The sequence below is a fragment of the Acidobacteriota bacterium genome, from assembly GCA_003225175.1.
Lineage (GTDB): Bacteria > Acidobacteriota > Terriglobia > Terriglobales > Acidobacteriaceae > Gp1-AA112.
Genome location: QIBA01000048.1, coordinates 1 through 57671 on the forward strand (window position 1 = coordinate 1; position 57671 = coordinate 57671).

52 protein-coding genes and 2 pseudogenes (1 of these 54 running past the window's edge) are annotated in these 57671 nt (G+C 55.6%); 25 read left to right on the forward strand and 29 right to left on the reverse strand.

Features of this window, described 5'->3' with window-relative positions:
- Positions 1-297: 297 nt before the first annotated feature.
- A complete protein-coding gene (locus DMG62_12840; GenBank protein ID PYY22491.1) occupies positions 298-3036 on the reverse strand; it encodes a phosphoenolpyruvate carboxylase in 2739 nt (912 codons plus the stop codon).
- A 330-nt stretch (positions 3037-3366) separates the two neighbouring features.
- On the opposite strand from DMG62_12840, the gene DMG62_12845 reads away from it, so the two are divergent.
- The 5 genes from DMG62_12845 to DMG62_12865 all read left to right on the forward strand — a co-directional run bounded on the left by DMG62_12845 (position 3367) and on the right by DMG62_12865 (position 8219).
- Positions 3367-3993 (forward strand): hypothetical protein, encoded by a 627-nt coding sequence (locus tag DMG62_12845; GenBank protein ID PYY22492.1) that lies wholly within the window; start codon positions 3367-3369, stop codon positions 3991-3993.
- A 2-nt stretch (positions 3994-3995) separates the two neighbouring features.
- Positions 3996-6173 (forward strand): xanthine dehydrogenase family protein molybdopterin-binding subunit, encoded by a 2178-nt coding sequence (locus DMG62_12850; GenBank protein PYY22493.1) that lies wholly within the window; start codon positions 3996-3998, stop codon positions 6171-6173.
- Complete coding sequence (locus DMG62_12855) at positions 6170-7165, forward strand: molybdopterin dehydrogenase (GenBank protein ID PYY22494.1); 996 nt, start codon at positions 6170-6172, stop codon at positions 7163-7165. Before DMG62_12850 ends, DMG62_12855 begins: the two co-directional genes overlap by 4 nt.
- On the forward strand, positions 7162-7395 hold the full coding sequence (locus DMG62_12860; protein PYY22495.1) for a hypothetical protein: 234 nt from the start codon (positions 7162-7164) through the stop codon (positions 7393-7395). Before DMG62_12855 ends, DMG62_12860 begins: the two co-directional genes overlap by 4 nt.
- 149 nt (positions 7396-7544) lie before the next feature.
- On the forward strand, positions 7545-8219 hold the full coding sequence (locus DMG62_12865) for a hypothetical protein (GenBank protein PYY22496.1): 675 nt from the start codon (positions 7545-7547) through the stop codon (positions 8217-8219).
- A gap of 92 nt (positions 8220-8311) precedes the next feature.
- Here the strand turns inward: DMG62_12865 and DMG62_12870 are convergent, their stop codons facing one another.
- The 7 genes and pseudogenes from DMG62_12870 to DMG62_12900 form a co-directional block, all read right to left on the reverse strand.
- Positions 8312-8464 (reverse strand): DUF3309 domain-containing protein, encoded by a 153-nt coding sequence (locus DMG62_12870; protein ID PYY22497.1) that lies wholly within the window; start codon positions 8462-8464, stop codon positions 8312-8314.
- A gap of 108 nt (positions 8465-8572) precedes the next feature.
- A pseudogene (locus DMG62_12875) lies at positions 8573-9047 on the reverse strand (GNAT family N-acetyltransferase).
- Between the two features lie 38 nt (positions 9048-9085).
- The gene (locus DMG62_12880) at positions 9086-9589 is read right to left on the reverse strand and encodes an NADH-quinone oxidoreductase subunit NuoI (GenBank protein PYY22498.1); all 504 of its coding nucleotides are present in this window, start codon (positions 9587-9589) and stop codon (positions 9086-9088) included.
- Between the two features lie 44 nt (positions 9590-9633).
- A complete protein-coding gene (locus tag DMG62_12885) occupies positions 9634-10011 on the reverse strand; it encodes a hypothetical protein (protein ID PYY22499.1) in 378 nt (125 codons plus the stop codon).
- A complete protein-coding gene (locus DMG62_12890; GenBank protein PYY22500.1) occupies positions 9921-11099 on the reverse strand; it encodes an acyl-CoA dehydrogenase in 1179 nt (392 codons plus the stop codon). Before DMG62_12890 ends, DMG62_12885 begins: the two co-directional genes overlap by 91 nt.
- 109 nt (positions 11100-11208) lie before the next feature.
- Positions 11209-12069 carry a hypothetical protein gene (locus DMG62_12895; GenBank protein ID PYY22501.1) on the reverse strand — a complete coding sequence of 287 codons (861 nt, stop codon included), beginning with the start codon at positions 12067-12069 and terminating at the stop codon, positions 11209-11211.
- A 246-nt stretch (positions 12070-12315) separates the two neighbouring features.
- On the reverse strand, positions 12316-12762 hold the full coding sequence (locus DMG62_12900; GenBank protein PYY22502.1) for an SET domain-containing protein-lysine N-methyltransferase: 447 nt from the start codon (positions 12760-12762) through the stop codon (positions 12316-12318).
- A 77-nt stretch (positions 12763-12839) separates the two neighbouring features.
- Between DMG62_12900 and DMG62_12905 the strand changes: the two genes are divergently transcribed.
- The 7 genes from DMG62_12905 (at position 12840) to DMG62_12935 (ending at position 18559) form a co-directional block, all read left to right on the forward strand.
- Positions 12840-13247, forward strand: coding sequence for a DUF3052 domain-containing protein (locus DMG62_12905; protein ID PYY22503.1), 408 nt, complete (start codon positions 12840-12842; stop codon positions 13245-13247).
- Positions 13248-13524: 277 nt separating this feature from the next.
- A complete protein-coding gene (gene msrA, locus DMG62_12910) occupies positions 13525-13995 on the forward strand; it encodes a peptide-methionine (S)-S-oxide reductase (GenBank protein PYY22504.1) in 471 nt (156 codons plus the stop codon).
- Between the two features lie 264 nt (positions 13996-14259).
- Positions 14260-14667, forward strand: coding sequence for a molybdenum-pterin-binding protein (locus DMG62_12915; GenBank protein ID PYY22505.1), 408 nt, complete (start codon positions 14260-14262; stop codon positions 14665-14667).
- Between the two features lie 150 nt (positions 14668-14817).
- A complete protein-coding gene (gene modA / locus DMG62_12920; GenBank protein PYY22506.1) occupies positions 14818-15603 on the forward strand; it encodes a molybdate ABC transporter substrate-binding protein in 786 nt (261 codons plus the stop codon).
- Positions 15600-16283, forward strand: coding sequence for a molybdate ABC transporter permease subunit (gene modB / locus DMG62_12925; protein ID PYY22507.1), 684 nt, complete (start codon positions 15600-15602; stop codon positions 16281-16283). The genes modA and modB overlap by 4 nt, the downstream gene beginning before the upstream one ends.
- Positions 16256-16969, forward strand: a complete 714-nt coding sequence (locus DMG62_12930) for a hypothetical protein (GenBank protein PYY22508.1) — start codon at positions 16256-16258, stop codon at positions 16967-16969. Before modB ends, DMG62_12930 begins: the two co-directional genes overlap by 28 nt.
- Positions 16970-17221: 252 nt before the next feature.
- Positions 17222-18559, forward strand: coding sequence for a hypothetical protein (locus tag DMG62_12935; protein ID PYY22509.1), 1338 nt, complete (start codon positions 17222-17224; stop codon positions 18557-18559).
- Positions 18560-18655: 96 nt separating this feature from the next.
- On the opposite strand, the gene DMG62_12940 is transcribed toward DMG62_12935, so the two are convergent.
- Both DMG62_12940 and DMG62_12945 read right to left on the reverse strand, forming a co-directional pair.
- Entirely contained in the window at positions 18656-19438 is a 783-nt protein-coding gene (locus tag DMG62_12940; protein PYY22510.1) for an ABC transporter permease, read from the reverse strand.
- Positions 19416-20093 carry a choline transporter gene (locus DMG62_12945; GenBank protein ID PYY22551.1) on the reverse strand — a complete coding sequence of 226 codons (678 nt, stop codon included), beginning with the start codon at positions 20091-20093 and terminating at the stop codon, positions 19416-19418. Before DMG62_12945 ends, DMG62_12940 begins: the two co-directional genes overlap by 23 nt.
- Positions 20094-20479: 386 nt before the next feature.
- Here DMG62_12945 and queC point away from each other — a divergent pair, with 386 nt between their 5' ends.
- On the forward strand, positions 20480-21160 hold the full coding sequence (gene queC / locus DMG62_12950) for a 7-cyano-7-deazaguanine synthase QueC (protein PYY22511.1): 681 nt from the start codon (positions 20480-20482) through the stop codon (positions 21158-21160).
- A gap of 280 nt (positions 21161-21440) precedes the next feature.
- Here queC and DMG62_12955 read toward each other — a convergent pair.
- The 3 genes and pseudogenes from DMG62_12955 to DMG62_12965 all read right to left on the reverse strand — a co-directional run bounded on the left by DMG62_12955 (position 21441) and on the right by DMG62_12965 (position 24852).
- A pseudogene (locus DMG62_12955) lies at positions 21441-22966 on the reverse strand (protease Do).
- A 57-nt stretch (positions 22967-23023) separates the two neighbouring features.
- A complete protein-coding gene (locus DMG62_12960; GenBank protein ID PYY22512.1) occupies positions 23024-24472 on the reverse strand; it encodes a hypothetical protein in 1449 nt (482 codons plus the stop codon).
- Entirely contained in the window at positions 24469-24852 is a 384-nt protein-coding gene (locus DMG62_12965) for a MarR family transcriptional regulator (protein ID PYY22513.1), read from the reverse strand. The genes DMG62_12960 and DMG62_12965 overlap by 4 nt, the downstream gene beginning before the upstream one ends.
- 396 nt (positions 24853-25248) lie before the next feature.
- Here DMG62_12965 and glmU point away from each other — a divergent pair, with 396 nt between their 5' ends.
- Entirely contained in the window at positions 25249-26646 is a 1398-nt protein-coding gene (glmU, locus tag DMG62_12970; GenBank protein ID PYY22514.1) for a UDP-N-acetylglucosamine diphosphorylase/glucosamine-1-phosphate N-acetyltransferase, read from the forward strand.
- Positions 26647-26680: 34 nt separating this feature from the next.
- Here the strand turns inward: glmU and DMG62_12975 are convergent, their stop codons facing one another.
- Positions 26681-27196 carry a hypothetical protein gene (locus DMG62_12975; protein ID PYY22515.1) on the reverse strand — a complete coding sequence of 172 codons (516 nt, stop codon included), beginning with the start codon at positions 27194-27196 and terminating at the stop codon, positions 26681-26683.
- Positions 27197-27744: 548 nt separating this feature from the next.
- Here DMG62_12975 and DMG62_12980 point away from each other — a divergent pair.
- The 3 genes from DMG62_12980 to DMG62_12990 all read left to right on the forward strand — a co-directional run bounded on the left by DMG62_12980 (position 27745) and on the right by DMG62_12990 (position 29782).
- Positions 27745-28851: a two-component system response regulator gene (locus tag DMG62_12980; protein PYY22516.1), complete on the forward strand. Its 1107-nt coding sequence runs from the start codon at positions 27745-27747 to the stop codon at positions 28849-28851.
- A 74-nt stretch (positions 28852-28925) separates the two neighbouring features.
- Positions 28926-29396, forward strand: a complete 471-nt coding sequence (locus tag DMG62_12985; GenBank protein PYY22517.1) for a transporter — start codon at positions 28926-28928, stop codon at positions 29394-29396.
- Positions 29393-29782 carry a hypothetical protein gene (locus tag DMG62_12990; protein PYY22518.1) on the forward strand — a complete coding sequence of 130 codons (390 nt, stop codon included), beginning with the start codon at positions 29393-29395 and terminating at the stop codon, positions 29780-29782. Before DMG62_12985 ends, DMG62_12990 begins: the two co-directional genes overlap by 4 nt.
- Positions 29783-29823: 41 nt before the next feature.
- Here the strand turns inward: DMG62_12990 and DMG62_12995 are convergent, their stop codons facing one another.
- From DMG62_12995 to DMG62_13020, 6 genes are all read right to left on the reverse strand, one after another.
- Positions 29824-31242 (reverse strand): carotene 7,8-desaturase, encoded by a 1419-nt coding sequence (locus tag DMG62_12995; protein ID PYY22519.1) that lies wholly within the window; start codon positions 31240-31242, stop codon positions 29824-29826.
- A gap of 167 nt (positions 31243-31409) precedes the next feature.
- On the reverse strand, positions 31410-32360 hold the full coding sequence (locus DMG62_13000; GenBank protein ID PYY22520.1) for a farnesyl-diphosphate farnesyltransferase: 951 nt from the start codon (positions 32358-32360) through the stop codon (positions 31410-31412).
- Complete coding sequence (gene hpnC / locus DMG62_13005) at positions 32357-33307, reverse strand: squalene synthase HpnC (protein ID PYY22521.1); 951 nt, start codon at positions 33305-33307, stop codon at positions 32357-32359. Before hpnC ends, DMG62_13000 begins: the two co-directional genes overlap by 4 nt.
- Before the next feature lie 6 nt (positions 33308-33313).
- Positions 33314-34354: an alcohol dehydrogenase gene (locus DMG62_13010; GenBank protein ID PYY22552.1), complete on the reverse strand. Its 1041-nt coding sequence runs from the start codon at positions 34352-34354 to the stop codon at positions 33314-33316.
- 43 nt (positions 34355-34397) lie between these two features.
- The gene (locus DMG62_13015; protein PYY22522.1) at positions 34398-35516 is read right to left on the reverse strand and encodes a Zn-dependent alcohol dehydrogenase; all 1119 of its coding nucleotides are present in this window, start codon (positions 35514-35516) and stop codon (positions 34398-34400) included.
- Positions 35517-35866: 350 nt separating this feature from the next.
- Positions 35867-36091, reverse strand: a complete 225-nt coding sequence (locus DMG62_13020; GenBank protein PYY22523.1) for a hypothetical protein — start codon at positions 36089-36091, stop codon at positions 35867-35869.
- On the opposite strand from DMG62_13020, the gene DMG62_13025 reads away from it, so the two are divergent.
- Positions 36090-36314, forward strand: a complete 225-nt coding sequence (locus DMG62_13025; GenBank protein PYY22524.1) for a hypothetical protein — start codon at positions 36090-36092, stop codon at positions 36312-36314. The two genes, DMG62_13020 and DMG62_13025, sit on opposite strands and share 2 nt — an antisense overlap.
- A gap of 69 nt (positions 36315-36383) precedes the next feature.
- Here the strand turns inward: DMG62_13025 and DMG62_13030 are convergent, their stop codons facing one another.
- The 6 genes from DMG62_13030 to DMG62_13055 are packed head-to-tail and all read right to left on the reverse strand — an operon-like array spanning position 36384 to position 43424.
- Positions 36384-37241 (reverse strand): hypothetical protein, encoded by an 858-nt coding sequence (locus DMG62_13030; protein ID PYY22525.1) that lies wholly within the window; start codon positions 37239-37241, stop codon positions 36384-36386.
- Positions 37238-38281: an ABC transporter ATP-binding protein gene (locus DMG62_13035; GenBank protein PYY22526.1), complete on the reverse strand. Its 1044-nt coding sequence runs from the start codon at positions 38279-38281 to the stop codon at positions 37238-37240. The genes DMG62_13030 and DMG62_13035 overlap by 4 nt, the downstream gene beginning before the upstream one ends.
- Complete coding sequence (locus DMG62_13040) at positions 38278-39168, reverse strand: hypothetical protein (GenBank protein ID PYY22527.1); 891 nt, start codon at positions 39166-39168, stop codon at positions 38278-38280. Before DMG62_13040 ends, DMG62_13035 begins: the two co-directional genes overlap by 4 nt.
- Positions 39155-40093 (reverse strand): ABC transporter ATP-binding protein, encoded by a 939-nt coding sequence (locus DMG62_13045; protein PYY22528.1) that lies wholly within the window; start codon positions 40091-40093, stop codon positions 39155-39157. Before DMG62_13045 ends, DMG62_13040 begins: the two co-directional genes overlap by 14 nt.
- Before the next feature lie 8 nt (positions 40094-40101).
- Positions 40102-42741: a hypothetical protein gene (locus tag DMG62_13050; protein ID PYY22529.1), complete on the reverse strand. Its 2640-nt coding sequence runs from the start codon at positions 42739-42741 to the stop codon at positions 40102-40104.
- Positions 42738-43424, reverse strand: coding sequence for a hypothetical protein (locus tag DMG62_13055; protein ID PYY22530.1), 687 nt, complete (start codon positions 43422-43424; stop codon positions 42738-42740). The genes DMG62_13050 and DMG62_13055 overlap by 4 nt, the downstream gene beginning before the upstream one ends.
- Positions 43425-43607: 183 nt before the next feature.
- Here DMG62_13055 and DMG62_13060 point away from each other — a divergent pair, with 183 nt between their 5' ends.
- From DMG62_13060 to DMG62_13085, 6 genes are all read left to right on the forward strand, one after another.
- Positions 43608-46133, forward strand: coding sequence for a hypothetical protein (locus DMG62_13060; protein ID PYY22531.1), 2526 nt, complete (start codon positions 43608-43610; stop codon positions 46131-46133).
- Positions 46134-46304: 171 nt separating this feature from the next.
- On the forward strand, positions 46305-46604 hold the full coding sequence (locus DMG62_13065; GenBank protein PYY22532.1) for a hypothetical protein: 300 nt from the start codon (positions 46305-46307) through the stop codon (positions 46602-46604).
- A 33-nt stretch (positions 46605-46637) separates the two neighbouring features.
- Positions 46638-48023, forward strand: coding sequence for a hypothetical protein (locus tag DMG62_13070; GenBank protein PYY22533.1), 1386 nt, complete (start codon positions 46638-46640; stop codon positions 48021-48023).
- Positions 48024-48045: 22 nt separating this feature from the next.
- Positions 48046-48966, forward strand: coding sequence for a zinc ABC transporter substrate-binding protein (locus DMG62_13075; protein ID PYY22534.1), 921 nt, complete (start codon positions 48046-48048; stop codon positions 48964-48966).
- 5 nt (positions 48967-48971) lie between these two features.
- A complete protein-coding gene (locus tag DMG62_13080; protein ID PYY22535.1) occupies positions 48972-49844 on the forward strand; it encodes a metal ABC transporter permease in 873 nt (290 codons plus the stop codon).
- Between the two features lie 118 nt (positions 49845-49962).
- A complete protein-coding gene (locus DMG62_13085) occupies positions 49963-50736 on the forward strand; it encodes a hypothetical protein (protein PYY22536.1) in 774 nt (257 codons plus the stop codon).
- 72 nt (positions 50737-50808) lie between these two features.
- Here DMG62_13085 and DMG62_13090 read toward each other — a convergent pair whose 3' ends face one another.
- Entirely contained in the window at positions 50809-51345 is a 537-nt protein-coding gene (locus tag DMG62_13090) for a transcriptional regulator (protein PYY22553.1), read from the reverse strand.
- 180 nt (positions 51346-51525) lie between these two features.
- Here DMG62_13090 and DMG62_13095 point away from each other — a divergent pair, with 180 nt between their 5' ends.
- Complete coding sequence (locus DMG62_13095; GenBank protein PYY22537.1) at positions 51526-52146, forward strand: HAD family hydrolase; 621 nt, start codon at positions 51526-51528, stop codon at positions 52144-52146.
- Between the two features lie 14 nt (positions 52147-52160).
- Here DMG62_13095 and DMG62_13100 read toward each other — a convergent pair whose 3' ends face one another.
- Both DMG62_13100 and DMG62_13105 read right to left on the reverse strand, forming a co-directional pair.
- Positions 52161-55277, reverse strand: a complete 3117-nt coding sequence (locus tag DMG62_13100; protein ID PYY22538.1) for a multidrug transporter subunit MdtC — start codon at positions 55275-55277, stop codon at positions 52161-52163.
- Between the two features lie 170 nt (positions 55278-55447).
- Positions 55448-57671: the 3' portion of an acriflavine resistance protein B gene (locus tag DMG62_13105; GenBank protein ID PYY22539.1), read on the reverse strand. It continues 1046 nt past the right edge of the window; the window shows 2224 of its 3270 coding nt (coding positions 1047-3270); its start codon lies off the right edge, out of view — the gene reads right to left on this strand; the stop codon is at positions 55448-55450.

Here is a 57671-nt window from a genome sequence, read left to right on the forward strand (position 1 = left end):
CTCCTACGTGGATCATTCCGTGCCTCCTTCAGGGTTCTGTGCTTCGAGCACGAATGTACCCTCTGGGAGGCACGCCTGCTTTCATCACATCTGAGCCCTCTTCGTGCGAAGGATCTCCCGCGATATTTCAGACTTGATTGCTGTGTCTCGGCTCTTCGGTCCAGATTCTCGTAGAAAGCCGTGACAGGGCGATTTAGTCCGACGAATCGCGGGAGATCCTTCGCCCACAAGAGGGGCTCAGGATGACAGGGCCTTATGTGGCTTTGATAACACGCAATTCCAATCCGAGCCACTTTCTCACCCCGTATTCCTCAAACCCGCGGCGATGCCATTGATCGTGGCTCCCAGCACGTAATCCAGATCCTCACTCTTCTCTTCGGCCCGCTTACGGCGCAACAGCTCGGCCTGAAGGATGCTCATAGGATCGACATACGGATTTCTCAACCGAATCGAGCGCGCCAAAATCTGGTTGTTCTGGAGCAAACAAGGTTGGTCCGTGATCTGGAGCAGCAGCTTCTTTGTGCGCAAGAACTCCGATTCCAAAATGTTGAAGACTCGAGCACGCAACTCTTCATCGCTAACCAGTGTGGAATACAGCCGTGCGATATTGAAGTCGGCCTTGGCGAGTCCCATTTCGGAATTTTCGAGCAGGTCGCTGAATAGCGGGAACTCTTTGTACATCCGTCGCAGCGTGTTCGCTCCATCCGGGTTGGCCAGGAATTGCTCCAGGGCATGCCCAACGCCGAACCATGCAGGCAGCAGGCATCGGCTCTGCATCCAGCCGAAGACCCACGGAATCGCGCGCAGATCTTCGAGGCTGCGCGTTTGTTTGCGTTTGGCAGGACGCGATCCGATCTTCACGTTCTGCAGCTCGCCGATGGGCGTGGACTGCTCGAAATACACCATCACGTCCGGATTTTCAGCTATGTTCCGGCGATAGAATTCGAAAGCTGTGCGCGAAAGCTCCTCCATGGCCGCTTCCCACTGCGCGTCGTCTCCCACTTTGGGACCATTAGGACGAACAAGAGCTTCGAGTGAAGCCGCAACCATTAACTCGAGAGAGCGCTCAGCTAAAATCGGTTCCGCATACTTCCAGTTGAGCACTTCGCCCTGTTCCGTAATCTTGAAATGCCCGCTAAACGCTCCCACAGGCTGCGCCACCACCGCGCGATGTGTGGGACCTCCGCCGCGCCCGACCGTTCCGCCGCGCCCATGAAAGATAGTCAGATGAACATTGCACTCGCGTGCCACGCGATGCAGTTCCCGATGCGCTTTATAGATTTCCCACAGGCTGGTGAGCATGCCTCCGTCTTTGTTGCTGTCGGAGTAGCCCAGCATCACTTCCTGTCTTCGCTGCCATGAATCGAGCAGCCGAGCGTAAGCAGGCGAACTCCACAATTCACGACAAATCGCGGGGCATGCGCGAAGATCCTGAATAGACTCAAATAGCGGAACGGGCATCAATCCCGGATCGTCGCCCTTGCCTTCCACTTGAACTCCCGAGATCGACGCCAGCCGAACCACATTAAAGACATCCTGGGCCGAGGTCGCGCCACTGATGACATAACTGCGAACTGCTTCGGGAGGATATCGACGCTTCAGCTCTCCCGTGGCTCGGGCTGTGTCGAGGACAAGCCGCATATTCTCCGAGGTGGATGTTAAGTCGTGGCCGGGCCGCGCAGTCAGAGTCTCGATAGCTTCAGAATGGAACTTGGCGTGTTGGCGAATGTCGAGCGTGTGCAGGTGAAAGCCAAAGGTCTCGACAATGATTAGCAGTGGATCAATGAGCTCCTCAGCGATACGCCCACCCCAGTTTTCGGCGAGACTCTCGCGCACCAATTGCAGATCCGCGATAAACTCGGCGGGTTTCGCATATGCGCCGTCAGCATCGGCGCTTTTGACCGCCCGCGCCAGGCGCTCTTGTACATAGAGTAAGAAATGGCGATAGGCCTCGGTCTCCGAATATGTAAGAGCCCGCGCATGCACGTCGGAAAAACGCGTGGCGTAGTGCTTCAGTGCGTCTCCCAATTCGGTGGAAATTTTGCTGATGCTTGTGGCCGAGCTCAGGAGCACAAGAAGACCGCGAATCATTTGTCCATAGTTATGAAAAATCAATTCGCGCGCTAATTGCAGCGCCTGCTCCGTGCTGGCGACGGTAACGAAGGGATTCCCATCGCGATCGCCGCCGATCCAGGAACCGAAGGCAATCATACGTGGCAGATCGGAAATTCCGATATCGGACTGGAACTCTGCGTTCAGTGCCCGGGCAATGTTTTCGTAGACTTCCGGTACACTGCGGATCAGGCTGGCACGGTAATAGTCCAGTCCCATTTTGATCTCATCACGCACAGTCGGCGTGCGACGGCGAACCTCGTCGCTCTGCCAAAGCGCGGTGATCTCGGCCGCGATTTCTTCAGCTACCTTCTCAGCTGTTTCATCGGTGAGCGGCGCGTTATCGAGACTCTCGAGCAGTCTTGATAATCGCTCGCGCTTCATCAGCACCGTCCGCCTCGCGATCTCGGTCGGATGTGCCGTGAAGACCGGGATCGCGTAGACGCAGCGCATTGCCTTGATCACTTCCTCAAGACTGATTCCTGCAGCTTTGAAGCGGCGGAAACTCCCCGCGATCGTGCCTGCCTGCGGCTCGCTGTGATTCACTTGTGCTGCTCGCCGGCGGCGTTTGCGGTGGTTGGTCTCCGCCAGGTTGACTAGCTCGAAATAGATGGCGAACGCCCGCACCACCAGGAAGGCATGGCGCAAGTCCATCGTGCGCAGCGATGGGTCTTCCGCAATCTTTCCCTGCTCGCGCTGCTGAATGCTGAGATTCCGCAGTCGCTCAACTGAGTCGAAGACCTCCAGCCCAGCCTGCTCCTTGATCACCTCACCCAGGATCCGCCCGAGATTGCGCACGTCCCGGCGCAATGGAGCCTCTTTGAGCTCGGGATCGGAGGCGATCAGTTCGCGCAGATGCTGCTGCTGGTCCCGTACATGCCATAGTGGTTCTAGTGGACCTATCGCCTTGGACGCTCGCGGCATTGTTCAAAAGCTACCAGACGCGGAGTAATTCCACCTACGCAGCCGAAGATTGGTCGTATTCGGCGCGAGCAGCGGTCCACGGGCCGCTGTCGGAAAGTTCCGCCTTTATTGTGTTACGACGGGTGCCCTGCGCTCCGTTTTTAAGAGGAGGCATTTTGGTTTATCGATTTTGAAGATCTACACAGCGTCGCTCGACGCAGGCGCAAAGGATGGGGGGGGACCCTAAGCGTCTTCAGACCAATTTGTTCAGTAAAACGCATTCTGCAAAGAAACGGCCGTTGCGCTACCATTTCCGGTTACTTCTGAAGCACTCACAAAGGAGACCATAGGATGAGTGATCAGGAATCCCCCAAGGACTCAGGAATTTCTCGGCGTAAGTTCCTGAAAATCTCCGCGATAACTACGTCTGCCCCGCTCGTTCTTGGCCCTACCGTTCTGGAAGTCGAAGGACAGGAAGTTCACGTCTTCGGTCCCGGTAAGGTTCCAGTTGCTCTCAACGTGAATGGCAAGCGCCTCGGCGCGAACCTTGAGCCTCGCGTGACTCTGCTCGACGCCCTCCGCGAAAAATTCGAGGTCACAGGACCAAAGCGAGTTTGTGACCGCGCAGCCTGCGGAGCTTGCACCGTTCTGCTGGATAACAAGGCCGTGTATTCCTGCTCGGTCTTGGCCATTGAGGCACAGGGTAAGCAGATCCTGACGACCGATGGCTTGGCTCCTCAGGGACAGCTGCATCCTGCTTCTGCCGCGTTCGTCGACAATGACGCGCAGCAGTGCGGCTTCTGCACGCCTGGATTCGTGATGGCCACTAAGGCCTTTGTCGATAAGCATCCGAATGCGACGCCTGAAGAGATAGCCCGGGGTCTAGGTGGCAACTTCTGCCGCTGCGGAACTTACGCGGGCATTAAAGGCGCTGTGGCCCAGCTCTCCGGACCCCAGCCACAGAAAGGCGGAGCATAGTCATGGCAGAGAACACTTATCAGTGGCCCGATGCGAGCAAGCGCAAGCTGATCGGCAAGCGCATCAACCGCGTCGATGGGCCTGCGAAGGCTTCAGGACGCGCCAAGTACACCTATGACATTGTTCGTCCCAACATGCTGTACGGCGATAGCGTCAAGTGCCCATACGCTCACGCGCGCGTAAAAAGCATCGACAGCTCGGCCGCCGAGAAGATGCCCGGCGTAAAGGCCGTCCACATCATTCATGGCCCAAACGACGGAGCCAAGGGCGAAGTCTTCTGGGCTGGGACAGATATTGTCGCTGTAGCTGCGGTTGACGAGCCGACAGCGGGTGATGCCGTGCGCGCGATCAAAGTCGAGTACGAGCAGCTTCCTCACTTCGTTCTGAACGATAAAGAGCCGAACCTCTCCGAGGCTCAGAAAGGCGAACTTTACAAAGTCGCTCAGAAGGAGACCGTAGGAGACCCCGTTTCGGCATTTCAGCAGTCTGAAGTCACGCACGAGGGCTACTATGGCTCACCTGTGATCACTCACTGCTGCCTGGAAACCCACGGTAGCATCGCAGAGTGGACCGATCCGGATCATCTCTTCCTCCACATTTCCACGCAAAACGTTCCTGGAATTGGCGAACAGGTGGCTAAAGCCATCGACATGCCTGCGGCAAACGTTCACGTGCATCAGGACCATGTGGGTGGTGGATTCGGCAGCAAGCTTGGCCTCGATCCGTGGGGCATTGCCGCAGCGCAGCTCTCGAAAAAGGCAGGCGGTGTTCCGGTAAAGATGATGCTCAACCGAGCAACCGAACTGGAGACTGCGGGTTGCCGCCCATCGGCTTACGCTCGCGTGAAGGTGGGCGCGAAAAAAGACGGAACGCTCCTCGCATGGGAGTCTTACGCGTGGGGATCAGGCGGGCCCACCGCGCCCGGATCACTTGCCATTCCGTATATCTGGAAGATACCGAATCAGCAGAAACAGTACGTTGGCGTGGTAAACCATATCGGACCGTCGCGCGCTTGGCGTGCTCCAAACCATCCGCAGATGTGCGTACTCACCATGTGCGCGCTCGATGATCTTGCCGCGAAGTTAGGAATGGACGCCTTCGACTTGGTGAAGAAGAACATCGACCTGCTGGACCCGCGTTCGAAAATCTATTCTGAAGAGCTCGATGTGGCCAACGACCTCATGCAGTGGAAGTCGCTGTGGCATCCTCGCGGGGATAAGACCGATGGCCCAGTAAAACGCGGCCTTGGGCTCGCACTGCACACCTGGGGCGGACGCGGACATACCAGCAACTGCGATCTTTCAATCCATCCCGATGGATCAGTCGAAATCAAAATGGGAACACAGGATATCGGCACCGGAACCAGAACTTCAATACTGACGGTTGCCGCCGATACCCTCGGCATCCCTATGGAGGCAATCAGTCTTCAGATCGGCGACAACCAATATCCGCCCGACAGCGCCTCCGGCGGCAGCAGCACCATTGGCGGAGTCAGTTCGGCCACGTTCCGCGCTGCTACGGACGCAAAGAGGCAACTCCTTGCGAAAGTTGCTGCCACTCTGAATGCGCAGCCGAATGAGTTAGAGATCGTTGAGAGCCGGGTGCGCGTTGCCAGTGATCCAAACCGCGGCCTTGGCTGGAAGGAAGCCTGTTCCAGACTCGGGGCGCAGACGCTCACAGTACGCGGCACGAATCCGGGAGAAGGCGACCTGATCAACAGCGGAGTGGGGGGCGTGCAGATGGCCGACGTGTCGGTCGACATTGAAACCGGCATCGTGAAAATCAACAAGATGGTTGCCGTCCAGGACTGCGGTCTTGTGATCAGCCCCAAACAGGCCGAAAGCCAAGTTTTGGGCGCTATGATCATGGGCGTGAGTTACGCGCTGTACGAAGAGAAAGTGATGGATCAGACGACCGGACTGATGCTGAACAACAGTATGGATAATTATCGCCTCGCAGGAATCGGCGATGTTGGCGAACTGGTGGTACGCCTGATGACTGGTCCCGGTTACGACGAAAGGGGAGTGATCGGAATTGGCGAGCCACCGACGGTCTCGCCAGGTGCGGCGATCTCGAATGCCGTAGCCAATGCTATTGGCGTGCGAGTTCCCTACTTGCCGCTTACTCCGGAGCGCGTCCTGGCAGCGCTTGAGGGCCAGTCGGAAGGAGGCCGCGCATGAGAGCCTTCGAATACACCAGTCCCAAACAGAAACAGCAGGCCGTTGGTCTTCTCGGACAGCAATGGAACGATGCTGAGGTTCTTGCCGGCGGAAGCGATCTGCTTGCTTTGATGAAGGACGACATCGTCCATCCCAAGCGACTGGTGAACGTGAAGGATGTCCAGGAACTGCGGGGCCTCAGCTTCACTCCATCGCGAGGTTTGCGCATCGGTTCCCTCATGACATTGTTCGAAATCTCCGAGGACGCGCAAGTGAAAGAACATTACCCCATATTGGCGCAAGCTGCCGGAGATGCAGCCAGTCCGCAGATTCGCAATGTGGCCACCATCGGTGGAAACATGTGCCAGCGTCCACGATGCTGGTGGTTCCGAAATGGATTCGGACTGCTTGCGATGGGTCCGAATGGAAAGTCGCTCGTGGTTGCTGGCGACAATCGTCATCACGCGGTTCTTGGGAATGAGGGACCGGCTTACTTTGTGAGCCCGTCCAGCGTTGCTCCCGCATTAATCGCTTATAACGCACGCATTCGTCTCTTTGGCCCAAAGGGACCTCGCGAGATCCCTCTCGAGAAGTTCTTCGTCATCCCGAAGAGCGAAAATGAGCGCGAGCATGATCTACGGCCCAATGAAATCGTCACCGACTTGATCGTTCCCGCCCAGCCCTCCGGAGCGAAGGCCTCTCACTATGAAGTGCGGCAAAAGGCAGCTTTCGATTGGCCGTATGCCACTGCGTCAGTAGTGCTGGACATGAACGGCGGCACAGTTCGTTCCGCGCGCGTAGTCATGAGTCACGTTGCGCCCATTCCCTGGGTTTCGAATGAAGCCGCGCAGGCGGTTGCTGGAAAGACGATTTCGGAACAGACCGCAGACGCAGCGGGAGCTGCTGCCCTGGCGAATGCTAAAAGTTTGGGCCGAAATAAGCACAAGATCCAGCTGGCGCGAGTAGCCGTAAAACGAGCTCTGCTTCAGGCTGCCAAAGGAGGACAGGCATGATTGTCAATGATTTCGACCGCTTTAATACGAGCCATCCCGATCTCTGTCCGTCGCTGCGCTGGAAGCGTATCTATCTGAACGTGGAGCCCGATCCGACAGTGCCTCCGGCGAACGACGGCAACTACTGGTGTGTACACACGCAGACCTGCATTGGGCCCGACGGCCAAGTAGCTGAACCAGGCAATTGCCGTGCGCATCGTCCGTGTCACGGAACGGGCAAGTGCGGGTGATCTGGAGAAGGCGCATAAACACTGGACTTTTCGTCTCGCCAGAGAGACGATGAAAGAAGCGGTTTGCAGCGATTTTGCTGAGCGAAACAGCTGAGTGAAGCTAAATTCTTTTCCGTTCTGGAACATCGAAGTCATTGAGGGAGTGCGGTATGCGCAATGTTTGGAAAGGTCTACTAGTTACTCTGCTGAGTGGCGCAGTGGCCTTCGCGAGTCAAGGACAAAAGATTACCGGCGACTATCTCGAAAGTCGCAGCGCGGATGTCTATGTGGCGCAATGCTTCGCCAACGGTGAAGTGGGACTCGTCGGGGACCAGGCGCTGCTCGCGTGGCATGTCCGCAATGGAAGTTGGAACGGACAAAAGCTCGATGGGCTCACGGTAATTGCTGCTGTGAAGGCGAATGCAACGCTCGGCGATCCGTATGCTAATCCATATCCCGCCAAGTCGGTAATGCTGGTCGATGAGCAGGCAACGCCTGCCCAACGGAAAGCGTTGGTTTCATTTGCGCAGCATATGGGTGGAAAGCTCACCGACACCGTTCTTCGGGTGATTCCGACGACGATTGAGATGAACGTGCTGCCCGATCACGCGCATCACGGAGAAGCAACGCTGCGCGCAGGAACCTTTGCTGAAATCCAAACTCGTGCACTGAATGAAGGCGACCACACCTGCGGCGCTGAGACGACCTACTATCCGCCATTAACGAAACTTGAACACTCCATGGCGGCAGTAGCCATGACTGATGAATACCAAGGCCCAGGGTTAGGCGTAGATTGGGACCGTCATGGCAAGCGAAGCGCCTTCGTCGGCACCTTTGCTGAATAGTCCAGAACCTCAAAGCTGGGTAGGCGGACGCTATGTTGGATTTGATTCTTTAAGCTGAGACAATCAGCGCAAGGCGTTCTGATTCCTGCACTTTAAACGTAGTGGAGTAAGTACAGGATCAGAATGATTAGCAGAATCGTTCCGAGCGTGCCGCTTGGGTAGTAGCCCCATCCCCGGCTGTACGGGTAAACCGGAGCTGTTCCCAGAGCCAGCACCAGCAGAATTACGAGAAGAATCAGAATCATCTCCTGTGTCCTCACGAACTCTGATTCCGCTACCGGCCATTGGGGTTGGCGCGCACGCCATTCTTCGGCAGCGATTTCCCATACTTCTGTTGAAAGGCGCCCGCATACCTAATCGCGTTCTTCCACTGCCACAACGCGCATGCCTTCTTTTTCCCAGATCCGGCGCGACGCCGTATTCGCAACCGCTTTGGGAACTCGCAAGACTGGAAACTTCGGCGTACTGAACCAGTACTCGGTGACCACTTCGCAAGCTTCAGTCATTAGCCCTTGTCTTGCCAAGGCAGGCCCAGCCAGAAGCCACGGTTCGCGTCTTTGTTCTTCGTCAGGCCGATACTTCCGATCACCTCACTCGGAGCACTATTGAGCGTCAATATCCACTGCCAGGCATCTCCTCGCTCCATCGCAGGAATAGCGATGTTCGGTAGAACTGAAACGCGACGTCGGCTGGATAAGGCCATGGGACTTGAGCCGTCAGGTAACGGACTATCTCCCATTTTGGAAACAAGGCCTGCACCTGGTCAGCGTCGGCAAGCTCCAGAGGACGCAACGTGAGCCGCAGGGTTTGTAGCGTTGGGATAAGCACAAGCTGAGAATCGGTCACAGCAACAAAGGCGCGTGTCACTAATGAGCGGCTTCCAGCTCTGGCTCAGGTTTCACTGGGCGAAGCTTACCTCCAGGAATCGGGGCGAGAAGCTGTTCCTTGCGATAAACGAGATTCGTCGCGTTGAAAGTGGCTAACTCGAAACCGTGGCCATGGGTGATTGCGTCGGTAGGACAGGCTTCCACGCAATAGCCGCAGAAGATGCATCGGTTGTAATCGATGTTATAGACCGCAGCATAACGCTCGGCGCCGCTGATGCGGTTCTCAGCTGTATTCTCGGCGGCTTCGATATAGATGCAGTTCGAAGGACACGCAGCGGCGCAGAGGAAGCAGGCAACACATTTCTCCAGACCGTTCTCGTCACGCTGAAGCACATGCAGACCGCGGAAGCGTTCCTGAAATCTGGCGCCACGAAGCGGTCCCGCGCCGTCGGGATAGTTCTCGACAATCGTAGGCTGAAACATCTCCTTGAAGGTAATCGCCATCCCCTTGGCGATAGCTCCGATGTGCTTCACGATCGACATGTTTGGATTATACCCGTGGTTAGTTTTCGATCCGGAAGCGAGAGCTAGTCCGCTACTTTGTCCACGAACTGCAGGCCCAGGATGTTGCCTTCCAGACGACGCACAACAACATCCACTACATTCGTTTCTCGCGAACTTGACTCGACGATGCTGATCCGCATTCTGCGGCCCGGTTCGAGCGACTGCGCAAACGGAAGTGATGAGACTTCGATATTCATTCCATTGCCGCTGACTTGCGACAGCAGACCAAGTTCGCGCCCGGTGTCGTCGTAAACGCGCGCCTCTTCACCCACGAGCAGGCGCGGAAATCTGCGGCGATTGCTGCTTGATTTCACTTTGAGAGCACTAGCTTGGCAATCGTCTGGAGCTGCATATTCGACGTGCCCTCGTAGATTTTGCCAATCTTCGAGTCGCGAAAGTATTTCTCCACCGGATACTCTTTGACGAATCCGTTACCGCCGTAGATCTCGACCGCCAGCGAACTCACGCGTTCGGCGACCTGCGAAGTGAACAGCTTCGTCATCGCAGCTTCTTTCACGAAGTTCTGTCCAGCATCTTTCATGCGCGCTGCGTTATAAACCATCAATCTCGCGGCCTGAATGTCGGTCGCCATCTGCGCCAGTTGAAACTGAATTCCCTGGAAGTCCGAAATGGGCTTGCCGAATTGCTTTCGCTCCTGCGAGTACTTTGCGGCGGCTTCCCACGCTCCTTGGGCGAGTCCCAGCATCTGCGCGCCGATACCAATGCGCCCCTCGTTCAAGGTCCCGATCGCGATCTTGTAACCTTTACCAACTTCGCCGAGGACATTCCCTTTTGGAACGCGCAGGTCCTCCATAATCAGCTCGCAGGTGCTGGAGGCGCGAATGCCCAGCTTGTCCTCCTTCCTGCCGACGGAGAAACCTGGAAATTCTCTTTCTACAATGAACGCGGTGATTCCTCGATATCCCGCTGAAGGATCGAGATTCGCGAACAATACAAAGACGCCGGCTTCCTTGCCGTTCGTGATCCAAAGTTTGCGGCCGTTAATGACGTATTCGTTACCGCGCAACTCAGCACGCGTTTGCATCGCGAATGCATCCGAACCAGAACCAGCCTCGCTCAACGCGTACGCGCCAACAGTGTCAGCTGACATGCGCGGCAAATACCGGTGCTTCTGCTCCTCATTCCCCCAGCGCAACAGGGCGTTGTTCACCAACGTATTCTGCACATCCACGAGCACTCCCGCCGACGGATCAACGCGCGAGATCTCTTCGACCGCAACGATAGCTTCGAAAAAACCGCCTGCGCCGCCCCCATATTGCTCGGGAATTTCAATGCCCATCAGTCCAAGCTGGAAAAATTGCTCGATCAATCCGTGATCGAAAACCTGTTTCTCATCCATCTCGCGTACTAGCGGGCGCAGTTTCTCTTCGGCGAATTGGCGCACGTTGTCCCGAAACAGGACTTCATCCTCGGTAAAATTCGTGAGCGGCGCTGGTCGTGCGGCGGTTTCGATGAGTACTTGAGGCATCAGGATGACTCCAAAAGGCAGACAAAGAGGTGATTTTAACATTTCGGGAACCGCGCCGCGTCGGGCAGAGGGCCAGGGATAAACTCGCGATTCGCAAGTTTCCAGGAGGTTACTTTGCGTGCGGAACGAGGCCCGGCTTGCGCCACACGATGCGCAGCTTCTCGTTTTCGAGGATCTTCTGCATTTGTCCACGAGCGTAGTTGGACCACGCTCCGACAGGATCCATGCGCACATACGCACGCCAGTGCGCGAGCGCTTTGCGCGGCTTACGCAAACGCTCATATGCCAGCGCGAGATTGTAATGCGCATCGGCGTAGTTGGGAGCGATTGCAATGGCAGAACGATACGCTTCGACCGCCTCGGTCAGGCGTCCAGTCTCGTCAAGCACATTGCCCAGATCAAAGAAACCCAGCGCGTATCGCGCATCGATTTCCACTGCGCGGCGATAATGATTTTCGGCTTCGCGATAATTCTGCTGGTTGTAGTAGATGGTTCCCAAATTGATACAAGCAGCAGCATGCCGCGGATCGAGCTCGAGCACACGCTTGTAGGTAGCCAGCGCCTCCTGCTGCCGCGCCGGATTCTCCTCCAGCGCAACCGCAACCACAAACAACTCAGAGGCCGTTTTAGCCATTCGCGGTTGCGCAGTCCGCGCCTCCACGATCTTTGGCCGATCAAACGCGAGCAGGAACTGGCCGGCGAGTGGATCGAGTTCACGTCCCTCATGCCGAAACGTAAGCCGCGAGCCGCGTGAAAAAACTCCGGCTTCGAGCAAGGGATTTTGCATGCCCGAAACCTGCCGCTGCATAGCATCGAGCGAGGCACGAATCATTGCAGGCCTGACTTTCTTGGCTCGCAGTTCGCTTAGTTTCCTGATCTGGAGAAGATCGTAAAAGGAGTAACTTTCAGCAACAGCGATCAGTCCTGCGCGCTCCCATCCCGCCAACTGACGCGGGGTGATGCGCAGCATGCGGATTACTTCAGCTCGAAGATATCTTTCCACGGCTCCTGATTCGCCTCTTACCTGGCATGGTTGAGGTTCGTTTCACCTCAGGTTCGTAAGGCCATTCGCTTTCTTTTCACTCTGATTATGAGAAGGCAAAGAGTAAATATCAAGTGAAAAATCAGAGGGTTACCCGGAAAGTATGAGGAAAACCCGGTCACAATCTGCACCAGGGGAGAACGGCCCAATCGGAAATTTCAAACGAGTACCGGATCACTCCTTCGTCGCACGTTTGACTCGCTTCTGCCGCCGGATATCTTCCGCTGAATACATGGTTCCACGGCAATTCTTAGAGCCGCAGAAGCAAGGAGCCGGATCATCTTCTGCTCCGTCGTAGAGCATGTAATCGTACGTGAGCTCTTCACCGGCTTCGATGTCGCGAATGGCGATGATCCAGACGTGCCCATCGATCTCCTCGGTCTCGCAGTTGGCATCGCAAGAATGATTGATGAACATCGCCGTGCCGTGTCCATCGATGATGCGCTTACCATCTCGCAATCCAAATAAGTACGTTGTCGAGCGTCCATCGTAGATTTCGTCGGCCTGCTCGGGCGAGATGAGTGGACCGGTGTACTCAACCACAAACGTTCCCTTGCGGATCTTCGTCGTCGTGTAGCAGCCTGCAGCGTGAATGTCGGAGGAGCGAATGATGAGTCCCATGCACAGCCTGCTTGCGCAATTGCGCTCGAATCGGCAGTATATCCAACGCTGCGCCTATGGCAGTAAGAGGATGCAACATGAAGACCGCCGGTTACTCAGGCACTCCGCTATTCAAGAAGCTGGGCATTAAACCAGGACAGAAAGCGTGGTTTGCCGGAAATCCATCCGGCTACGAAGAAGAACTCCGGAACATCGGGGACTTTCATCGAGCGCCGAAGCTCAGCAAAGGACTGGACTTCCTGCACTTTTTCACGTCAAGCCGAAAAGCATTGGACACGGAACTGCCCAAGCTGCGCGCCGCAATGAATACCAACGGCATGCTCTGGATCTCCTGGCCCAAGAAAGCTGCCGGCGTTGCCACGGATTTGGATGAGAATATCGTTCGCGAGATGGGCCTCAAAGCCGGACTCGTGGATGTGAAGGTTTGCGCAGTAGACCAGACATGGTCAGGGCTGAAATTCGTGTTTCGGTTAAAGGACAGGTGAATCTAATCGATGTAGAGACGAGCGCCGAAGAGGGCACATGCGGTTTAGGGAGGGGCACCGGCTTTCGGTGCCGCCAGGATGCTCATTAAACAGTTCCGGCTTCAGCCGCCGCGGTACCCTGCGGACCTCAGTGGCTAAAACGCAATGCCAGTTCCTACTGCACGGCTGAAGCCGGTGCCCTCCCTAAAACTGCAGAATCGCCCGCTTCCGGCAATACTTCGGCTCGCCGTACTGTCGTTTCTGTTTGGACGACACTACAATCTCCTTAGGAGTCATCATGGAAACCGCAACCTTTGGCGCTGGATGCTTTTGGGGAGTTGAAGAAAGTTTCCGGCAAATTCCGGGCGTTATCGACACCGCCGTCGGCTATCTTGGTGGCGACATGCAGAACCCGACGTATCAGGACGTTTGCACCGATGAAACCGGCCACGCCGAAGTGGTTGAGGTGACATACGATCCGGCAAAGGTTAGCTATGACCAGCTGCTGAACACATTTTGGGAATCGCACGATCCCACAACCCTGAATCGTCAAGGGCCCGACATCGGCACGCAATACCGCTCAGCGATCTTCTTTCACTCGCCCGAACAAGAGCGCCTCGCCCGCGCCTCGAAAGAGAAGATGCAAGCCTCAGGTAGGTTCCGTCGCCAAATCGTGACGGAGATTACGCCCGCGTCCACGTTCTATCGCGCTGAGGAGTATCACCAGAAATATCTGGCAAAGCGGGGTTTGAGCCATTGCCACATTTAGATGCTGAGCTGCTAAGCAGCTGGCTTATGGAAGGGCGTCGGCTTTAGCCGCGCCGGACGAGGGATTAACCTTATTGCCGTTGTTAACTTTGCGACTGTGTATCAGAGAACTCAGGAAAAACTGGTTTGAAAAAAATAACACCGCGGCTAAAGTCGGAACATTAGGCCTGCGCACTTCAGCGGCATGGCCAAAACCAACGCCCTTCCTTAGGCTCTCTGGACTTGAGCTCAGCAGCTGACAAGCTCAGAGCTTAGCAGCTATCTCATGAAACTCTATACCCCGCGTGACGCCGCCCAAGTACTTGGCATCAGCTATCCTGCGATAAAACAGTGGATTTATCGAGGCAAGCTGAAGACAGTGCTCACTCCTGGCGGGCATCATCGCGTGCCCGAATCGGAACTGGACAAGTATCTTGCTTCGATTCGCAAGCACGGCGCAGTCCCCAAACGTCGCCAGACCTTTCGCAAAATCAGCGGCCGAAACCAGCTCATCGGAAGAATCATGGATCTCAAGATCGACGGACTTCTTGCTCAGGTGACGCTAGGCATCGGCGACCAGAAGATTACTTCCATCATCACTGCCGATGCTGCCCGGGAGATGCGCCTTGCCAAGGGCATGGTCGCCGTGGCATTGGTGAAATCGACCGAAGTAATGATTGTGCTGCCCGATTGAGTCCTCAGCTTCGTGTTAATCCGTATTGACTAGTTAAGTCAAATCGTATGCAATCGTGCATGCTGGATTCGGTGGATCCGGCCGCCTTCGGGCCAGGTTTTAAGCATTGGAGTAAAAAACCCGCGCGAAGGCTTCGGATCTACGTTCTGAATGGTGCGAGAGAGCCGGTTGACACTCCTTCTTACCGTCACATTAATCTTCGCTAGCGCATTGCCGATCTTTGCCCAGGAAGAACTGACAATCGCCGCCGCCGCCGATCTACAGCCGGTCATGAAGGAGATCGCGAGCCGCTTCGAAACGAACACCGGCAGCAAGGTGAAGCTGGTCTTCGGGTCCTCTGGAAACTTCTTTGCTCAGCTTCAGAACGGTGCTCCTTTTGATGTTTTCTTTTCTGCAGACTTGGAATATCCAAAGAAGCTGGAGGCTCAGGGGCTAACCGAGCCGGGATCGTTGTACGAGTGCGCCATAGGAAAGATTGTGCTTTGGGTTCCGAGCAATTCGCCGATCGACGTCAGCAAAGGTCTCAGTGTTGTTGCTGATCCGCAGATTCGCCGGCTTGCAATTGCCAACCCCGCACATGCTCCCTACGGTCGTGCCGCCAAAACTGTGCTTGGCAAAGCTGAGCTGTGGCAAAGCGTTTCCTCCAAACTCGTGCTTGGGGAAAACATCTCGCAAACGGCGCAATTTGCCAATTCCGGAAACGCCGATGCCGCGATCCTCGCGCTCTCGCTCGTGCTGGCTCCGGCCATGAAAGGCAACGGCACATATTTCATGATTCCGCAGGAACTGTATCCGCCGCTTCGGCAGGCTGCGGTTGTCATGAAAGCATCTGCCCATAAGAAGTCGGCACTACGTTTTGTCGAGTTCCTCGAGAGCGCGGAAACGCAATCTCTCTTCGCTGAAAACGGATTCCAACGGCCGGAGAAGGCGCAATGAACTGGCCAGCCATTCTCCTGAGTTTCCGCCTTGCAGCGACTGTGTGTCTCGTGCTGCTGGTTATCGGCGCTCCTCTCGCATATTGGCTCGCACTCTCGCGAGGCCGCTGGAAGTTTCTGGTGGAAGCAGTGGTTGCACTGCCGCTGGTTCTGCCACCCACAGTGCTCGGCTATTACATGCTCGTAGCTCTTGGTCCAAGGAGTCCGCTTGGCCGGTTTGCCGAGTCCGTGCTCTCCACGCGGCTCACGTTTTCCTTTCCTGGATTGGTAATAGCATCAGTCCTTTACAGCCTGCCGTTTGCGGTTCAACCCATGGCAAATGCATTCGGCTCGGTGGATCCCAAGCTTCTCGACGCGGCAGCGGTGCTCGGCGCATCGCGGTGGCGCAGGTTCCAAACAATCACGTTGCCTCTGGCAAAAGCCGGGGTACTCACAGGAGCAGTACTGAGCTTCGCGCATACCATCGGCGAATTTGGGGTGGTGCTGATGGTCGGCGGCAACATTCCCGGTGTGACACAGACGATCTCGATTGCGATCTACGATGAAGTGCAGGCTCTGGACTACACAGTCGCCGCGCGAACGTCAGTGCTGCTGCTGATTTTCTCTTTCGTGACGCTCGCCCTCGTGTACGCTCTAAATCGACGAAGCTCACTCTGGTGGTCGAGCGCGCGCAACGCTTGAACGTACTTACAGCTGAAATCCGACTGCAAATCTCTTCATCCTTCCAACTCGATTGTGCCTTCGAGGTTCCCTCCGGTTTTACCGTGCTCTTCGGCCATTCGGGAGCAGGCAAGACATCAGTCCTGGATTGCATCGCCGGAATCAAGACGCCTGATTGCGGCAAAATCGCGATGAATAATCAAGTGCTGTTTGACTCAAAACAAGGCTTGAATCTTTGGCCTTCGCAGCGGCGACTCGCATATGTATTCCAAAGTCTTGCCTTGTTTCCACATCTCAGCGTTGCCGAAAATGTGTCCTATGGACTGCCCCACGAGCCGAGCAACACCGCGACTGAGCGCACCCGCAAGATGCTGGCGCAGTTTGGCATCGAAGGCTTGCAAGATCGCAAGCCGGGAGATCTGTCAGGAGGTGAGCGCCAGCGTGTCGCGCTGGCACGTTCGCTCGTCACAGAGCCACATGCACTTTTACTGGACGAACCACTGGCAGCGTTGGATCGGCCGACGCGAAAGAACATCGTCACCGATCTGCGCAATTGGAACACAGCCAGGACCGTCCCGGTCCTTTACGTGACGCATTCTGTTCGAGAAGCTCTCGCACTAGGCGAGCGAGTCCTCGTAATGGAAGGTGGACGAATCATCGCCAGCGGTCCACCTGCCGAATTGCTGAACCCCGAAGATTGGGACTGATGTAGTGGAACGGGCATCGCTTTAGCCGTGCCGTTAAGCAATTGATGCAAAGTTTGTAAGCTTCAGCCGCTGAAGTCGCGAGTTATTCGCTGGAAGGATTGCCTGCATCGCGTTAGCTTTCAGGTGAGCTCAGCGGCTAAAGCCAAAGATTCTGACTGCTTCCTTAACGGCACGGCTGAAGCCGGCTTCTTCGCTACAAGTATGAGTCATTCGGAATAGCACCGGCTGTTTACGTGTTGTCATCCAATTCATATGGAATCATTTCAACCTGACGTGCTCATCATCGGTGCTGGAGTCGCAGGCTTAGCCGCCGCGGGAAAGCTCTCCCAGGCTGGAGTTCGCGTCTTTGTTCTCGAAGCACGAGACCGCATTGGTGGGCGGGTTCTCACAATCCATCCGTCAGAATTCGAAACTGCGGTCGAGCTTGGAGCTGAGTTCGTGCACGGGCATCCCCCGGAGGTTTTCGACTTAATCAGCGGCGCCGACATTCGCGCGGTAAAAATCAAAGGACAACCCTTTTGCTCAAACGAGCATGGCATCGGCAAATGCGATTTCTGGGAACGCATCGAAAAAGTTCTCGACGCGATGAAGAAGCACGGATTGCCGCAGCAATCCTTCGAGGCTTTCGTAAAACAACTCCAAGACCCGGAGATCAGCGACGAAGACAAGCGAGCAGCCTGTATGTACGTTCGCGGATTTCACGCCGCGCATCCTGAGGAGATCAGTGTGCAATCGCTCATTGAAGGCATCGAGGCCGAAGAGAAGATCGATGGCGATAGCCAGTTCCGCCTGCCGCAAGGATATGGTCATCTCGTCGCTGCGCTTTCCCGAAACCTCCGCGGGAATGTCGCCAAACTTGAGCTGAGCACGGTTGTTACTCAAGTGAAGTGGAGACAGGGCTCCGTAGAAGTCGGCGCAATTCGCAACAGCAATTCTCGATTCACGATCTCAGCTCCTCGGCTTCTCTCGACTTTGCCTCTCGCCCTGGTCCAGAAACAGGGCGCCACGAACCGTGTGATCCGGTTCGATCCGCCTCTCGCAGAAAAGGCGAGATCTCTCTCAGCGCTCCGCGTGGGTGACGTGATCCGCGTGAGCATGACCTTTCGCAGACGTTTCTGGGCGGACATGAATGCGGAGGGACAGCCGCTTGCGAAGATGTCGTTTCTGTTTTCTAGAGATCCGGATTTTCCCACGTGGTGGGCTTTCGCACCTCTTGACGTGCCGCTGCTTACCGGATGGGCTCCAGCCGATGCAGCCGAGCGACTTTCGCTCTTAAGTGATGATCAGATTTGTGAGCGCGCGCTCAATTCGCTTGCGCGCGTCTTCCACATCCCAGTTGAGCGTTGTCACGAAGAGCTAACGCATACCTACACGCATAATTGGCAGAACGATCCGTATTCTCAAGGCGCATACAGCTATGTGGCACGGGGCGGCTGCGATATGCAGCGCGAGTTCGCTGCGCCCATTGCCAACACGCTGTTCTTCGCCGGCGAGGCCACAAATTTCGCCGGACATCACGGAACAGTTCACGGCGCAATCGCCAGCGGATACCGAGCGGCGAAGGAGATTCTGAGCTCGCCGGCATCCTAAAGATTTCGATATTCCAGAACTCTGTCATGTTAACCGGAAGAGTCCTCCCGCGGGTTTCCGGGCCGTCGAGCGCTGGTGTGCGCTCGATCGGCCCATTCACCGCGCTATCGCCAACTGCTGCGCAGGCGTGAAGATTCGGTGACGGATCAAGCCCGTGGAGATGAGCGACGTTAGTCCGGATGAAGCAAAGATCATGGCAATCACGACGAACTGATAAATCGCCGCATAGAGCGGCGAAGATCCCGTCAGCACCATGCCTGCCATGAGACCCGGAATCCAAACCAATCCCAGGGAGCGCAGGTTATTCAGCGCTGGAATCAGACTCGCAGAGAATGACTTCTCGACTGCCGGAGAAACGCTAACGTCGGGTGCAGCGCCCAGCGCCAGGGCTGATTCGATCTCGCCGACGTGTGACTCCACCTCAGCCCAAAATCGATCGAGCGCGAGAGCATTCGTGTTCATCGCATTGGCGATAATCATGCTGCCCACGGGAACGATGGATGTTATGGCCCCATCGATGACGCCAGCCCAGGTCATCACAGCGATCACCGAACCCGATCCGAGCAGGATGGACCAGAATGAAACTTGAAACGAACCAGGGATTTTCTTTGTCCTCCGCGCCGATGTAGCTCCAGCCGCGATCACCATCGCTGAGAGCATGAAGGCGCTCGTCCATTGCGGGCCTTTGAGCATCAAGACGAGCACAAACCCTACGGCAACAATCTGCGCCAATCCACGACCGAGCGCGATCAGGGTCTCCAATTCGACGTGAATACCGCGCTTGCGGGCTGCAAACCCAACGATCATGGCGAGCACTGCCGTTACTCCAGCTTGGGCAAATCCAAGCGCTACTTGATTAGGAAAGAGCTGTTTCAACATTCAGCACCTCGGATACAGGTCCGACTCGGACCAGCTTGCCGAACGCAAGTTGAGCAGCGCGCATGGCCAGCCGGCGCGCCTGGCGAAAGTCGTGCGTAACCATCACGCAGGTCACTCCCTGCGCCGAAATCCTGCGAATCACTGTTTCCACGTCAAGCTTGGCAGTTTCGTCGAGCGCCGATGTAGGCTCGTCCAGCAGGAGAACGGCAGGCTGATTCGCCAGAGCGCGAGCGAAGCACACGCGCTGGGCTTCGCCTCCGGAAAGATGCCTGACATCCTGGCCGGCATAGCCTATGAGTCCGACATCCCGCAGCAGCTGCTCGATCTCGTCATCGGTAGGAGTTCGTCCTTGCTGCTGCGGACCAAAGCCAAGATTCTCTGCAACTGTGCCAGGGAAGACGAAGGGTCGCTGCATGACCATGCCGACGCGACGTCGTAAATCTCGCGTGGAAATTTCGCGATAATCCTTGCCTTCGACGAGTACAGTGCCGCTTGTGGGTTCGTCCAGTCGATTGAGCAACCGCAGCAGCGATGACTTCCCTGCCCCGCTAGGCCCGACGATCGCTAGCAACTCGCCGGCGTTCACATCGAAGCTGACGTCGTTCACGATGATCTTGCTTCTTACAGCACGAGTCAGGTGCTGGGCTTGAAGCATGATGGGCACGAGGAAAAGGATACAGGCTGCAGCGTCATGAGGGTTCAGTCGTTGAGTTTCGTAAACTAGTTTTAGCAGGAAGGACTTCAGCTCGTTAAAGCGGCCCGTTATCTTTTTGGCACCGCCGCCCTCGGCTGTGGCTCCGCCCAAATTCAAACTCCGGCCATTTTCCGCCACCATTAGGGACACGAGTTTCTACTGCATTCCTTCTACATGGAAGGATGGATGATGGCGGCTTGAGGCTTCGCGGTGCATGCATGCTAGCTGCCTTGGCTTTGGGCAGAGCCACAGCCGAGGGCGGCTGTGCCACAAGAATTTTCAAAGGCTCTTAAGCTGCTACAAACTTCCGTAGGAAGCACGACAGAATCCAGATGGTGGAAATACAAATGAAACCCAAAGCAGTGGTCCTACTCAGCGGCGGCCTCGATTCAGCCACCGTGCTCGCGATCGCGCGTCGCGATGGCTTCGCACCGCACGCGCTCAGCTTCGATTACGGTCAGCGACATCGGGTCGAATTGCACGCAGCGAAGAAGCTGGCGGCGGTTTTTGGCGCTGAGCATTCCGTGATTTCCTTTGATCTGCGCCAATTTGGGGGCTCTGCACTTACCGGGGACATCGATGTGCCGAAGGATCGTCCCGAATCGCAAATATCGAATGCCATTCCCATCACGTACGTGCCCGCGCGCAACGCCATTTTTCTATCGTTCGCACTCGGATTAGCTGAGGTTATCGCATCCACTGACATATTCGTCGGGGTGAACGCGCGGGATTACAGCGGTTATCCCGACTGCCGTCCGGAGTTCATCGACGCCTTTCAAAGACTGGCGAACCTTGCAACTAAGGCAGGTGTCGAAGGTCATAGAGTCAGAATCCATGCGCCCTTAATTCAAATGTCGAAAGCGCAAATCATCGCGACAGGTTGCGAACTCGGCGTGGACTACTCACTCACTTCGAGCTGCTATGACCCTTCTCCAGAAGGACTCGCCTGCGGACGCTGTGACTCATGCCAGCTGCGGCATAAAGGATTTACCGAAGCGGGAATTCCCGATCCGACAAAGTACGGATAACTGCACTTGAACACGGAGTTCTGGATCCTTGTTCGAACCGCTGCTTTTCGGCGGTAAGGAATCCTGCGGACTGCGATAGGTCTGTTTCAGCTCTAGGAGCTGCCGAGGGTTGGAAGCACAACTTCTGGCGTGCTCAGAGCATTTTAGCATTTCATAGGGATTCCTGACCGCCCATGCCTCGGCGGTTCGGAATGATAATAAAAAGATCCTCCGTATCCTCAATGTTCAGTTTTGGGTTTATGCGAAGAAAGTGGTGCATATGATGCACCGCCTTCTCGAACTAGCCCTGATTCCCAGAGTGCATCACTCGGAAGGTGCTTCCGCCCTGGCTCCAGATCCGGACCAGAGCATCCTCTCCGTTGGGAATCTTCGACAGGGCTTCTTTCACATCTGCCGCAGATTGCGTCGGTTTGCGGTTTACCGACTGAATAACATCGCCCGCCGCCAGACCAGCATTGTCCGCAGGGCTGCCCGGTTGTACGCGGGCTACAACCGCGCCTTTAACGTCGTCAGGAGCTTGAAGTTGAGCACGAGTCTCAGAATTCAATTCGCTCAGGCGGATGCCCCAGCGAGCCTTGCCTTCGGGATTCGCGGCGCTCTCCTCGTCGCTGCCTCTGTTTTGCCGAGTTCTTCAACGGTAACCGGCAGAGTGAGCTCCTTGCCATCGCGCATCACCCGGAGTTCCACCTTTTCGCCAGGCTGCTTCTGCCCGATTTCCACCTGCAACTGGCCGGCATCGCTCACTTCGTATCCGTCGACTTTAGTGATCACGTCGCCAACTTTGAGTCCGGCTTTCGCTCCAGGCGAGTTCGGTTCCACTTGCGTTATAACAGCACCCGAAGCCTTCGACATCTGGAAGAACTTGGAGTTCTCTGGCGTGACGTCGGTGATACCAATCCCGATATAGGAATGACGAACTTTTCCATACCGGATGAGCTTGTCAACGATTGGCTTCACGATCTGCGTGGGGATGGCAAAGCCCATTCCCGAAAAGGCACCGGAAGGCGAGATAAGGAACGTGTTGATTCCCACTACCTCTCCGTGAGCATCGACCAGCGGACCGCCGGAATTCCCCTGGTTAATGGCCGCGTCGGTCTGAATGAACTGTCCAGGCTTATGCGGATCGCTCGAATCCGGATTAGGACGGTTCAATGCGCTCACGATGCCGCGAGTCACGCTGAAACGGAATCCCAAAGGATTGCCGAATGCCAGCACGGTTTGTCCAGGCTGCAGCTCGGTAGAGTCGCCGAATGGCACGCTTGGAAAATTGCTGCCATTGACTTTGATTACAGCCAAATCGGTGAGCGGATCTGCTCCGACGAGCTTGGCTTTTAGAATTCGCTTGTTGCTCATGGTGACGCGAATGTCCGTAGCCCCGTCGACAACGTGGTTGTTGGTCACGATGTATCCGTCAGGAGAGATGAAGACGCCACTTCCGAGTCCATGCACGATGCGGTTCTGAGGCTGCATCGGATGTCCGAAGAACTGCCCGAAGCCTTGCATGCCGTTGGGGAGTTCCGGCATTCCCTCAGCCGAGAGATCTACTTTCGTCTTTGACGTAACCGTGACATTCACGATCGCCGGAGTGACGCGGGCAGCCAAAGTCTCCATCGCCTTGTCGAGCGACAGCAACGCGCTGACGCTGTTGTCGTCCAGAGCCGCTGCGGCCGGCGCTGGAGTTCCGACTGCAGCTTGCGCCACGTCTGGCTTAAAGAATTCATGTGCTCCAAGAGACATGATCGTCGCCAAAGCAATCGCCGGCGCAACCATGCGTTTTGAGAGCGCTGTTTTCCATCTACTACTCATCTGCTTTTGTCTCCTTCGTAAAACTAATTAATTAGTTGATATGTTGAAAAAAAAGCCCTAAATCGACTTGGAGCCGTTTCCGTTTTGGGCTTGATTCAGTGTTTGCTGCACGGTTAAAACTTGCCACGACCTGACGCTTACGAAGCAATTCCCGTATTCATCGCAAATCACGGTCTGCATTACTAGCAGCAGAGTGGGCACTATCGCCGCTTGATTCGCAGTCATTTGTTCTTGGTTCCAGTTTGCACGTGCAAGCCTGAGCGATGGCTTTAGCTTCGCGTTCGTCTCAATATCATTCGTGAGCACACTTTTTGTTAGTGCTGAATTGATTAGCGCTGCATTTCTGGAACCTCTCGCACCTCGAGTTCGCAGCTCCGCTTTCCGGAGAGCCGGATGCAAAAGACCTTCCCCCATGCTGGTTTCAATTTGGGCCGACGTCGACACGATTGCAGCGATCGATTGTGCGACGTTGGCTACCGCAGGATGATTTTGTGCAATGGTCGCTGGAGCCGCATCGCTGAACACGACGATCGCAGGCATACGCGGCATTTCGATCAGAAAAGCCAGGGTCAATGTCGCAAAAGTCGCTAGGACTGGCTTGCATACTTGGGTTCCTGCCGGTCGGTTCTGATCGAGAATCCGTGTGAGACGCGCAGTAGTCTCGCGAATCCGGCTGACCGCCGCAACGGCAACCGCAAATGGGCGCCGTCCCACGCTTTTTTCCGCAACAGAGACCAGGCATTTGGCGTAGCCGCGAGCATCACAGGTTTTCGCAACGACCAGGTCATCACAGGCAGCCTCGCGTTCCAACGCAAGTCGCGAATCGATCCACCACACCGCAGGATGAAAGAAGAGCAGAGCCTGCAAGATTTTTTGTGCGAGATTGGTCCAATCGTCCCGGCGGCGAAGATGCCCGAGTTCGTGCAGCAGAATTGAGTTGAGTTCGTCGGCCGAAAGTTCTCTCATCGCCCACGAAGGAAGCAGGATCGCGGGTCGAAAGAAGCCGAGCGCTGTTGGTACTGACACGTCATCGGAAATGCAAAGCGCGACAGGCCGGTTCGCAGTCTCGGCGAGGTTCAAGTTCAATGTCGGATCCGACTTAAGCAGCGCACGAGCTGCTGATCCAGAAGCAACGCTCTCGGCCAGTTCTACGCTACGGCGACGGATTCTATGAACGCGCCACAGTCCTGCGGCGATCCTGATGAGTCCAATTCCAGCGCCGACCATCCAAAGACCAAAAAGGGCGAGAGCCCATCGGCTTGGAATAGCGATGCCTTCAGCCGACTGAACTCCCGTGACATGACCACTGACAAAGCAGGAGGCGATAGGGAGAAAGGCAACTGCCACGAGGGTTAGAAAGCAAACCGCAAATCTAGTGCTGGAAGTGCGGAAAGCTCGAATCACCACAGCAGTCAGCGCGGCCAGGAGGAGCCCTGCGGCTAGTCCTGATATCAGGCGTCCGCCGACGACTTGAGCAGCGGATTGAATTGCTGAAAGCACGCTCATTTGCGCTCGCTCGCCTCTAAGATTTGCCGCAGCTGCTTGATCTCCTCAGCGTTGAGTTCCTGCTCTTGCAGAAGATTCAAGAGAAGAGAGTGATGAGAATTACCGAAGAACCGGCTGACTAGATGTCGCACCTCCGACCTGCTCGCCTCGTCACGCGCGATTACTGGGCGATAAATGTGCGCACGACCATCCTTGGTGTGCTTCAAATAGCCCTTGTTTTCTAATATGCGGATCGTGGTGAGAACCGAGTTGTAAGCCAGGTCGTAGTCCGTGGCGAGCCAGTCGAGCACCTGCTGTACTGTGGCTGGCCCCTTACTCCAGAGCACGTTCATTAACCGCAGCTCCGCTTGTGTCAGGGTTTCGGACTGCTTGCGCGGCATCCTTCTCCTCTGCTTGATTAGACGACTAGGCAGAAAAAAAGTAACTAATTATTTAGTTGCTAATCTGGATGGCTTTTCCATGTGAGTGTCAGCGGACACTGGGCAGAGGAGTTGTGCGGCTGAGACTGCTCGAGATATTCCCTGTGCATGCCCGAAAAATGTTTTTCGAGGCCCCGAAGGGGGGTAACGTGCTTTGCTTACCGGTGCGTGCGAGCAAAATGCCCGACGATCACTGTTAACTCCCTGGCTATAAACAAGATTTACAGAATTCGACGACTTCGGTGCAATTTTCGAAAACGTCCCCTGCATTTTTCCGTGTTCTTGCTCTCTCTCACTTTCAGAGTCGGTAAGTGCCGCAATACTGAGCACGAACAGTAAACCTTGTACCATTGCTCCATGCCATCACAGGACTTTGCGATCGCGATTATGGCGGCGGGAAAAGGGACTCGTTTGAAATCAAAGCGTCCCAAAGTTTTGCACGAGGTTGGAGGCAAGCCACTGGTCGCGCATGTGATTCGCTCGGCAGCGGAGGTTGTGCCCCCGCCGAACATCTACGTAATCATTGGATACGAAGCGGAGAGCGTTCGTTCAGCGGTCGCCCACACGGGAGTGAATTTCGTGCTTCAAGCTGAGCAACGCGGCACAGGACACGCAATCCAGACAGCTCAGCGAGAGCTGGCTCGGCACGCACACTTCCTGGTGTTGTCAGGAGATGCGCCACTGATTCATCCGGAAACGATTCGGCGCATTCGTGATTTTCATATCGAAGAAGATGCGGCGATGACCATTCTTACCGCGGCGCCCGCGGATCCCACTGGTTATGGACGCGTGTTGCGCGAGGGCTCAACAAACCGGGTCGCGGCAATTGTGGAGCAGAAGTCCCTTCGGCCGGAACAGTCGAATATCGGGGAGATCAATTCGGGATTCTACGCATTCAGTTCTAAGCCGTTGTTCGCCCACATCCATCGCCTTCAGACGAACAATCCTCACGGCGAATACTACCTCACCGATATGGCCGCTCTTTTGGTAGCCGAGGGCCAGAAGGTCATGGCCATTCGCGCGCATGATCCGGATGAGGTTTTGGGCGGCAACACGATCGCAGAACTCGCGGGTCTCGACGCAAACATGCGCATGCGCAAGGCCCGTCAACTGATGAGCGAAGGCGTAACGATTTTCAAGCCTGAAACGTGCGTGATTGACGAAGAAGTACGCGTTGCTCCGGACGCTACGATCGAGCCTTTTGTACAGCTACGCTCCAATACCGTAGTCGGCGAGGGTAGCCGGATACGCTCGTATTCAGTGATCACGAATTCGCAGATTGGAAAGAATGTAAATGTGCTCCCGGGCTGCGTCTTCGACGACAGTTCAGTCGCTGATGGCGCAATCGTCGGTCCCTACTCCCGATTACGTCCGGGAAGCGAGATTGGTGAAGGTGCGCATGTGGGGAACTTCGTCGAGATGAAGAAGGTGCGCCTCGGCCGCGGCTCGAAAGCCAATCACCTCACCTACCTGGGAGATGCGGAAGTCGGCGCCGGCGTAAATGTTGGCGCGGGCACCATCATTTGCAATTACGATGGAGTAAGCAAGCACAAGACTGTCATCGAAGATGGAGTTTTTGTAGGCAGCGACTCTACTCTCGTCGCTCCGGTGAAGATCGGACATGGAGCATACATTGGCGCTGCGTCGTGCATCACCGCTGAAGTACCCGCAGACTCATTGGCTATCGCCCGCGGAACGCAGGTGGTGAAAGAAGGTTGGGCTAAGAGAAAGAGAGAAGAACGCCAAAAGAAGTGAATCCTGCCTATTCCCCTCCAACCTTATAGGGATATTAGTTTGCCAGAATTTCTCGCAGCTTCAGTCGAGCCTGGAACAACCCGGCTTTTGATTCGGTTTCCGTGATCCCAATGGTTCTCGCGATGCGTGCATGATCGTAGTTCTCGACGTCGTGCATGAGGAAGATGAGCCTCTCGGTGGATGGGAGTTGGACAACCGCATTCTCCAGATCAGCCCTTCTTGTATTTCGACGAACCTGGCTCACCTGCTCTGTCGGTTTGCATTGAATCGTAAGATTCCCAATAGGCGTGAGTTCACGCAGCTCAGTCACCAGCGCCCGGTCGATTGTTTCCGCTTCCGGCTTTGAGCTTGTCGCAAAAGCGCGGCAAAAAGTGCTAGTCATGACGTCTTCGGCAGTGAGCTCGTTTGCCGTCATGTAGAAGGCCAGTGAATACACGCGGTGACGATTGCCTTCGAAAACATCTTTATAACGATCTACAGAAGCCTGTTCGGCATGCTGAACGATGGGGAGAAAAGTCGCCAATTGGATTCCGTCCACCAGACTCGACATTCAGGGGTCCTTTTCTTGCGTTGCTCAGTCTTTCGAGTGGCGATTGCTGACGTTCTGCCATTACCGTTGCAGTTAGCTCTCCAATTCTTTGTAGCTGGACGGTGCTGGCCGGAGGCAGCTCAGGAATAACGGGAACACGCCCAAGCATCGGCCAAAATCCTGCCCAAACGAAGGATTTTCCGGCATTTCGAGGCCTCAGGTAATCGCGGGAGGAATCTATCGAACTCCGGAAGGAACTTATCTGGGAGTTTTCCACAGGAACTACAAAGCTCATAGTTGGTATCTGGATACCAATCTTTCCCAAAAAGCTTGCTTTGAAGCTCGTGTAATCCTTACATAGGATTATCCCGGTAATCTGCGTCTGGATAGGACGGCCATATCCACGGTTTCGAAGCTTCTCCTCTCTTGTAAAGCTAATGAGGTGGAGGTGTCCCTTGGGACTCAACAAAGTTACTTCCGGTAGTGTCCTAGAGAAAAGCCCAAGAGTTGAAAAGCATTCCTACGTTTAGAATGTGAGGGCTCTCACCAACAAGTAAACCAACCACTCGATGACATCCGAACGAATCCTGGTCGTTGACGACGAAGAGGCGATACGCGAGATCGTCACGTCCATGCTGCAAAATGCTGGGTACACGGCCATGCAGGCAGCGTCTGGAAAGCAGGCGTTGGAAGTCTTGGGCTCAGGAGAAGAATTCCAGCTCATGCTCTCCGACCTGATGATGGCCGAGATGGATGGCATTGCGCTGCTCGACCGCGTTCAGGATTGTTATCCGGATATGCCGGCAATAATGGTGACGGCAGTCCACGACATTTCCGTGGCTTTGGCAGCGATCCGGAATGGCGCGTATGACTATCTGCTGAAGCCGTTTGAGCGTGAGCAGCTCCTCGCTATGGTAAGGCGCGCGTTGGAGCATCGTAAGCTGCGCCTCGAGAACCGCTCCTATCAATCCAATCTGGAATCGCTGGTCGCCGCCCGTACCGAGCAACTCCGCCAAACAATGGCCGACCTCGAGCGTTCCTACGACATTACACTCGAAGCTCTCGGCGACGCTCTCGATCTCAAAGACGCCGAAACTGAGGGACACTCCAAGCGCGTAACCGCCTTCACCATTGCTATGGCGCGAGCGATGGGAATGTCCGGCGACAAGATCCGCGTAATTGCGCGCGGCGCTTTCCTGCACGACATCGGAAAGATGGCTATTCCCGACGCCATTCTTCGTAAGCCCGGAGCGCTCACCGAGCAGGAAGTAATGATTATGCGTGAGCATTGCGCGCGCGGATATCACATGCTGAAGAAGATTCCGTTCCTCACCGAGGCGGCAGAGATCGTCTACGCGCATCAGGAACGCTACGAGGGGTCCGGCTACCCGCGTGGCCTTGTGGGCGATGAAATTCCAATTGGCGCTCGTCTGTTTGCGGTTGCAGACACTTTAGACGCCATCACCTCTGATCGGCCGTATCGCGCAGCGCAGCCTATTCAGGCAGCGCGCGAAGAAATCAAGCGTTTTTCCGGATCGCAGTTCGACCCCAAGGTCGTCGAGATTTTCTTGGGAATGCCCGACTCGATCTGGGAAGACTTACGCCGCGAGATTAACTCCCACGCACGCAAATATGCCTATCCATCCAAATTTGCCCAGTCCCACAGCCTGAGCTAACTCGAGGTCTACGGCTGTTTTCGGCAGGTGGTTCACATTCTCCTACAGATCCTTTAGCCCTGTACTCTTAAGAAATGCAAGAGACGGAACAGACTTCCTCCATGAGCCAGCACGTACATAGCATGAGCTTGCTGCGTTACTCTTTGCTGGCCCTCATTGTCCTCGCCAGCACATTCGGCGATGTTTACCTCGCCAAAGGCATGAAGCAGATTGGTGAGATCTCTCCCAGTCGCTGGCACGATTTGCTATTTGCACCTCTGAATCCGACCGTAGCCTTCGGCATCGTGCTGTTGATGATTTTTTATCTTTCCTATCTGGCATCTCTATCATGGGCTGACCTCTCGTACATCATGCCGGCAACGACATTTGGATATGTTCTTACGGCACTACTTGCTCATTTCATGCTGGGTGAACACATCCCCCTGACTCGCTGGATCGGGATTTTCATGATCACGGTTGGCGTCGGGTTCGTTACCGGCGGGCCGTCGCTCACGGTAACGCCCACACCAGAAGGCCCTACTCTTCACCTCGAGGTCCACTCATGAGGCATCTTGGCGTCGTCGCCACGTGGCTCATGATTTTTCTGCTAGTTGGACTGAACTCCGCCGGAGATATGTCGACCGCGAGAGCAATGAGACGTGTTGGTGACTTCGGCGAATTGCGTCGGAAATTCGGAATCTTGGGCGTCGCTCGCGCCGTGCTTACCGAGCCATGGTTCTATATCGGCTTATCCATTATGGCGCTCAGCTTCTTCAGTTTGCTCACGGCTTTGTCGCTGATTGATTTGAGCATCGTGATTCCCGCTTCAGCGTCACTGACGTTTCTATCGAACCTGGTGGGAGCGAAGTTCTTCCTCAAAGAGCATGTCAGTCGCCGAAGGTGGATCTCGGGGTTGCTGGTACTCGGCGGAATTATGCTGCTAAGGACTTGAGCGGTTACGTGAGTCCGCTGATCACGAGTGTCTGCTGAAGCTCATCCGAAAAGCCGCATTAGGCCTGAAGCTCCCAGATCGGGAACAAGAACCCTAGTGCTTTGTCCAGTCTCTCTCATCAGTTCCTCCGCCGCCCTGTAGCCACTCCTCACTGCCCCCTCCATCGTTGCAGGCCATCCGGTAGCGGTCCAGTCGCCAGCGAGGAGGATTCGTGGCCAGGGCGTTCGCGAACATGGACGGTTCGAATCCGATCCTGGTTGCGCAGAATAAGTCGCATGAACTTCCTTCACGACCGTGGCTTTCAACAGCTGGGCGTCGCGAACAACGGGAAAGAACTCGGCCAACTCGCGAAGGCCTAGATCAACGATCTCCTGCCGTCCCATCGTCACAAGCGATTTGGACGAACTAACCACCAACTCAACATAGCTGCCCTCTTGTTCAGGTCCTTGACGCTGAGGCTGGAGCTTCGACTTTTGGAACATCCACTGGATTGTCCGGTCGAGCAGCACGGCATGAGGAAGTTCCGTAATCTCGCGATCAAACCACAAGTGAATACCAGTGATCGGAGAGCTTTCCAGCTTTGCAATTTGCGCATGTAGATGAGCACTCGCTTCAGCTGATCCGTTTTGGGAGGGCAAGAGCTTACCCAGGGCATTGTGCGGAACAGCTAGCACAACGAAATCGAAGCGTTCCGCCGCTCCAGTGGGCTGGAGGACTACGCTGTCCTGTTCTGAAATTAATCCTTCTACACTAGTCCGCAGATGCACCTTTCCGTCTCTTCGCTCCATGTAAGCAATAGCCTCGCTGTACAGATCGGAAAGCGGAACAGTAGGTACGCCCATTCTTCCGGCTTCGGCAGATTTCAGAAACGATTCACGAAAAACCTGAGCGCCATAGCGAACGGAAATCCGATCCAAGTCCTCGTTAATAGCGCTCACCAGTATTGCCTTCCAGAAGCGGTCGATCGCCTTTGGCGTCTGACGATGCTCTCGTAGCCAATCAGCGAAGCTCTTCGAGCTGTCATCCGGAAGCGGGCCCATCAATGCCAGCATGGCGCGCGAGATCCCGATCTTGTCAGGCCAAGACAGAGATGAGGCTCGTAGGAAAGATAGCGAAGCATGGAAAGGCGCCGGCAATCCTGATGGACTAATCTCTGACCGCCGGCCGCCCGGCTGAATGAACGTGAGTCGATCGAACCACTGGATCTTATCGGAGACTCTGATACGTCCGTAAAAGTCAAGCAGGTTTGTGCAGCATCCGAGTAACACATGCTGACAGTTGTCCACAGTCTCGCCGGTTCCTGGGTGTTCATAGGAGGAAGCTCGGCCGCCAACGAAAGGTCTGCGCTCAAATACGGTGACTCGGAATCCGGAGTCGACCAAGGCGCAGCCGGCGGCGAGTCCGGCAATGCCTCCACCTACGATTCCGACTGTCGTTTGTTGTTTGTCCTTGTTATTCAAAGTTATGCGGAACAAACGTGCATCCGGCCGCGCTCGGGTGGGTGTTCATGACTGAGCGATGAGTCGCCGGTATCCTTTTGAAACTTTGCATCACCAGATCATCAATTTGGCGATTCACGAAAAACTCAAACCGGCCGAGGGCGGCTCGGATCCCAGGTTTGCTGCCCTCAGATTCTGTCGAATATAGATTTGATGATACCGCGCGTGAGAATTCCCGTCTTTTCCGTCCCACTGAGCCGCACTCGTCCATGCAAAACATCGTAGTTCTTCTCGGCGATGCGTTCGAGTAAGCGCTTATAAATGCTAACCATTACCCAAAGAGCAGATCGGCTGTCTTCATGAATGAGCGGGATCAGTTCGTTCGCCGATGCGTAGTAGTCGTGGGCACGTTGCGCTTGAAATTCGAGCAGCGGCCATAACCGCGATTGCTCGAGCCGTGCGCCTTTGTCCCGAAGGAAATCGTCTACCGTCAAACCAAAGCGGTGCAGATCCTCTTCAGGGAGGTACACGCGTCCCACAGCTGCGTCTTCTTTCACATCGCGGATGATGTTCGTGAGTTGAAACGCAACGCCGCAACGCTCCGCCAGTTCTTCGGCGCGAGGGTCTTCATATTGGTACACACGGATGCAGACCAATCCAACTACCGAAGCTACGTAGTAGCAATAGTCATAGAGCTCCGCAAAGGTTCGGTGCACGCGAATAGGGAATGCTGCGACCGCAGTGTTGCCTTCGAAGTTGGAAGAGGCATCGCTCTCATCAATCGGACTCTGCAGATCCATGCTGGTTCCCTGCACCAGCTGATCCAGCAACGCCGGAGGAATGCGGTACTTCTTCTGCGCATCGGCCAGAGCGACAAATATCGGATCACTACTGGGCGTTCCAGCCTGGATCTTGTGCCATTCTTCCAGCCAGTGTTGTAATCGTTGGCGCCGCTCGAGTACAGGGACCCGTTCATCATCACTGATGTCGTCTGCGTGCCGCATGAACGCGTATACGGCAGAGAGAGCATTTCGTTTTACCGAAGGCAGCGCGAGAAAGGAGTAGTAAAAATTACGAGCCCGGCGACGTGCGATGCCGCGGCAAACTGCGTATGCAGTTGTGAGTTGAGAAGCGCTCACAGGCGATTCCACAGAGCCTGCGCGGCGGCGCTCGCCACAAGCGCGAGCTGGCGTGGTTTGGAGATCACGGGACGCGCGCGCAGCACGTCATAATCCCGCCGCTCGATGCAGTTCAGAATTTCTTCTCCGCCACGCGTGAAAAGTTCGATATCGATCGCCAGCTCACGCTCAACCATTGCAATCAAAGCTCGTCCCCTCTGAAACCACTCACGCGCCCGCTCTACTTCGAAGCGCATAAGTTCGCCGAACGCAGCAGAAAAGCGCCTTTGAGCAATGTCGCTCTCCTGCACACCAAAGCGAATGAGGTCTTCGAGCGGCAAATAGATACGTCCTTTGGCGTAATCGACAGAGACGTCCTGCCAGAAGTTTGCGAGCTGCAGTGCAGTGCAAGTGAAATCAGAGAGCTCATGCCTCTCCCGATCGGAATATCCGCAGGCGTACAGCACCAGCCTGCCAACCGGATTGGCGGAGTTCACGCAATAACCTAAAACATCGTCGAAGGTTCGATAGCGCGTGAAAGTTTGATCCTGGCGAAACGCTTTCAACAGATCTGCAAAGGGGTCGCGGGGAATACTGCAACTGAGAATGGTCGGACGCAGCGCCACAAATACCGGATGCCGCGGAACACCAGCATAGCAAGCATCTAACTCCTCCTCCCACTCATTCAGCAGGATCAGCGACTGCTGCGGGTCACCGACTTCATCTCCCAGATCGTCAGAAATCCGGCAATATGCGTAGATTCCGTAGAAGTGCGGCCGCAGCTTTGCCGGCAAGAACCAGGTCGCCACACTGAAATTTTCGTAGTGGCTCCTGGCCAGGCGCTCGCAATAAGCTCGTGCCTCTTCGAGCGACGGAGCCGTTTCGGGAATTGCATATTCAGGAGGGAGGGCAGCCCAACCCTTAGCCGATTCGCTGGAGGCAACCGAAACTTGTGTACGCGACGACATCCGCGATCAGTTCCGGCCCGGGATGATGGCGGTCTTGATTTGTCCGCTGCGATCCACCATTTTGCGTAGCACTTCTTTCAAGTGGGAAAGCGGAGCCTCGCCGGTAACGTAATCGGCGCTCTGAATCTTGTTCTGTGTAATTAGGGCGAACGCTTTGCGCACCATCTCGGGAGTATGATGGAACGTAGCTTTCAGAGTGATCTGAGAATAGTGGAGTCGTTGTGTATCAAGTTCCAGTTTGGTACCGCTGGCGCATCCTCCGAAGAAGTTGACCGTGCCGCCTTTGCGTACCATATCCACAGCCCATTGCCACGCCTGCGGGCGTCCCACGGCTTCAATTACAACGTCCGCTCCGCGCTTCTTAGGCGTGAGGGCACGGACAGCACTGATAGGATCAGCGACGGCAGTGATCTGCACCGTCTCGTCGGCACCGAAGCGACGGGCGTCCTTCACTTGCTCATCGCGCTTTACTACGGCGATTACTCGCAATCCGCTGAGTTTTGCGACCTGCATGAACATCAGTCCGATCGGTCCTGCCCCAATAATTACGACGCTATCGCCTTTCTCCGCATGAGTCTCATTCAATCCGTGCAGTACGCAAGCGAGCGGCTCACACATCGCAGCCGCCTCAAAGCTGACCTTGTCTGGGATGCGCAGCATGTTGCCGGCGACAATTCGACGAGGCACCTTGATGTATTCCGCGTACGCGCCGTTGTTGAAGAGAAGGTCTTCGCAAAGATTCGGCTGCTTCTTCAAGCAGAAGAAGCACACGCCGCAAGGAGCTGAATTCAGGGCGACGACGCGCATTCCGCGCCGGAACTCCTTCACGCCCGCTCCTACTTCCTCGATGGTTCCAGCGAGCTCGTGTCCAAAGAGAGCTGGAGGCTGGATCATGCGTGCATGATAGCCGCGCTGAAAGACCTTTAGATCGGTGCCGCAGGTGAGGGCAACCTGCACCTTGATAAGAACCTCCCCTGGGTCCAGGCGGGGAATCGGCACCTTCTCGATCTTTATGTCCTCTTTGCCGTAGAGGACCGCGGCTTTCATGGTTCCGTTCAAGCTCTGCTTTCTTCGCTCCTGACCGAAAACATCACTGCGCAACCGTCGTTAGTCCAGGCTGAATCACGATCTTCATGGAATCCGGCTTAGGATTTGCGGCGAGATGCAGCGCCTCCACCGCTCCGCGCAGCGGAAAACGGTGTGAAATCAGGCTTTCCAGATCGATCTCACGATTGAAAACAAGTCGCGCACTCTCATCCTGCAGCTCAACGGACGCGCTATACGAACCCAAGAGCGTCTTCTCATCGACACAGATCGCTGCCGGATCAATGCTCGCTTCGCCTCGCGCTGTCTGGGCAAAGAGCATCACCCGCCCCCCATATCGGACCGAATCCATGGCGGTAGGAATCAGGCTGTTGCCGCCCACTGCCAGCAGCACCGCATCAGCGCCGCGCCCCTCGGTCAATGTGCGTACCTCCTGGACCAGGTCTCCCGTGGAGGCGTCAATCGTTTCCAAAAGCTGATGGGCCTTGGATATTGTAAGCCGCTGCTCGTACAAATCGGAAACAATCACCCGGGCGCCCGCCCGCAGTGCCAAAGACGCCAAAATGATGCCAATCGGCCCTTGGCCTATCACTAGCACAGTTTCCCCAGGTTCCAGCCGCAGGGCTTCGACTCCCTTAAGACATGTGTTGACCGGCTCAACAAAGATAGCCTGCTCGAAAGAGACTCCGTCGGGAATCTTCACCAGACCACACTGCACGATCCAATCCATGACCCGGACGTACTCGGAAAATCCGCCGCCGGAAGGCTCGAATCCGGCGGTACAACCAACCTTCTTATAAACCGGACATTGCGCAAATACTTTTCGTTCACAGTAAAAGCACTCGCCGCAAGGAATGTGGTGGAAGACCATGACGCGATCACCAACTGAGAATTCCTCCACCTCGGTGCCGATTGCGGCAATCACACCTGACGTTTCATGTCCGAAGATCCGTGGAGCGGAATGGGAACCAGTATGAATCTTTTTGAGATCGGTGCCGCATATGCCGCAAGTGTGCACCCGAATCAGCACCTCTCCCGTGCCAATCTCTGGCACCGGGACGGTCTCGACGCGAACGTCATTGATGCCACGATAAACAGCGGCTTGCATGTGGGTAGGAATTGCACATTGCTCCCGAAGGTGGGAAGGATGCGTGAGCGTAGCCATGCGTGACTAGCTCAATTGTAAATGGCATGAGCAAAACTACCCGTTGTACCGCTTTTGGAGATTCGTTTCGGAAGTCACTCGTGGCCTTAAGTCGCTGGGACTGAGCTCACAAGCGGAGCGATTGCAGGGAGGGGCATCGGCTTCAGCAGTGCCATTCTGAGGCGCAATCAGTACTCTCGGCTTTAGCCACTGAGCTTTCCCTTACGAGAGCCGATACCGAGCAAGCCGCATTCCAACTCTCCGCAATCACGTCTGACCTCAGAGGCTAAAGCCAGACGACTTAGCGGTTCCTAAACGGCACGGCTGAAGCCGATGCCCCTCATACCTCCGGTCTCACGACGGAAGAGTGGCTACGACGCCTCCTGCTTGTGCAGATCCCGCTGGGTCACACGGTCACCCTGGGGCGCCATCTTGGGCGGCTGAATCAATGCGCGCTGTGCCTGGACGACCTTGTGCACAACGCCTTCGCTTAGTCCGAAGCGTCGAGCGATATCAGGTGGACGTACGCCCATCTCGCGCAGTTTGAAAATCTTCTGCTTCTCGATGTCTGTGAGTCGGAAAATCGCCTTGATCATGAGCGCCGACATTGTGCATACAGCACCGGAACTTGTGCAGTGGGGCGGAATCTGGGGAGTAAACAGTGGTTCTTTCTTTGTTGATTCCGAACTGCCGGTGTGTGGCGGTGAGGAATCCCTACGGACTACTACTGTGCCTTCGCTATGCGAAGCTTTCCTGCTGCTACTGGTCCACATCGCCGCATTTGGAGGACGCAGACTCTGGCTTCTCGAATCAGATTGAGAGCATGGAAGTGGTGGGGATTCCTCATCGCCAAAAAAACCGGCGCTTCGGAATGACAAGATGCCGCGATCACTCCGCGACGTAGCTGATCTCGAGCTTGCGGACTAGCTTACAGGCAAGCAGGAGAACGAATGCGGCGAGAATGATCGGCCCAAGGATGGCTGCGACGGTACCCACTGGCTGGCTTACAACCGTGAACAGAGCCAACAAGCCCTCCCCGGGAATCGAGACGGGGCAGAGTTGCTTCAGGTAATAAGTGATGCTGAAGCGTTGCACGATGGAAGGCAATACCGGTGTGAAGGTCTCCCATCCCAGTACGAGAATCGCGGGAATGACCGGATTCTTGAACAGCAGACTGAGCGCCAAGAACACCGATCCGTATCCGATGCATGCCAGAACCGTGACACCGAGATATGCCAGCAGTTGTCCCATTCCGGGACCATTGAAGATGTAGTACTGCCCCGCATCTCCGAAGCGCAGGTACATCATCGCGAACGAAGCGAAAACGCCCAATCCAAACAGCGTGACTGACGTGACCAGTCCTCCGACGAACTTGCCGAGCAACAGTACTTCGCGTTTCACTGGCGCAAGGAAGTAGTAATGCAGACTCTTTTCGATGATCTCGCCGCGAAATAGCCAGGTGAAGATACCCAGGCAGCCAAAGAAGATTCCCAGCCGCAGATAGAAAAATTGAAAGATGCCGGCAAGCACTTCAGTATCTTCGCGCATGGAGCCAGAGTGACGATCGATAATCGCGTGAAGTGTGATGATTACAACCGGCGCAAATGCCAACAAATAGATCCAGATGCCGCGACGCGACAGGAAATTCTTGCGCAGATCCATGCGCAGGACTGCGGCGATTTGCCGCGTCCACAGCTCCCAGGGCTGTTCAGCTAATGTAGTACGCAGTCGCGCGAGGCGTGTCATATGGTCTTGTTCTCCGAGCCGATCAGATACTGATACACGGAGTTCACGTCATCATCGGCAGGCGCTACCGTGTCTAGAGAGAGCTTCTCTTTCACGACCAATTGGTTTAACAAGAGATAAAAAGCGTCAGCATCCCGAGTGCGGACGAGCACGCCTTTGCCATCGTCGATTAGTTTGGCTTCTACAACGTGGTCCTGAGCGAAAACCCGTGACGCAAGCAGATTCGGATCGGAGCAGCGAATCAGTATCTGCATCGGGTGCTCTTTCACTTCCGTGCGCACGGTATGAATCTGGCCTTCGGCCACAACGTAGCCGCTGCTCATCAGGATGACCTGGTCAGACATCTTGTCGACTTCGTGCAAGATGTGGCTGGAGATGATTACGTGCAACCCTTGCTTGCCCAGCGCCTGGAATAGTTCCAGGGACTCGGCGCGCGCCATGGGATCGAGGCCGTTCAGTGGCTCGTCGAGCACAAGCACCGTGGGATGGTGCGCGATGGCCTGCGCTAACCGAATTCGCTGGCGCATGCCCTTGCTGTATCCCGCAACCTTTCTTAGCGCCGGCTCAGTCATGCCGACGCGTTCCATGGCCTCTTGGCTAAGCCGAACCGCCTCGCGATCGTCAAGCCCCTGCAGGCGTAGGGTGTTGTAGATGAACGAGAATCCCGTGACCCCTTTCGGGAACGAGTCGAACTGCGCGCAATATCCGACGCGACGAAACAGCTCTTCTGGCCGAGTCGGAGAAATCCCAAGCACGCTGACACGACCTTCGGTTGGATGGATGAGCCCGGTCATCAGGTTCATCAAGGTCGTCTTGCCCGAGCCGTTCGGGCCGACAAGGCCGGTGACTCCCGGCGGAATCGACAGGTTCACTCGGTTTACACCCAGGACCTCGCCGTAGAACTTGGAGACGTTCTCGAGAATGATTCGATCTTGTCCATTCGCGTCGGAATGGCGAGGAACGGAAGCAGAAACGACATTCGACGTTCTGTCTTCCCTGTCCCCTGTAACCTGTACCCTGTCCCCTAAACTCGCGCTCATCCTCGTACCACCTCTCGCGCCTTGAGCCGTCGATTCAGCAGGAATAACGATAAGCCGCAAGTCCCGGCAACGGAGCACCACGCTGCCCATTGTGGGATGCCCAGCATATTGAAAGTCTGAGCCGTTGATACCGGCACGCGAAACAATCCGACCCAGATCAATTTGACGGCATAGAGGACATCAAGCATGTGTCCCCAATTTGTTCCCAGAGTGAAATTGATAGCAGCTCCGAAGCCGGGCCCGACGAAGAAGAATGCGAGCATGAGAGCGCTGGCGGCAACTCGCCATTTGAGCCATGTAGATGCGGCTAGCGCTACCAGCCCGACAATGGCTATCCACATCCATGACGCAAGCAGAATCGAGCCGAGCATCCAAAAGTGTGACCAAATCCAGCCGTTGCCTTCCATTCCACCGTTCAAAAAGAAGAGAAGGAGCGTAGGAATCCAAGTAACGGCTGATACCAGGCTCGCGATCACCAGGAATTTTCCGAGAACGTACTCCGTACGTGAGATCGGACGGCCCAGGATCAAAGGGAGCGCATTGTTTGCCAAATCAGAGGCGATCAACTGCGGTCCTTGCCAAGTAATCAGCAGGAACGAAAGCCAGGACTGTATTCCCAAAAATGCAAGAAAGAAATAATTATTGATTTGCGCAGTGTTCGGACCGGGACCGCGCACCTGCAATAGCGCCCGCAACGTAGCGCTATGAGCGAAGTAGATTCCCGCCACGGCGATCAGGAACGGAACGAAGCTAAGAACAAACGCTCCGGTAAACGGACGGGAATCAAACAATCCGGAAAAGCCGTAACGTGTGAGCACGAGAAAGCGCCATCGATCCGAGGTAGTGCCTCCTTCGTATGGCTTATAGCTGCGCTTATAGACTGCCATTGCGCGCTCCCACTTCCTGCATTGCTTTGAGGAAGATATCTTCAAGCGAATCGCGGCGGTAATTCATCCGGCGGATCTGCACATCGCGTTGAGCGGCGATCTGGTATAGCTCGCGAATCTCAATTGTCTCGGGTAAAACGACTTTCATTCTTCCCTTCCCGAACAAGGCACACTCGCAGCCGAGCTGCTGTACGGCGTCAGCAAAAGAATTGTCCTCGCCGTTCGTCTCCAGCTCCAGAAATTTGCGATTCAGTCGACGTTCCTCTTCGAGATTACAGATGCCTGCGATGTTGCCGTCGCGCAGAATGATGACCTCGTCGCAGCATTCGTCGACATCGCGCAGAAGATGCGATGAGATCACGACATGCATATTGCCGGCATCGCGAATCTCGCGGATGAGCTGGATCATGCGATTGCGCGCCGGCGGATCCAGACCATTTGTCGGCTCGTCGAGGAACACTAATCGCGGACCATGCGCAATCGCCTGTGCCAGCTTCGCAAGCTGCTTCATGCCAAGCGAGTACGTCCCGACTTTGCGATAGCGCACCTCACCCAGCCCAACATAGAAGAGCGCCTCATGTGCACGTTCGAGAGCATGCGTCGAGGGTAAACCCGATAGCTCCGCCATGTAACGGACGAAACGCACGCCGGTCAGGTTGGAGATGAAGGCATCGCTCTCCGGCATGTAACCGATCAATCCCCGAAGTTCGCGGCTGTGCTCGCCGATGTCCTTTCCAAAAATCCGCGCGGTACCCCGTGCCGGAGGATAGAACCCAAGCAGCGTGTTCAGCAGCGTCGACTTGCCCGATCCATTAGGACCGAGCAAGCCAATGCAGCGTCCGTGAAGTTCGCCCTTGAGTTGCTTCAGAACAGAGCGCGAGCCGAAGCGAACTTCCAGGCCATCGAGTTCTATAACGGGAGCCATGCTTTCCTTTACGGAGTCACCCCCTTCGGAGTTCCCGATTTGAGCTGTTGGAGCAACGAGGAGATCGCCAGCGACTTCAGATCGAGTCCGAGACTCTTGCTGTTGCTGGCAAGTTCAATCTGGCTTTCGTCGCCGTACGCACAAATAACGGATGGTTCGCTGTTCTGGGCCAGAGTCTGCATGGACTGCAACTGCGACGGCGAGAGCTGCTTCGCAATCGGTCCGATCGCCGGAGCAAGGTTCTGGTATATCAACCCAGAGACGTTCACGTGTTGATCCCTTGGGAACAGAGCTTTGAATTTCTCCGACTGCGCGATGCTGTTGCTGTCTCTATTTGCGCGAGTGTGAATTGCTTCCGCCACCAATTCCTCACTCGGACCAGCCACGAGGTATCCGTCGGAGAACGCGTAATGGACCTCGACCGGAAACACCGCATCGAGCGACCGGACTGAATAATAAGTTCGCTGACGTGACTGATGTTCTTCGAGCTTCAGCCCCTGACGATTGTTTTTCGCTGCTTCAAGGTTGAAATCCTCGACAAGGCGGCCAAGGCTGTATTGAAGCTTGCTTGGATCGTAAACCTCGACAACCAGCTTCCACGAAGGAGTCGGGAGTAGCGGACCATCCAGCGCTAATGCACCTTCACCTCCAAGAGAAGCGGCGAGATCGTTGCGAATATCGAGATTGAGTTCCGCCTGATGTCGCTGCCAGGAGTCTCCCGCCTGCGGATCTGCCTTGGTGATGACCTGTAAGAGATCGTCCACCATCAATGCAGGACTCTTCGAGACAAACGCACCCACCGCTGCGGCGTTTGGCGTGATGAAGTCGAGCGCACCAATCGGCGCCGGCGCGGCCAGCCATGAAGCTACACCAGTACGCGCGCCACTGAAGCTCAGCTCCGCCGTGTTGGACGCCTTGCCGTCATAATCCTTGCGTTGCGCAATCAGGTACTTTGCATTCGCAAAGCCGCTGCTTTCCAGCATTCCTTCATGACGATCAACTTGTGCCGCTACAGCATGATCGGCCCTCATCTGCTCCAGATTGACCGCGATCAATAGTCCCGCGCCGGAGGAATATTCGGAGGCAATGCGCTTCCCAAAACCACTCTGCGCGAAACCGGAAGCTTCTCCAGCAGACCAGCGTCTATTTAGATCCGCCAGGGTCGAGATATTAGGCGATGCTGCGACGAACTTCGCAGTGATTAGGACATACAGATCGCGGTCGCTACCTTGGCTTACAGCACCGAGATCCTGCGGAGACACCAGATGAATTTTGTCTGGAGAGTCGCTCTTCGCAATTTGGCCGGCAAGATACTCTTGCAATCCAGACTTCGCGATCTCAGCCATCGCAACTACGTTGGCGTGTTGTCCTGTAACTGTTGATGCGCTGAAGACGATTTCGTCACCAAGGAACGTGCTGAGGCCATGAATTATGTCGATTACGCGACTGAAATCGGGACTGTTCTGCGCGCTACCCGGTCCGCGCTGCTGCCACCATTCCCGCAGCAGGGCACTTTGCGAGAGCTGCTGCTGGAACAGTTGATTCGCCTGCTGCAGCGCTTCTCCGTAATTGGGAACGCCGGCATAGACCACGGTACCGTCAACAACAAAATTGAGGAGATGAGATTCGTAGCGAAGATCGGGCAGCTTGATGCTCTGCAACTTCTTCTCAAGCTTCGAGAACTCGGCAAGTAAGGCAAGATACTTGTCACGGTCCTGACTCCAGGAGATCTCATCTCGAACTGGGACCTCTCCCATGCTCGTGCTGGTCGTAACCTGATCGCCGGCCTGGAGCACGGCGTCTCCAGCAGCCTGGGCAACGTGCACGGTGCCTTCAATGACAGAGACTCGTGATCCCTTGATGCCGGAGTTCACTGAGAAAATCGTGCCTGTGACGGCGACGCGCGCGTCTGCGGTCTTCACATAAAGATGTCCGGTACGGCGCTTCGCTGCCTGCACAATAACGATGCCTCGGCCAAGATTTACAGTCGTACTTCTCCAGCCGAGCGAGACGTAGAGTTCACTGCGTCCATTCATCTCGACCAGCGAACCATCGCGCAAGCGCAACATGGCCCGCGAGCCAGAGGCGGTGCGAACAGTCTCGCCTTCGCCAAATTGCTCTCCGCTTTTAGCTTGATGCTCGCCCGTGGCATCTACGCGATACAGAACTCCATTCACCGACTCAAGCGCAGCGCGATATCCCGAAGGCGCCAGAATTCCGCTTCGTCCAATCGCAATGCCCAGTACAGCGGCAACCAGAACGCCGGCGGCAACCGCGTACTGACCAAAGCTCCAATGCCTTGGACGCATTACGGAATTTGCCCGCCATGGCAGAACGCTCTCGGCACCCTTATTTGTCTTGGCATGCACGCGGCACACAGCGCATTCGCGCAGGTGATCTGCAACCAGCATGGCGCGCGCCGGACTTAGCCGATGTGCTTCGAAGTCAGCGAGCAAGCTTTGGACATCGGCGCAGCCCTCGATGCGACTTAGCGGAGCAACCGTCGCCTCGATGCCGACGGCCAGGCTGATCCTCTGCCATGCGTTCGCGGTCGCAGTATCAATAGTCTGAGTATCGGGCTGATCGTCGCGAACTGCGGCGATCGCCTTATCAAGAATGAAATTCGGATTGTTATGATTGCCTTTCATTCGTTGCCTTCCATATAGGCACGGAAGTCTTTCTTCAGCAGAGAGCGGGTACGGTGGAGGGTGACTGCTACGGTTGCCCTGGACGTCTTGAGAATCTTTGCGATCTCGCTGTTGTCGCGTCCTTCGATGTAGCGCAGGACGAACATCTCAGCAGATCGTGTTCCCAATTTAGGCATCGCCTGACGCAGCCAGCGCCGTAACTCCAGCGGACTGTATTCACCTTCGCCGCGCGACGCCAGCTCCAAAGGACGCGATACTTCTGCATCCTCCAGTGGCATGTTTTGCGCGTCGCGGCGCAGGCGAATCATATCGAGAGCGGCGTTTACCGCGGCTCGATGAAGATATCCGCCGATGTTCTGGATATCGTCAACGATGTCGCCAAGTTCACGGCGCGCGAGTTTCAAAAAGACGCTTTGAACTACGTCCTCAGAATCGCTCACGCTGCCGGTAACGCGATACGCCGCCCGAAACACGCGTTCTTTATGCTCTACAAACACGCGCTCTAGCGACACACGTTCCAGCACACTCGGATCTGCTTGCGCAGGTCGCGCGCCCGTCAGACTTCTGTCAACTGCCGCTGGCAATACTGCCTCCACGTGGCCTGCTCCTCTGCCGGTCCCGCGTGCCGCCCTTGAGTCGACAAGCAGGTTTCCGTGCACTTGGGAGACGGGGCTAAGCGGGATTAATTAACAACCCGTGAAGCGTAGCTACGGATTTTTGCTGGTTTTTGTTCATTTAGCCAGCATTTTCAAGCGCATCTAGCTGGCGCTAATCAAGTCTGGGCCTTTCTAAACCCCAATGCCGCCATTGAACAACTGTTGCCTCTCGGGCTTTTCAGCCCTCAATCTTCTGGTTTCATACCTGATATGGAACTTTTAGGAAACTCGGGACATTTTCTCTTCGTTTCAACGTCTATAGCTCGTAGTCGCAAGCGCCGTTGCAGAAGGAGGGCATTGATGGAGAGCATGAGTTGGTTCTGGCAAGACCTGCGCTATGGAGCAAGATCTTTGCGCAAAGATCGAGGCTTTTCCCTGCTGGCGATGTTTGCGCTGGCTTTGGGAATTGGCGCTACTACAGTGATTTTCAGTGTTCTCGATAACGTTTTGCTGGAGCCCTTTCCTTATAAAGATTCTGATCGACTGGCCGGGTTTTTTATTCACGACAACTCGCGGGCAGATCAAGATGGACGCGGCGACTTCTCAATTGCCGAGTACCTCGATTTCAAAGACCAGAACCACGTCTTCGAAAACATCATTGGCAACCGCGGCTTGGACGTGCTCTACACCGATAAGGAAGGCACAAAACAATTCCAAGGAGGTGAGACCACCGCTGACGCATTTGAATTTCTCGGTATCAATGCGTTCTTAGGTCGTGGCCTTGTTCCGGACGACGCAAGAGCGGGCGCTCCTCCGGTTGCGGTGATGAGCCATCGCATTTGGCAGAAGGACTTCAATGCGGATCCTTCCATCGTTGGCAGCCTTGTCACGCTTAACGGAAAGCAGGTGACGCTGATTGGCGTAATGCCCCCGCGGTTTCTATTCGGGAACCAAGATTTCTGGCTGCCGCTGACTCTCGATCGCGGCGATACGCTCCCGTTTCATGGCGTATGGACACTGTCTCGCCTGAAGCCCGGTATCAGCCTGCAAGCCGCAGCCTCGGATCTCGACGTTGTAGCTCGCCGATTGTCCAAGGTCTATCCCAAGGAGTATCCCGCAAACTTCAGCATCAAGACCATGAGTCTCGCCGACCAGGTTGTAGGTCGATTCCGCATCATGCTCTTCGCGCTGATGGGAGCTGTGAGCATGCTTCTGTTAATTGCGTGCAGCAATGTTGCCAACCTGCTGCTTGCGCGCGCTACAGTACGCGAGAAAGAAATTGCCATTCGCGCGTCCATGGGTGCGAGCCGCTCACGGCTGATCCTGCAGCTCATGGTTGAAAGCTTCATTCTTGCGATCGTGGGCTGTCTGGCCGGATGTCTGCTCGCTTACGCCGGCATCAAGGGAGTGCTCGCCGCTCTGCCTCCAGACATCATTCCTGCTGAGACGGTCATTACGCTGAACATGCGCGTGTTAGCCTTCTCCGTCGGCATAACGCTGATCACAACCCTGCTATGCGGCCTGGCGCCAGCCTTCCATGCGGTTCGCGGTGAGCTTCACAATCGATTGAAAGACACTGGAAAGGGAACGCCGACAGGATTCCGCCACGGCCGCTTTCGTTCCGGCCTCGTAGTCTCGCAAATAGCGCTGTCGATCGTGCTCCTTGTCGGGGCGGGGCTCATGATGCGCAGCCTGTTCGCGCTTCAGAATGTTGATCTTGGGCTCAAGCCGGACCACATCCTGGTAGCGCGCACTCCATTGCCGAAGGGCCGTTACGAAACCGCAGAACAGAAGCGTATTTTCTTCCGTCAGGTCTTGCAGAAGGTCTCGGCTTTGCCCGGAGTGGTGGCGGTAACTGAGACGAGCACCCTTCCTCCATATGGCGGCATTCCCAGCGAAGTCACCGTTCCGGGTACGACGCATGCTGAAACATGGCATTCGATTTTTCAACTCTGCAGCGAAGGTTATTTCCCAACGCTAGGAATTCGATTAGAGCGGGGCCGACTGCTCACCGAGAGCGACGTCGAAGCCGCTCGGCGCGTGATCGTTGTCAACCAAACGCTCGTCCGCAATTTCTTCGGGAAAGAAGATCCCATCGGCAGGTCGATCAAGTTCAATCTGCTCGACACCGCGCCGGCCTCACCGAAAGACGCTTACTTTGAGATTATCGGGGTGGTGGCCGATGTAAAGAATCGTGGGCTACAGGAAAGCCCGCAGCCCGAAGCGTTCATGCCCTATAGCATCTCGGGCGCCTTCGAGCGCGGATTTTTGGTGCGAACTGCAGTCGAGCCGTTGTCGATGCTGTTGAACTTGCGCCGGGAGATTTGGTCTGTAGATCGCGGGGTCGCGCTTACGTTTACCGGGACACTCGAAGGCTACTTGCAGCAATTCTCCTATTCCCAGCCGCGTTTCGGATTGATTCTGTTCGGAGTGTTCGCAAGCATCGGAATCGCGCTTGTAGCAATCGGCGTCTTTAGCGTGATGGCCTATTCAGTTTCTCTCCAGACTCATGAGATCGGCATCCGCATGGCTCTGGGCGCGCAGCAAAGCACAGTTCTCAAAATGATCCTGCGTAAAGGTTTGGTAATCATCGCAGTTGGGATCTTGGTCGGTGAAGTCGCAAGCCTGCTCCTGACGCGTGTGATTCAGAGCCAGATCTGGGGAGTATCTGCGCATGACCCGGTGACATTCGGAGCTGTGCTCGCTGTCTTAATCGCGGTGGGAGTCTTCGCTTGCCTGGTGCCGGCAAGAAGGGCAACACAAGTGGACCCGCTGGTCGCGCTGCGGTACAACTGATTAAAGTATCGGCTGATCCGTCATGGAGGAAACACTCTTAAATGGCAAGGCTAGTTCGCCACTGGCCGCGGCCAATCAAGAGCGTCCAGACTGAGTGAACGACGGCGACTTAGTGAATCCACCGCTGTTACTCTGTTTGCTCCAATCGGCCCCAACGATTAGCATGAAGCTATGCTGGTGCACGGCACCGCGGATCGCGGTTGCAAACTCTTTGTAGTTCTGTTGCTGCTCCTAGTTGCAACAGCGATCTCGGCCCAGGCTGTTCATTTTCATTCTCCGAACGAAATCGCATCGGCCAGACATTGCACATTATGTGAAGTAACCCCCGGGATACTTCCCATTCTGACCATTAGCATCCTCTCGACTCCTGGTTCCGTAGATGCTGTCGAAGCGGACGAACTCCAGATCAATCTCCAGTTCCCTGAGGGTTCCAATCTTTCCGTCCGTCCGCCTCCTTCCGTACCTAACTAGCGGCTCTCGGCGGTAATCTTCGCAACGGAAAAAATGCTCGAAGGAGTTTCCCGAATGAGGAAGCATCTTGCACTGTGTGTGTTGCTGATCGCCCCTGCAGCTTTCGCTCAGGCACCAGGTACGAATACCGCAGCAAATGAAAATGCGGCTCTTGAACAAAAGATCCGGGATCTGGAAGACCGAATCGTCGCCCTCGAGGGGCAAGTGCGCATCCTTAAATCGCAGCCCGGCGCTTCGGCAGCTCCCGGTGTTACTCAAGCCCAGCCCGCTCCGGCGGCGCCGACTCCATCTCCAACTTCGACGGAGGCAACAGCCCAGGCTGGAGTGCAGACTGCACCGCAGGAACCTGTACGCCTGGGCGGCGCAGGCACTGCAGCCGCCAAGGCCTTGAATCCGGATATCAGCATGATCGGCGACTTCATCGCGACTACCGGACAAAATCACGTACTTTCAGCTCCCGTGATGGAGATGCATGAGTCGGAGCTGGGCGTGCAGGCGATTATTGATCCCTACGCCCGTGGCGACTTCTTCCTCTCTTTCGGCGAAGAGGGCGTCAATCTTGAGGAGGGATTCATAACCTTCACCGCTCTTCCTGGAGGAATCGTGGCCAAGGCGGGCAAGATGCGTTCTGCTTTCGGAAAAGTGAACACATTGCACAATCACGTGTTGCCCTGGATCGATCGGCCCGTGGTGAGCGGCAATCTTGTCGGAGGCGAGGATGGCATCGACGATGCCGGCTTCTCCGTCACTCGCATTTTGCCTGCGCCAAAAGGATTGTTTCTCGAAGGCACCGGCCAACTGTTTCGCGGCGACTCTTCCGATGTGTTCAAGAGCTCGCAGCGGAGTGACGTAAGCGTAGTCGGGCATCTGCGCGGCTACGGAGATATCTCTGAATCCACAAATCTGGATCTGGGCGTCTCCTATGCCAGAGGTCACAACGATCTTGGAAGCGCTTTTACGACGAGTCTTTACGGAATCGACGCCACCCTCAGGTACAAACCGCTGCGACGCGCAATCTATAAGTCTTTTGTAGGCCGCGGTGAATTCATCTGGAGCCAGCGTCAGCAGCCGGTTGGATCTGCATGTCTTCCGGGGACTTGCCCATCGGGTATCGCACCCAACTTCCAGCGCGCCTTCGGGTTTTATACATCAGCGGATTACCAATTTGCGCGCCGCTGGTTCCTCGGAGGGCGCCTCGACCGCTCCGGCCGTGCCCGAGATGCACGCATCACTGATGACGGCACTTCCATTGTGCTTACGTATTGGCCGAGCGAGTTCGCGCAGGTTCGGGGACAATATCGCTTCACTCGTTATGGAGCGCCGATTTCGACGCTATCTCCTCCCGGCAAAGAAGACGCGAACGAACTGTTGATGCAGATTCAATTCTCCCTGGGCGCCCATGGTGCGCATCCGTTCTAACCAAAAAGGACCTAAGAAATAGATGATGAAAAGACTTACGTTTTTCGGATTACTGGCAACGCTACTGCTGCCGTCCCTTGCCTTTGCCAAGAAGCTCATTGTCGTCACCTCTACCACCGATCTGGCCGCTCTGACGCAGGAGGTCGGAGGTGATCGAATCAATGTGGAGGCGATCGCCAGGGGATATCAGGATCCGCATTTCGTCGAGGCCAAACCCAGCTTCCTGCTGAAATTGAGGAACGCCGACTTGCTCGTCAGTGTGGGTCTCGACTTGGAAATTGGCTGGCTGCCGCCATTGATCACGCAGTCCGGCAACGGGCGAATTCAGCGCGGAGCAAACGGATATCTCGACGCTTCTCAGTTCGCCGAGATCCTCGAAATTCCGCAAGGCACAGTAACGCGCGCCGAGGGTGACGTGCATCCTTTGGGCAATCCGCACTACTGGCTTGATCCGGACAATGGCAGACGCCTGGCAAAGGGAATCGCCGGAAAGCTCGGCGAACTCGATCCAGGAGATTCAAGTTACTTTCAGCAACGCGTTGCTGACTTCGACAAGCGTCTTTCCGAGGCGGAAAAGCGTTGGGACGCGCAAATGCTTCCCTATCACGGACGCAAAGTTGTGACTTATCACCGTTCCTGGCCAAATTTTGCCAAGCATTTTGGTCTCGATGTCGTCGGCTACGTTGAACCTCGCCCGGGCATTCCCCCTACACCTTCGCACACGCTCGATCTCATCAACCTTATGAAGCGCGAGAACGTTAAGGTCATGCTGATTGAACCTTATTTCGATCTGAAAACACCGAATAGTGTCGCAAGTCAAACCGGAGCCAAGGTGCTGGTAATGACGCCTTCTGTCGGCGGCGAGAAGGGCGTGGAAGACTACTTCAAGCTCTTCGACTACGATTTGAACCTGCTCAAGCAGGCATTTGATTCGACAAAATAAAATCCATGGAAATACTGCAATTTCTCATTCTTCCCTTTGTCGCCAGCCTGATTCTCACTGGCATTCATGCGTACCTTGGCGTACATGTCGTCGAGCGCGGTGTGATCTTCGTCGACCTCGCCCTCGCGCAAATCGCGGCGCTGGGTGCAACCATCGCAATTCTGTTCGGCATGGACCCTCATGGCTCGGCAGCCTATTGGTTCAGTCTTGGATTTACGTTCTTGGGCGCCGCGATCTTTGCCTTGGTGCGTTCGCGGCACAAACGAATCCCGTTAGAGGCGATCATTGGAATTACCTATGCCGTCGCTTCTGCGGGCGCCATCCTGGCGATGAGCAAGGCCACGGGCGAAACCGAGCACCTGAAAGACATGCTCGTCGGCAACATCCTTGCAGTTTCACGGCACGACGTTATTAAGACGGCAATCCTATACGGCGCGATTGGAACCTTTCACTACATCTTTCGGCGAAAGTTTCTCCTGATTTCTTTGAATGAGGACGCAGCCCGGGCGAGCGGTATCAACGTAAGGCTTTGGGACTTTCTTTTCTATGCCTCCTTCGGTTTTGTGGTTACTTCGTCTGTCGCCATTGCCGGAGTGCTACTCGTCTTTTGTTATCTCATCGTTCCCTCAGTAGGAGCCATGCTTTTCGCGGACCGTATTGGATCTCGCCTGGCGATCGGATGGACCATGGGAACGTTAGTGTCCGCCCTGGGCTGTTATGTGTCAGTTTGGGCCGACTTGCCTACTGGCGCCACGATCGTGTGCACCTTCGGCGCAGTGCTTGTTGCGATGGCATTACTCAAAACCACCTACTTCGCCTTGCGGCGTCGCACTCAACATGCTCAACCGGAGCTGCATAAGTCGGTTCGCGCAAAATAGTTGCGGACGTTTGGAGCGTGAGCAGGCGGGCTGAAATCCGGGATCGGGACTCATCTGGCGTTTTCATGATCAGGATCTCGTCGCCGGCGCTCCGAGACCAGATTGCTAGAATCTCCGAATGACGCGCTGGCTTCCGCTGCTTTTCCTGGTTGTGTGGACTGGTGCGCTGTTCAGCCAGTCCGAGCCGATCACGCCCGAAGCCAATCCCGGCAGACCGACAGTTTCGACACCGGCGACCTTGACGCCGATCGGCTACCTGCAATTCGAAACCGGAGCATTTGGAGCAACGGACTCGCCGGAATTTTCCACGCGAATAAGCGCGAATGAAGTTGTGAAACTCACAGTTCATCCGCGGGTTCAGTTATTGCTTGGTTTTGAACCCATCGCGCACACTATCGGGGAGAAGCGCGCGACCCAATTCGGGGATGCCTTCGTTGGACTCCAATCGGTTGTCGCACGTACTCGAGATGACCGCTCCACGCTTTCAGTTAGTCTGTTGCATCAGATTCGAGATAGCGGTGCACCTGACGTCGACTTCGGCAGTCCGCGTAACTCCGCTGTGCTCCTCTTCAGTGCCGACACACTGGGCTTTCACGTTGACGCAAACGCGTTAGCCAACGAACTGGTAAACGAGACGACCCGGAGAGCGCAATTCGGGCAGACTCTCTCCATATCTCATCCAGTGAAGAGGTTCATTGTGTCAGGAGAGATTTGGCACTTTACGCAGCCGTTTCTGCATGGTCACGCCATTGGGAATTTGTGGGCTATTGCCTACCCTATACGGAAGAACCTCGTGGTCGATACCGGTTTTGATCGCGGCCTGACCAGCACTTCAACTCAGTGGGAAACGTTTGCGGGATTTACTTTTATGCTTCCCCATCGGCTGTGGTAGTAGACGTCACCAAAACAACAAGGCCGATCCCATACGGGATCGGCCATTACGCGAGCGTGAGCAGGGATATGTTTAAATCTTGCGACGTGGACGCGTTGCCAGATCGCGCATTTGCATCATCAGACTCGAGCGCTGCATGGGATCAAGCGTGAAAATGAATGGCGCGACCTCGGCCACGAATGGATCAGCAGCGAGAGACGCGATTTCGTCCTCGCGCGCGCGTCCATCTCCACGCAGCAAATCAGGAATCGTGACCTCCAGCGCCCTGGCCAACCGTGCGAGCGACGACAATGTTGGCGTCGCCTTCTCATTTTCGATCTTCGATACGTAGGTGCGCGGCACCTGCATGCGTCCGGCAAGCTGGCGTTGGCTCAGCCCGGAGCGGCGGCGCAGCGAACGAATCGCGAGCGCAATTTGAATCTGCGGAAGAGAGCTGTTGCTATCTGTTGTGGGGATGACTTCAGGCGCAACAACAATCGGCTCGGGCTCGTTGTCGAGTGACGTTCGGCACTTACGGCAATTATTGTTATTGGTCCGAAATTGGACGAGGTGACAATGGTCGCATCTCACCACCTCTCGGGAATCAACAGGCGCGAGCGTCGTTGCCATGTAGTTTGGGAGTTGCCAGAGCGGGGCACTCTCAAACAAAAGCTCGAATCCGGGATGAGTTCCCCGTAATTCAGCCACGGTTACTCTGCGGTACTCTGCAGTGGAAGTCAAGCAAAAACCGGAAGAAAACACGATTAAACTAGCAATAAACACCGGAGAAACAAGGGAGAAAACAGGTAAATGATCGGACAATCTCGTGACTCGGCGTGGAGTTTACTAACTGAATACACCCAGTCGGAAAGCCTGCGGAAGCATGCTAAGGCGGTTGAGGCATGTATGCGCGCTTATGCGCGAAAGTTCGCGCGCGAGCAGGGCCTCAGCCCCTCGGCAACTGATGAGCTTGAGCACAAGTACAGCGTAACCGCACTGCTTCACGACTTCGACTATGAGCGCTTTCCCACGCCGGAACAGCATCCTTACGTCGGCAATAAGATCCTTGAAGAACGTGGATATGCCGAGGACATCCGTCGCGCAATCATGTCGCATGCGGACTACACGGGTGTTCAGAGACAAACGCATATGGAGAAAGTCCTGTTTGCTTGCGACGAGCTCGCTGGATTCATCACCGCCACTGCGCTAGTGAAGCCCTCGAAGTCACTGGCCGAGGTGGACGCCAAATCCATTCGCAAGAAGATGAAGGACAAAGCTTTCGCTCGCAGCGTATCGCGAGAGGATATTGTGAACGGCGCTGCGGACCTCGGGGTTGATCTCGACGAGCACATTGCCTTCTGCATTGAGGCTATGCAGAGGATCGCCGCGGATTTGGGGCTGGCCGGCAATGCTGCCGCAAGCGCCGGTTAACGTTCTTGGATTAGCTAGTCCCCGGCTTCCGGCTGCTGCACAGGACGCGGGCCCAATTTGGGTTTGCGAACAAAACGCAGTCGGAAGCGATCAAGATAGAGGTAAATCACTGGCGTTGTGAACAGCGTCAGCATCTGGCTGACGAGCAGGCCACCTACGATTGCGATTCCCAGTGGACGACGCATTTCGCTTCCCGTTCCGGTACCGATCGCCAGCGGCAGAGCGCCAAACATGGCCGCCATCGTCGTCATCATGATGGGACGAAAGCGTAACAAACAGGCTTCGCGCACCGCATCTTCTGGCGATTTACCTCCTTCACGTTCGCTCTGCAGCGCAAAATCGATCATCATGATGGCATTCTTCTTGACGATACCAATCAGCAGGATGATGCCGATCATCGCGATGACGGTGAATTCGGTATTGGTGAGCAGCAGAAAGATCAATGCGCCCAAGCCGGCTGAGGGCAGCGTGGAAAGAATCGTGACGGGATGCACAATGCTTTCGTAGAGCATTCCCAAGACGATATACACGGCGGCGAGTGCTGTGAGAATCAGAATCGGCTCGCTTTGTAGTGACGCCTGGAAGGCCTGCGCTGTGCCCTGGAAGCCCCCATGAATCGTGGATGGCATGCCCATCGTACGCGCAGCGTCTTCAACCGCCGCTTCTGCTTTGTCGAGCGAAACACCAGGACCGAGATTGAACGAAATGGTCACCGCTGGGAACTGCCCCTGGTGTGCGACCGCGATGGCTGTTTCCGTGGGTTGAAAGTGAGCAAAGGCGCTGAGCGGCACCTCAGTTCCATTACGGGAATGAACATAAATGTTCCTTAGCGCCTCAGGTCCCTGACTGAACTTGGGATCCACTTCCATGACAACGTGATACTGATTGATGCCGCTATACATCACGGAAACCTGGCGCTGCCCAAAGGCGTCATAGAGCGTGCTGTCGATTTGTGCCGGCGTAACTCCGAGACGTCCCGCGGTCTCGCGATCGATCACGACCGTCACCTCCAGCCCATGATTCTGCTGGTCACTGGAGACGTCTCTCAGCTCCGGCATGCGCCGCATTTTCTCCACAAGCTGGGGAGCCCATTGCAGCAGGTCCTGAAGATTGTCGCCCTGAAGCGTGTATTGGAACTGAGAGTTGCTTCCTCGGCCGCCGATGTTCACGTCCTGCACTGGAACCATGAATAGCTGGGCGCCCGGAATGCGCGAGAGCTTGGGACGCAAACGGTTGACCACGTCGAAAGCCGATTCCTTCCGCCCTTCTCCGAGCGGCTTGAGTTGGATGAACATGTTGGCTGAGTTTGTTCCGCCGCGTCCGCCGCCGCCTGTGAAGCTAATCGCGGTGTCAATCGCGGGGTCTTTTAACACGATGCTGTTCAGGAGTTGCAGCTTCGCCTTCATCGCCTCAAATGAGACATCCTGCTGGCCGATCATGCTGCCAGAAATCCGTCCTGTGTCCTGTTGCGGGAAAAATCCTTTAGGGATGATGTAGTAGAGGTAAATGTTCAGCGTAATCGTAAGCAGCGTGATTACCAGCACCAGCGGTTGATGGTCCAGAACCCAGTCGAGCGAATGGCGATATCCGTCGTGCAGCCAGTTGAAGGCACGTTCGCCCGCGTTATAGAGACGGCCATGCTTCCGGCCGTGTTCTGAGCGGAGAAATTTGGCGCACATCATGGGAGTGGTCGTGAGCGAAAAAACCAGCGACAGTAGTACGGCAACACTTAGTGTGACCGCGAACTCCCGAAACAAACGCCCTACAATTCCACCCATCGCCAAAATGGGAATGAACACCGCAATGAGCGAGGTGCTCATCGAGAGCACAGTAAAGCCGATCTCCTTTGCTCCAAGCAGGGCCGCAGCCATGGGCTGCATGCCGGCCTCGAGATGGCGAGTAATGTTCTCGATAACTACGATCGCATCGTCAACCACAAATCCGGTAGAGATCGTCAACGCCATCAGGGACAAGTTGTCCAGCGTGTAGCCGGCGAGATACATCACGCCGAACGTTCCCACCAGAGACAGTGGTACGGCCACGCTGGGGATAACTGTGGCCCATCCGCTGCGCAGAAAGAGGAAGACAACAAGGACAACCAGGCCTACTGAGATCGCCAGTGTGCGCTGCACGTCCCTTACCGAAGCTCGGATCGTGGTCGTGCGATCCATCACAACCTGCAACTTAACCGTCGGCGACACGGATGCCTGCAATTGCGGCAACAGCTCACGGACCCGATCGACGGTGCCAATGATGTTCGCGCCCGGCTGTCGAGAAATCACCAGCAGTACAGCCGGCTTCCCGTTCGCGAGGCCTGCATTCTGGGTGTTTTCAACGGAGTCGCGAACGTCAGCAACTTCGTGCAGGAATACCGGCGTTCCACTCTTGGAGGTTACGATCAGATTCTGATAGTCGACGGCTTTAAAGATCTGGTCGTTAGTACCGATGCTCCACGCGCTTTGGACGCCGCTGATCTGTCCCTTGGCGGAATGCGCATTCGCTGAACTAATTGCTGTCCGCACCGCATCGATGCCGACGTTCAGTTTGCTCAGCAATAACGGATTCGCTTCTGCACGCACTGCAGGACGAGAACTTCCTCCTACAAAAACATTGCCAACCCCCTGGATCTGCGAAATCTTCTGCGCGAGCACCGAATCAGCGATGTCGTACATCTGCTGCTGCGTCTGTATATCGGAGGTCAGAGCGACGATCATGATCGGCGCGTCAGCCGGATTCACCTTGCGCCAATTCGGATTGCTCGGCAGGTTCGCAGGCAGTTGTCCCCGCGCAGCGTTGATGGCAGCTTGAACATCGCGCGCAGCCGCGTCGATATTTCGGCTTAGATCAAACTGCAGAGTGATGCCAGTTTGTCCAAGACCGCTGGACGAGGTCATTTGTGTGACGCCAGCAATGCGGCCAAATTGCCGTTCGAGGGGTGTTGCGACCGCAGAGGCCATCGTCTCCGGGCTTGCCCCCGGCAGACCAGCGTTCACCGAAACCGTGGGAAATTCCACTTCGGGAAGTGGAGCTACCGGCAACTTTGAATACGCCAGCGCTCCAGCCAGCAACACGGCAACACTGAGCAGCGATGTGCCAACCGGCCGGCGAATAAATGGAGTCGAAATGCTCATCTAGTTCAATCGCGTGATCGAGTGAAGCGAAACCTTGGCTATCAGCTTTCGGCTTTCGGCCAATAACCTTCATGGCAGTTCACGAAACCGCGAATAGGTTGAAAGCGCGATGCCCAACGCATGTTTTTACTTCACCCGATGACGCGATCACCCGATCACCCGATTTCTTTTTAGTCCGCTCCTACGGGTTCCTCAACTACCTGGTTAATTCGGAAGCGGCCCACCCTTCGGGCCATCCGATCGAAGAACAGGTAGACGACAGGAGTTGTGTACAAAGTGAGGACTTGGCTGACCAGCAGTCCTCCGACGATCGTGACGCCGAGTGGACGGCGCAGCTCCGATCCCGTTCCGGAACCGAGCGCCAGCGGCAGTCCACCAAACATCGCAGCAAAGGTTGTCATCAGGATTGGGCGGAAGCGAAGCAGGCAAGCCTGATAGATCGCGTCGCGTGGCGGTTTACCTTGGTCGCGTTCTGCTTCCAGCGCAAAATCGATCATCATGATGGCATTCTTCTGCACAATGCCGATCAGCAGGATGATGCCGATCAATGCGACTACCCCAAATTCAAGCCGGAACAGCAGTAAGGCGAGAATCGCTCCAACACCAGCCGAGGGCAGCGTCGAAAGGATCGTGAGCGGATGAATATAACTCTCGTACAACACACCCAACACGATGTACACAGTAATGAGCGCCGCTAGCACCAGATAGGGTTCATTGGCCAGCGAGCTCTGGAAGACCGCCGCCGTGCCCTGGAAACTCGGATGAATGCTGGCCGGCATTCCAATCTCGGCACGCGCAGCATCAATCAATTTGGTCGCTTCGCCCAGCGACGCTCCAGGAGCGAGATTGAAGGAGACCGTAGCCACCGGGAACTGTCCCTGGTGATAGATCGCCACTGGAGTTGTTGTGGTCTCAATGTGGGCAAAAGCACTCAGCGGAATGATTTGCGATCTTCCGCTGGCCACGTTCGGGACAGGAGCACTGCCTGTGCCGCTGCTCGCCTGTGTTGAGCTCCCTGCCGACGATCCACTTGAAGTCTGATTCGCAGCCGCAGCGCCTACGGACGCACCGCCAACGCCGCCTCCGCTCGTTGCCGGGGGGGGCCCACCGGGAGAGGCATGCACATAAATGTCGTTGAGATCGTTCGGCGTGAGCTGGTGGTCTGGCGAAACCTCCAGCACCACGTGATATTGGTTGAGCTGCGTAAAGATGGTCGAGATGAGCCGCTGCCCAAAGGCGTCGTATAGAGTGTCGTCGATCATTTGCGGCGTCACACCGAGGCGAGAGGCGGTATTGCGATCTACGACCAGATCTGCTTCGAGACTGCCCGATCCCTGATCGCTGGCAACATCGCGCAACTCGGGAATCTGCTGCAATCTTTGAAGCAGCTTGGGAACGTATTCCGTCAGGTCATTGGCGTTCGCGCTTTCCAATGTGTACTGAAACTGAGTGCGACTGATGCGGTTCTCGACGGTAATGTCCTGCACCGGCTGCATGTACAGGATGATGCCTGGAATCTGACTCACATTGGGCTGCAACCGGCGGATAATCTCGGAAGCGCTGGCCTTACGTTCCTCGCGCGGTTTCAGATTGATCTGAATGCGGCCTACGTTCGGCGTCATGTTCGTGCCGTCAACACCGATAAACGACGACAGGCTCTCGACGTCGGCATCCTTCAGCACAATATCCGCCAACTGCTGTTGTCGAGCCGCCATCGCCTTGAACGAAGAGGTCTCCGGCGCTTCCGTGATTCCGAGAATCACCCCCGTGTCCTGAACTGGGAAAAATCCCTTCGGAACAATAATGAAAAGAAATATGGTCAAGGCAAGGGTGCCGACTGTCACCAGCAACGTGATTGGCTGCTGCTCCAGAACAACTCTCAGAGTGGAGGCATAGGCGTCGCGCAGCCGGTTGAAGGCTCTTTCCGAACCTCGCGCAAACCAACTCTCGTGCTTTTTGTCCGTCTTCTTCAGCAGGCGCGCCGACATCATCGGCGTGAGAGTGAGCGAGACAAACGCAGAGACGAGAATGGTGACGCTCAAAGTCACTGCAAACTCACGGAACAGCCGGCCAACAATGTCCCCCATGAAAAGCAGCGGAATGAGCACCGCGATGAGAGAAACCGTCAACGACACAATGGTGAAGCCGATCTGCTTCGATCCCATCAGAGCGGCTTCCAGCGGCGGATGCCCTTCTTCAATGAAGCGATCGATGTTTTCGATCATCACAATGGCGTCGTCTACGACGAATCCGGTTGAGATTGTGAGAGCCATCAAAGAAAGATTGTCGAGTGAATAGCCGAGCAGGTACATCACTCCAAAGGTGCCGACAATCGACAGCGGCACAGCGACGCTGGGAATGATGGTCGCAGCGACGTGTCGCAGGAACACAAAG

Excerpts from the sequence above, each read along its gene's own strand:
- DMG62_12840 (PYY22491.1), bottom strand. The coding sequence starts at position 3,036 with ATGCCGCGAGCGTCCAAGGCGATAGGTCCACTAGAACCACTATGGCAT.
- DMG62_12845 (PYY22492.1), top strand. The coding sequence starts at position 3,367 with ATGAGTGATCAGGAATCCCCCAAGGACTCAGGAATTTCTCGGCGTAAG.
- DMG62_12850 (PYY22493.1), top strand. The coding sequence starts at position 3,996 with ATGGCAGAGAACACTTATCAGTGGCCCGATGCGAGCAAGCGCAAGCTG.
- DMG62_12855 (PYY22494.1), top strand. The coding sequence starts at position 6,170 with ATGAGAGCCTTCGAATACACCAGTCCCAAACAGAAACAGCAGGCCGTT.
- DMG62_12860 (PYY22495.1), top strand. The coding sequence starts at position 7,162 with ATGATTGTCAATGATTTCGACCGCTTTAATACGAGCCATCCCGATCTC.
- DMG62_12865 (PYY22496.1), top strand. The coding sequence starts at position 7,545 with ATGCGCAATGTTTGGAAAGGTCTACTAGTTACTCTGCTGAGTGGCGCA.
- DMG62_12870 (PYY22497.1), bottom strand. The coding sequence starts at position 8,464 with ATGATTCTGATTCTTCTCGTAATTCTGCTGGTGCTGGCTCTGGGAACA.
- DMG62_12880 (PYY22498.1), bottom strand. The coding sequence starts at position 9,589 with ATGTCGATCGTGAAGCACATCGGAGCTATCGCCAAGGGGATGGCGATT.
- DMG62_12890 (PYY22500.1), bottom strand. The coding sequence starts at position 11,099 with ATGCCTCAAGTACTCATCGAAACCGCCGCACGACCAGCGCCGCTCACG.
- DMG62_12895 (PYY22501.1), bottom strand. The coding sequence starts at position 12,069 with ATGCTGCGCATCACCCCGCGTCAGTTGGCGGGATGGGAGCGCGCAGGA.
- DMG62_12900 (PYY22502.1), bottom strand. The coding sequence starts at position 12,762 with ATGGGACTCATCATTCGCTCCTCCGACATTCACGCTGCAGGCTGCTAC.
- DMG62_12905 (PYY22503.1), top strand. The coding sequence starts at position 12,840 with ATGAAGACCGCCGGTTACTCAGGCACTCCGCTATTCAAGAAGCTGGGC.
- msrA (PYY22504.1), top strand. The coding sequence starts at position 13,525 with ATGGAAACCGCAACCTTTGGCGCTGGATGCTTTTGGGGAGTTGAAGAA.
- DMG62_12915 (PYY22505.1), top strand. The coding sequence starts at position 14,260 with ATGAAACTCTATACCCCGCGTGACGCCGCCCAAGTACTTGGCATCAGC.
- modA (PYY22506.1), top strand. The coding sequence starts at position 14,818 with ATGGTGCGAGAGAGCCGGTTGACACTCCTTCTTACCGTCACATTAATC.
- modB (PYY22507.1), top strand. The coding sequence starts at position 15,600 with ATGAACTGGCCAGCCATTCTCCTGAGTTTCCGCCTTGCAGCGACTGTG.
- DMG62_12935 (PYY22509.1), top strand. The coding sequence starts at position 17,222 with ATGGAATCATTTCAACCTGACGTGCTCATCATCGGTGCTGGAGTCGCA.
- DMG62_12940 (PYY22510.1), bottom strand. The coding sequence starts at position 19,438 with ATGTTGAAACAGCTCTTTCCTAATCAAGTAGCGCTTGGATTTGCCCAA.
- DMG62_12945 (PYY22551.1), bottom strand. The coding sequence starts at position 20,093 with ATGCTTCAAGCCCAGCACCTGACTCGTGCTGTAAGAAGCAAGATCATC.
- queC (PYY22511.1), top strand. The coding sequence starts at position 20,480 with ATGAAACCCAAAGCAGTGGTCCTACTCAGCGGCGGCCTCGATTCAGCC.
- DMG62_12960 (PYY22512.1), bottom strand. The coding sequence starts at position 24,472 with ATGAGCGTGCTTTCAGCAATTCAATCCGCTGCTCAAGTCGTCGGCGGA.
- DMG62_12965 (PYY22513.1), bottom strand. The coding sequence starts at position 24,852 with ATGCCGCGCAAGCAGTCCGAAACCCTGACACAAGCGGAGCTGCGGTTA.
- glmU (PYY22514.1), top strand. The coding sequence starts at position 25,249 with ATGCCATCACAGGACTTTGCGATCGCGATTATGGCGGCGGGAAAAGGG.
- DMG62_12975 (PYY22515.1), bottom strand. The coding sequence starts at position 27,196 with ATGTCGAGTCTGGTGGACGGAATCCAATTGGCGACTTTTCTCCCCATC.
- DMG62_12980 (PYY22516.1), top strand. The coding sequence starts at position 27,745 with ATGACATCCGAACGAATCCTGGTCGTTGACGACGAAGAGGCGATACGC.
- DMG62_12985 (PYY22517.1), top strand. The coding sequence starts at position 28,926 with ATGCAAGAGACGGAACAGACTTCCTCCATGAGCCAGCACGTACATAGC.
- DMG62_12990 (PYY22518.1), top strand. The coding sequence starts at position 29,393 with ATGAGGCATCTTGGCGTCGTCGCCACGTGGCTCATGATTTTTCTGCTA.
- hpnC (PYY22521.1), bottom strand. The coding sequence starts at position 33,307 with ATGTCGTCGCGTACACAAGTTTCGGTTGCCTCCAGCGAATCGGCTAAG.
- DMG62_13010 (PYY22552.1), bottom strand. The coding sequence starts at position 34,354 with ATGAAAGCCGCGGTCCTCTACGGCAAAGAGGACATAAAGATCGAGAAG.
- DMG62_13015 (PYY22522.1), bottom strand. The coding sequence starts at position 35,516 with ATGGCTACGCTCACGCATCCTTCCCACCTTCGGGAGCAATGTGCAATT.
- DMG62_13025 (PYY22524.1), top strand. The coding sequence starts at position 36,090 with ATGAGCGCCGACATTGTGCATACAGCACCGGAACTTGTGCAGTGGGGC.
- DMG62_13020 (PYY22523.1), bottom strand. The coding sequence starts at position 36,091 with ATGATCAAGGCGATTTTCCGACTCACAGACATCGAGAAGCAGAAGATT.
- DMG62_13030 (PYY22525.1), bottom strand. The coding sequence starts at position 37,241 with ATGACACGCCTCGCGCGACTGCGTACTACATTAGCTGAACAGCCCTGG.
- DMG62_13035 (PYY22526.1), bottom strand. The coding sequence starts at position 38,281 with ATGAGCGCGAGTTTAGGGGACAGGGTACAGGTTACAGGGGACAGGGAA.
- DMG62_13040 (PYY22527.1), bottom strand. The coding sequence starts at position 39,168 with ATGGCAGTCTATAAGCGCAGCTATAAGCCATACGAAGGAGGCACTACC.
- DMG62_13045 (PYY22528.1), bottom strand. The coding sequence starts at position 40,093 with ATGGCTCCCGTTATAGAACTCGATGGCCTGGAAGTTCGCTTCGGCTCG.
- DMG62_13050 (PYY22529.1), bottom strand. The coding sequence starts at position 42,741 with ATGAAAGGCAATCATAACAATCCGAATTTCATTCTTGATAAGGCGATC.
- DMG62_13060 (PYY22531.1), top strand. The coding sequence starts at position 43,608 with ATGGAACTTTTAGGAAACTCGGGACATTTTCTCTTCGTTTCAACGTCT.
- DMG62_13065 (PYY22532.1), top strand. The coding sequence starts at position 46,305 with ATGCTGGTGCACGGCACCGCGGATCGCGGTTGCAAACTCTTTGTAGTT.
- DMG62_13070 (PYY22533.1), top strand. The coding sequence starts at position 46,638 with ATGCTCGAAGGAGTTTCCCGAATGAGGAAGCATCTTGCACTGTGTGTG.
- DMG62_13075 (PYY22534.1), top strand. The coding sequence starts at position 48,046 with ATGATGAAAAGACTTACGTTTTTCGGATTACTGGCAACGCTACTGCTG.
- DMG62_13080 (PYY22535.1), top strand. The coding sequence starts at position 48,972 with ATGGAAATACTGCAATTTCTCATTCTTCCCTTTGTCGCCAGCCTGATT.
- DMG62_13085 (PYY22536.1), top strand. The coding sequence starts at position 49,963 with ATGACGCGCTGGCTTCCGCTGCTTTTCCTGGTTGTGTGGACTGGTGCG.
- DMG62_13090 (PYY22553.1), bottom strand. The coding sequence starts at position 51,345 with ATGGCAACGACGCTCGCGCCTGTTGATTCCCGAGAGGTGGTGAGATGC.
- DMG62_13095 (PYY22537.1), top strand. The coding sequence starts at position 51,526 with ATGATCGGACAATCTCGTGACTCGGCGTGGAGTTTACTAACTGAATAC.
- DMG62_13100 (PYY22538.1), bottom strand. The coding sequence starts at position 55,277 with ATGAGCATTTCGACTCCATTTATTCGCCGGCCGGTTGGCACATCGCTG.